General features: G+C 38.2%; 53 protein-coding genes (2 of these 53 only partly in view). 17 read left to right on the top strand and 36 right to left on the bottom strand.

Features of this window, described 5'->3' with window-relative positions; translation table 11 throughout:
* The 4 genes from VHO47_05765 to VHO47_05750 all read right to left on the bottom strand — a co-directional run.
* Positions 1 to 20, bottom strand: partial view of a hypothetical protein gene (locus VHO47_05765; protein ID HEX2978602.1) — the beginning only. Its footprint begins 589 nt before the window's first position; 20 of the gene's 609 nt are visible here — the first part of the coding sequence; the start codon lies at positions 18 to 20; its stop codon lies beyond the left edge, outside the window.
* 100 nt (positions 21 to 120) lie between these two features.
* Entirely contained in the window at positions 121 to 1,155 is a 1,035-nt protein-coding gene (locus tag VHO47_05760; protein HEX2978601.1) for a hypothetical protein, read from the bottom strand.
* An 84-nt stretch (positions 1,156 to 1,239) separates the two neighbouring features.
* On the bottom strand, positions 1,240 to 1,968 hold the full coding sequence (locus VHO47_05755; protein HEX2978600.1) for a hypothetical protein: 729 nt from the start codon (positions 1,966 to 1,968) through the stop codon (positions 1,240 to 1,242).
* A gap of 73 nt (positions 1,969 to 2,041) precedes the next feature.
* Positions 2,042 to 2,644 carry a hypothetical protein gene (locus VHO47_05750; protein HEX2978599.1) on the bottom strand — a complete coding sequence of 201 codons (603 nt, stop codon included), beginning with the start codon at positions 2,642 to 2,644 and terminating at the stop codon, positions 2,042 to 2,044.
* Positions 2,645 to 2,841: 197 nt separating this feature from the next.
* Here VHO47_05750 and VHO47_05745 point away from each other — a divergent pair, with 197 nt between their 5' ends.
* The 4 genes from VHO47_05745 to VHO47_05730 all read left to right on the top strand — a co-directional run bounded on the left by VHO47_05745 (position 2,842) and on the right by VHO47_05730 (position 5,640).
* The gene (locus VHO47_05745) at positions 2,842 to 3,543 is read left to right on the top strand and encodes an FkbM family methyltransferase (protein ID HEX2978598.1); all 702 of its coding nucleotides are present in this window, start codon (positions 2,842 to 2,844) and stop codon (positions 3,541 to 3,543) included.
* A gap of 28 nt (positions 3,544 to 3,571) precedes the next feature.
* Positions 3,572 to 4,741 (top strand): nucleotide sugar dehydrogenase, encoded by a 1,170-nt coding sequence (locus VHO47_05740; protein ID HEX2978597.1) that lies wholly within the window; start codon positions 3,572 to 3,574, stop codon positions 4,739 to 4,741.
* 101 nt (positions 4,742 to 4,842) lie between these two features.
* Complete coding sequence (locus VHO47_05735; GenBank protein ID HEX2978596.1) at positions 4,843 to 5,151, top strand: class I SAM-dependent methyltransferase; 309 nt, start codon at positions 4,843 to 4,845, stop codon at positions 5,149 to 5,151.
* A 177-nt stretch (positions 5,152 to 5,328) separates the two neighbouring features.
* The gene (locus VHO47_05730; protein ID HEX2978595.1) at positions 5,329 to 5,640 is read left to right on the top strand and encodes a hypothetical protein; all 312 of its coding nucleotides are present in this window, start codon (positions 5,329 to 5,331) and stop codon (positions 5,638 to 5,640) included.
* A 32-nt stretch (positions 5,641 to 5,672) separates the two neighbouring features.
* Here VHO47_05730 and VHO47_05725 read toward each other — a convergent pair whose 3' ends face one another.
* Genes VHO47_05725 through VHO47_05705 form a run of 5 tightly spaced genes read right to left on the bottom strand, consistent with a single transcriptional unit; the run spans position 5,673 to position 10,721 of the window.
* Positions 5,673 to 6,380 carry a hypothetical protein gene (locus tag VHO47_05725; protein ID HEX2978594.1) on the bottom strand — a complete coding sequence of 236 codons (708 nt, stop codon included), beginning with the start codon at positions 6,378 to 6,380 and terminating at the stop codon, positions 5,673 to 5,675.
* Between the two features lie 16 nt (positions 6,381 to 6,396).
* Positions 6,397 to 7,305 carry an NAD-dependent epimerase/dehydratase family protein gene (locus VHO47_05720; GenBank protein ID HEX2978593.1) on the bottom strand — a complete coding sequence of 303 codons (909 nt, stop codon included), beginning with the start codon at positions 7,303 to 7,305 and terminating at the stop codon, positions 6,397 to 6,399.
* Between the two features lie 8 nt (positions 7,306 to 7,313).
* A complete protein-coding gene (locus tag VHO47_05715) occupies positions 7,314 to 8,414 on the bottom strand; it encodes a class I SAM-dependent methyltransferase (protein ID HEX2978592.1) in 1,101 nt (366 codons plus the stop codon).
* A complete protein-coding gene (locus VHO47_05710) occupies positions 8,365 to 9,522 on the bottom strand; it encodes a polysaccharide biosynthesis protein (protein ID HEX2978591.1) in 1,158 nt (385 codons plus the stop codon). Before VHO47_05710 ends, VHO47_05715 begins: the two co-directional genes overlap by 50 nt.
* Positions 9,523 to 9,560: 38 nt before the next feature.
* The gene (locus VHO47_05705; protein ID HEX2978590.1) at positions 9,561 to 10,721 is read right to left on the bottom strand and encodes a hypothetical protein; all 1,161 of its coding nucleotides are present in this window, start codon (positions 10,719 to 10,721) and stop codon (positions 9,561 to 9,563) included.
* 294 nt (positions 10,722 to 11,015) lie between these two features.
* Between VHO47_05705 and VHO47_05700 the strand changes: the two genes are divergently transcribed.
* The 3 genes from VHO47_05700 to VHO47_05690 all read left to right on the top strand — a co-directional run bounded on the left by VHO47_05700 (position 11,016) and on the right by VHO47_05690 (position 15,867).
* Positions 11,016 to 13,610 carry a glycosyltransferase gene (locus tag VHO47_05700; protein HEX2978589.1) on the top strand — a complete coding sequence of 865 codons (2,595 nt, stop codon included), beginning with the start codon at positions 11,016 to 11,018 and terminating at the stop codon, positions 13,608 to 13,610.
* Between the two features lie 263 nt (positions 13,611 to 13,873).
* Complete coding sequence (locus VHO47_05695; GenBank protein HEX2978588.1) at positions 13,874 to 14,647, top strand: hypothetical protein; 774 nt, start codon at positions 13,874 to 13,876, stop codon at positions 14,645 to 14,647.
* 329 nt (positions 14,648 to 14,976) lie between these two features.
* Positions 14,977 to 15,867, top strand: a complete 891-nt coding sequence (locus VHO47_05690; GenBank protein HEX2978587.1) for a hypothetical protein — start codon at positions 14,977 to 14,979, stop codon at positions 15,865 to 15,867.
* Between the two features lie 570 nt (positions 15,868 to 16,437).
* On the opposite strand, the gene VHO47_05685 is transcribed toward VHO47_05690, so the two are convergent.
* The 11 genes from VHO47_05685 to VHO47_05635 form a co-directional block, all read right to left on the bottom strand.
* Positions 16,438 to 17,415, bottom strand: a complete 978-nt coding sequence (locus VHO47_05685; GenBank protein ID HEX2978586.1) for a glycosyltransferase family 2 protein — start codon at positions 17,413 to 17,415, stop codon at positions 16,438 to 16,440.
* A gap of 81 nt (positions 17,416 to 17,496) precedes the next feature.
* The gene (locus tag VHO47_05680; protein ID HEX2978585.1) at positions 17,497 to 18,423 is read right to left on the bottom strand and encodes a glycosyltransferase; all 927 of its coding nucleotides are present in this window, start codon (positions 18,421 to 18,423) and stop codon (positions 17,497 to 17,499) included.
* A 10-nt stretch (positions 18,424 to 18,433) separates the two neighbouring features.
* Positions 18,434 to 19,129, bottom strand: coding sequence for a class I SAM-dependent methyltransferase (locus VHO47_05675; protein HEX2978584.1), 696 nt, complete (start codon positions 19,127 to 19,129; stop codon positions 18,434 to 18,436).
* A 126-nt stretch (positions 19,130 to 19,255) separates the two neighbouring features.
* Positions 19,256 to 20,497 carry a hypothetical protein gene (locus VHO47_05670; protein ID HEX2978583.1) on the bottom strand — a complete coding sequence of 414 codons (1,242 nt, stop codon included), beginning with the start codon at positions 20,495 to 20,497 and terminating at the stop codon, positions 19,256 to 19,258.
* On the bottom strand, positions 20,487 to 21,725 hold the full coding sequence (locus tag VHO47_05665; GenBank protein ID HEX2978582.1) for a hypothetical protein: 1,239 nt from the start codon (positions 21,723 to 21,725) through the stop codon (positions 20,487 to 20,489). The genes VHO47_05670 and VHO47_05665 overlap by 11 nt, the downstream gene beginning before the upstream one ends.
* Positions 21,726 to 21,733: 8 nt before the next feature.
* The gene (locus tag VHO47_05660) at positions 21,734 to 22,441 is read right to left on the bottom strand and encodes a class I SAM-dependent methyltransferase (protein HEX2978581.1); all 708 of its coding nucleotides are present in this window, start codon (positions 22,439 to 22,441) and stop codon (positions 21,734 to 21,736) included.
* Positions 22,416 to 23,423: a glycosyltransferase family 2 protein gene (locus tag VHO47_05655; GenBank protein ID HEX2978580.1), complete on the bottom strand. Its 1,008-nt coding sequence runs from the start codon at positions 23,421 to 23,423 to the stop codon at positions 22,416 to 22,418. The genes VHO47_05660 and VHO47_05655 overlap by 26 nt, the downstream gene beginning before the upstream one ends.
* Positions 23,424 to 23,483: 60 nt before the next feature.
* Entirely contained in the window at positions 23,484 to 23,741 is a 258-nt protein-coding gene (locus VHO47_05650) for a hypothetical protein (GenBank protein ID HEX2978579.1), read from the bottom strand.
* 117 nt (positions 23,742 to 23,858) lie between these two features.
* On the bottom strand, positions 23,859 to 24,572 hold the full coding sequence (locus VHO47_05645) for a class I SAM-dependent methyltransferase (GenBank protein ID HEX2978578.1): 714 nt from the start codon (positions 24,570 to 24,572) through the stop codon (positions 23,859 to 23,861).
* Positions 24,550 to 26,007 carry a glycosyltransferase gene (locus tag VHO47_05640; protein HEX2978577.1) on the bottom strand — a complete coding sequence of 486 codons (1,458 nt, stop codon included), beginning with the start codon at positions 26,005 to 26,007 and terminating at the stop codon, positions 24,550 to 24,552. Before VHO47_05640 ends, VHO47_05645 begins: the two co-directional genes overlap by 23 nt.
* A 96-nt stretch (positions 26,008 to 26,103) precedes the next feature.
* The gene (locus VHO47_05635; protein ID HEX2978576.1) at positions 26,104 to 26,910 is read right to left on the bottom strand and encodes a class I SAM-dependent methyltransferase; all 807 of its coding nucleotides are present in this window, start codon (positions 26,908 to 26,910) and stop codon (positions 26,104 to 26,106) included.
* 166 nt (positions 26,911 to 27,076) lie between these two features.
* On the opposite strand from VHO47_05635, the gene VHO47_05630 reads away from it, so the two are divergent.
* Positions 27,077 to 27,802 (top strand): FkbM family methyltransferase, encoded by a 726-nt coding sequence (locus VHO47_05630; GenBank protein HEX2978575.1) that lies wholly within the window; start codon positions 27,077 to 27,079, stop codon positions 27,800 to 27,802.
* 14 nt (positions 27,803 to 27,816) lie between these two features.
* Here VHO47_05630 and VHO47_05625 read toward each other — a convergent pair whose 3' ends face one another.
* The 6 genes from VHO47_05625 to VHO47_05600 form a co-directional block, all read right to left on the bottom strand.
* Positions 27,817 to 28,458 (bottom strand): hypothetical protein, encoded by a 642-nt coding sequence (locus VHO47_05625; protein ID HEX2978574.1) that lies wholly within the window; start codon positions 28,456 to 28,458, stop codon positions 27,817 to 27,819.
* 394 nt (positions 28,459 to 28,852) lie between these two features.
* Entirely contained in the window at positions 28,853 to 30,298 is a 1,446-nt protein-coding gene (locus tag VHO47_05620; protein ID HEX2978573.1) for a glycosyltransferase family 39 protein, read from the bottom strand.
* Entirely contained in the window at positions 30,279 to 31,853 is a 1,575-nt protein-coding gene (locus tag VHO47_05615) for an NAD(P)/FAD-dependent oxidoreductase (protein ID HEX2978572.1), read from the bottom strand. Before VHO47_05615 ends, VHO47_05620 begins: the two co-directional genes overlap by 20 nt.
* A complete protein-coding gene (locus VHO47_05610; GenBank protein HEX2978571.1) occupies positions 31,850 to 33,118 on the bottom strand; it encodes a glycosyltransferase family 4 protein in 1,269 nt (422 codons plus the stop codon). Before VHO47_05610 ends, VHO47_05615 begins: the two co-directional genes overlap by 4 nt.
* A complete protein-coding gene (gene asnB, locus VHO47_05605; GenBank protein HEX2978570.1) occupies positions 33,115 to 35,067 on the bottom strand; it encodes an asparagine synthase (glutamine-hydrolyzing) in 1,953 nt (650 codons plus the stop codon). Before asnB ends, VHO47_05610 begins: the two co-directional genes overlap by 4 nt.
* A 94-nt stretch (positions 35,068 to 35,161) precedes the next feature.
* On the bottom strand, positions 35,162 to 36,559 hold the full coding sequence (locus VHO47_05600; GenBank protein ID HEX2978569.1) for a glycosyltransferase: 1,398 nt from the start codon (positions 36,557 to 36,559) through the stop codon (positions 35,162 to 35,164).
* 80 nt (positions 36,560 to 36,639) lie between these two features.
* Here VHO47_05600 and VHO47_05595 point away from each other — a divergent pair, with 80 nt between their 5' ends.
* Positions 36,640 to 37,548, top strand: coding sequence for a hypothetical protein (locus tag VHO47_05595; protein HEX2978568.1), 909 nt, complete (start codon positions 36,640 to 36,642; stop codon positions 37,546 to 37,548).
* Here VHO47_05595 and VHO47_05590 read toward each other — a convergent pair whose 3' ends face one another.
* The 9 genes from VHO47_05590 to VHO47_05550 all read right to left on the bottom strand — a co-directional run bounded on the left by VHO47_05590 (position 37,549) and on the right by VHO47_05550 (position 48,985).
* Positions 37,549 to 39,255, bottom strand: coding sequence for a cytochrome c biogenesis protein DipZ (locus VHO47_05590; protein ID HEX2978567.1), 1,707 nt, complete (start codon positions 39,253 to 39,255; stop codon positions 37,549 to 37,551).
* A gap of 13 nt (positions 39,256 to 39,268) precedes the next feature.
* Positions 39,269 to 39,487, bottom strand: coding sequence for a hypothetical protein (locus VHO47_05585; protein HEX2978566.1), 219 nt, complete (start codon positions 39,485 to 39,487; stop codon positions 39,269 to 39,271).
* Positions 39,488 to 39,628: 141 nt separating this feature from the next.
* Positions 39,629 to 40,507: an RING finger domain-containing protein gene (locus tag VHO47_05580; protein HEX2978565.1), complete on the bottom strand. Its 879-nt coding sequence runs from the start codon at positions 40,505 to 40,507 to the stop codon at positions 39,629 to 39,631.
* A gap of 54 nt (positions 40,508 to 40,561) precedes the next feature.
* Positions 40,562 to 41,350, bottom strand: coding sequence for a GNAT family N-acetyltransferase (locus tag VHO47_05575; GenBank protein HEX2978564.1), 789 nt, complete (start codon positions 41,348 to 41,350; stop codon positions 40,562 to 40,564).
* 4 nt (positions 41,351 to 41,354) lie between these two features.
* Positions 41,355 to 43,919: an AAA family ATPase gene (locus tag VHO47_05570; GenBank protein ID HEX2978563.1), complete on the bottom strand. Its 2,565-nt coding sequence runs from the start codon at positions 43,917 to 43,919 to the stop codon at positions 41,355 to 41,357.
* A gap of 3 nt (positions 43,920 to 43,922) precedes the next feature.
* Positions 43,923 to 45,194: a GIY-YIG nuclease family protein gene (locus VHO47_05565; GenBank protein ID HEX2978562.1), complete on the bottom strand. Its 1,272-nt coding sequence runs from the start codon at positions 45,192 to 45,194 to the stop codon at positions 43,923 to 43,925.
* A gap of 116 nt (positions 45,195 to 45,310) precedes the next feature.
* Positions 45,311 to 46,294, bottom strand: a complete 984-nt coding sequence (gene gnd, locus VHO47_05560; GenBank protein HEX2978561.1) for a decarboxylating 6-phosphogluconate dehydrogenase — start codon at positions 46,292 to 46,294, stop codon at positions 45,311 to 45,313.
* Positions 46,291 to 47,685: a glucose-6-phosphate dehydrogenase gene (gene zwf / locus VHO47_05555; GenBank protein HEX2978560.1), complete on the bottom strand. Its 1,395-nt coding sequence runs from the start codon at positions 47,683 to 47,685 to the stop codon at positions 46,291 to 46,293. The genes gnd and zwf overlap by 4 nt, the downstream gene beginning before the upstream one ends.
* Positions 47,678 to 48,985, bottom strand: coding sequence for a hypothetical protein (locus tag VHO47_05550; GenBank protein ID HEX2978559.1), 1,308 nt, complete (start codon positions 48,983 to 48,985; stop codon positions 47,678 to 47,680). Before VHO47_05550 ends, zwf begins: the two co-directional genes overlap by 8 nt.
* Before the next feature lie 92 nt (positions 48,986 to 49,077).
* On the opposite strand from VHO47_05550, the gene VHO47_05545 reads away from it, so the two are divergent.
* From VHO47_05545 to VHO47_05510, 8 genes are all read left to right on the top strand, one after another.
* Positions 49,078 to 49,605, top strand: coding sequence for a hypothetical protein (locus VHO47_05545; GenBank protein ID HEX2978558.1), 528 nt, complete (start codon positions 49,078 to 49,080; stop codon positions 49,603 to 49,605).
* Between the two features lie 122 nt (positions 49,606 to 49,727).
* Positions 49,728 to 51,170 carry a hypothetical protein gene (locus tag VHO47_05540; protein HEX2978557.1) on the top strand — a complete coding sequence of 481 codons (1,443 nt, stop codon included), beginning with the start codon at positions 49,728 to 49,730 and terminating at the stop codon, positions 51,168 to 51,170.
* A 20-nt stretch (positions 51,171 to 51,190) separates the two neighbouring features.
* The gene (locus VHO47_05535) at positions 51,191 to 52,339 is read left to right on the top strand and encodes a glycoside hydrolase family 3 protein (GenBank protein HEX2978556.1); all 1,149 of its coding nucleotides are present in this window, start codon (positions 51,191 to 51,193) and stop codon (positions 52,337 to 52,339) included.
* Between the two features lie 52 nt (positions 52,340 to 52,391).
* Complete coding sequence (locus tag VHO47_05530) at positions 52,392 to 53,111, top strand: site-2 protease family protein (protein ID HEX2978555.1); 720 nt, start codon at positions 52,392 to 52,394, stop codon at positions 53,109 to 53,111.
* A gap of 102 nt (positions 53,112 to 53,213) precedes the next feature.
* Complete coding sequence (locus VHO47_05525; GenBank protein ID HEX2978554.1) at positions 53,214 to 54,020, top strand: aminoglycoside adenylyltransferase domain-containing protein; 807 nt, start codon at positions 53,214 to 53,216, stop codon at positions 54,018 to 54,020.
* Between the two features lie 205 nt (positions 54,021 to 54,225).
* Positions 54,226 to 55,164 (top strand): ABC transporter ATP-binding protein, encoded by a 939-nt coding sequence (locus tag VHO47_05520; GenBank protein ID HEX2978553.1) that lies wholly within the window; start codon positions 54,226 to 54,228, stop codon positions 55,162 to 55,164.
* Between the two features lie 12 nt (positions 55,165 to 55,176).
* Entirely contained in the window at positions 55,177 to 55,971 is a 795-nt protein-coding gene (locus VHO47_05515; GenBank protein ID HEX2978552.1) for an ABC transporter permease, read from the top strand.
* A gap of 54 nt (positions 55,972 to 56,025) precedes the next feature.
* Positions 56,026 to 56,634 carry a hypothetical protein gene (locus tag VHO47_05510; protein ID HEX2978551.1) on the top strand — a complete coding sequence of 203 codons (609 nt, stop codon included), beginning with the start codon at positions 56,026 to 56,028 and terminating at the stop codon, positions 56,632 to 56,634.
* A gap of 17 nt (positions 56,635 to 56,651) precedes the next feature.
* Here the strand turns inward: VHO47_05510 and VHO47_05505 are convergent, their stop codons facing one another.
* Positions 56,652 to 57,671 carry the 3' portion of an HD domain-containing protein gene (locus VHO47_05505; GenBank protein ID HEX2978550.1) on the bottom strand. It continues 63 nt past the right edge of the window, so the window shows 1,020 of its 1,083 coding nt (coding positions 64-1,083); its start codon lies beyond the right edge, outside the window; its stop codon occupies positions 56,652 to 56,654.

The raw sequence follows: 57,671 nt of genomic DNA, 5'->3' as shown, positions 1-57,671 counted from the left end.
ACCGGTATTCTTCTATTCATAATTCCCCCACTTATTATGTTCTTTAGTCATTATTACAAAATAGCCGTATCAAATTAAAGCTATTTTCGTCCACACCGCGTGAATCAAAACAGCAATCTGCTAACTGGCTTGCCCTTGTTCGTTTTTTTTCTTATTTTTTTTAGATCGTCGTGAATCAAATGAATCTGATCGGTCGTTTATTGAAAAACTTGAAGAGCCAAAACCCTCATCACCACTTTTAAGTTTCCCTTGCGGCATTTCCACGCCAGTTGCCAAACCCCAAAATGCACGATAGTCAGAATCGTTCTCCAGTCGCTCAATATTGGCGTTCGATATTTCTTTCATTTTCCTGCCAGTCTTTACAACAAGGTTTATTGCCATCACAATATCGTCCATTTTATTTTCCTTGGCGAACTCTATGGCTTTATCAACTTTAAGCGTATCCCGATCTGTTTCCAGCCTATCCAATATGCTTCTAACTAAATTACGCAGCGGCTTTTGATCTGCAGCTAGGTTACGAATTTCAGTCGAAAGTTGATCAACCTTTTTTTGCTCGCCGCCCTTATCTGATAATTTTTGCATTTCCTCTGCTTTTAACGATTTCTTTTTATAGTAGGGCTTAAGCTCATCAATCAACCCTATAAGCATCTTCTCCAGATCGGCCTCCTTGCAGCGAATAGCGCATGCTGCCACCTTTGGATTTACTTTGCGAAGAGCTTCTTCAAATATTGCCTCCGGTGTAATTTTATTTTGAACCATTTGTTGCTCAGCTAGATTTGTTTTTCCCTGTTCAAATAGCTCAAAAATGAGTGGGTAGTGAAAATTATTTTTCATGCCGTTAGCGCCATGCGAAAAAAACTGGACTAGTCGAGGCCTTGTGGGGGAATGAATCGGATCGCTTTCACTTTTGGGAAGGGGAACCGTCTCTTCTGTTGATTTTTCAGAAAAACGGGGCGTCTTTGGCGTGTTTTGAACGCTTGAATTAGCGCTGTGTGCAGATTCATTTTTCTGTTTTTTTTCTTTTTTTGGCGTTAGAGATAGAAATCTTAAAAATTTTTCTATCGAGCTCGTTTTTTCGCCTTGCTCCATTCCATATGCGGATTGCCAAATGAGCATAAGAGAAACAATCATGAACCCAACGAACATCTTTCCCATCTCATCTTCCCCCAAGAATAAAAAACCACCGATGGGAATAGTATAGAAATTCAAACATCCAAATTGGAATACAGATCGAGAAAATTATTTTCTCTTTTCATCTCTTTTCAATGTAGAAAGAGAAAGGCTGCGAAATCTGTTAAAGAGCCCAGAACTAGGTTGCGATCCTATTTTTTTCCCTTCAAGGATTTCAGAAACATCAACCGTACAGGTTTCACTCTTTTTAGGAGTTTTTTTCATCAGTGTCTCAACTTCACTCAGCTTATTAAGGGCTACAAATTCTGCTGGGGTTGCATCTTGGCATCGGATAGAAAAATCAATTTTTTCACTTTCGATCAAACGAGAAACTATGTTTATTGCCGTCTCAATCTCTTTTTCTGTTCCTTCTTTTTTATAATGAGCCACTTTTTTAAGCGCTTTAAATAGTGGAGTGATCCCATTACTATCCGGCTTATTAGGGTTGACGCTGTACGCTTTCAAAAGTTTTTCTATAGATACTACTTCTTGTTTTTCTACAGCAGCATGAAAAACATCGTCCCAGGTAATCTTACTTTTTGCAGTCGTTTCCATCATAAGCTTGGCAAGATCATCCTCATCACGGCTCAGAGACTCCACTGCCCATGTTTCAAACTGCTCAGTATTTATTGTCTTTTTTTTCTCTATCTGAGATTGAATGCGCCTCAGTTTTTTTTGTTTTCGCTTCTCAACAAATTCACCAAAAGCCTCTTGAAGCTTTTTAACTGGATTATTAGAATCCATAGTGAATGACGAAGTCGAAAAAAACAATCCCAAAATAACAAGATGTTTTCGCATAGTTCTTTACTCAAGGTAACGCGCGGTAAAATGCATCATTTTTTTCATAAACAGCAAAGCGAATTACTGCTTATTATTCACCTGACTCTGAACTTGAATCCGAGCTGGAGATCTCTTTTTTGCCAAAAAAGCTCGTTCGCTTACCCGGTTTCTTTTTTTGTTTATTATCTAAATAATTTTTCGCAGCATTTAAGTTTCCATCATTGCTAAGCTTAACAATCTCTAAAGCATCATTCATACTTGGAGTCTTAGGATGTACATTTTCTAAAATCGAGTTCCTCTTGCAATTGAGAAGTAGTATGGCGGCGACTTTTTTCTTTTCAGAGGCCTTTTTTTTCTTTCCGCTTTCTTTTGCTTTTTCATACTCTTCAACTCCCAAATTAATAACTTGCGGGACGAAACTGTGATGTTTGGTTGCAATCTCGCGCACTTTATCTGCATCTCCCTCATGCACAGCCCCTAAGAGCTGAAGCTTTGTAGTAAGGTGCTCACCAAAAACTGGATTAAAGTGGCCATGTATCCCACTTTTATCGCTCAAACGATGAGTCTTTTTTTTCTCCAGTTTCTTAATAACTTCGCCGAAAGTTTTTTTTTGAGCTTCTTTATCGTCCATGCCGTACGCTGGAATAATATGAACAACCAAACCAAGAAAAACAAGTGGAGAGATTCTTACCATTTTTTTTACCTCACAATCTAAAGAAAGAAAATATTTACCGATGAGAATAATCGCTAAATAAAAAGAACAATTATTATCTTATAGCATAATTGAAATAATCAAGCCGGTAAACTATTTATTTCAATTTACATCAATCCTTTTCTGCATTATGTTGCACATAAGAAAATAAAAAGGACAGTGCAACCAAAGGAATAGTGATGAATAGCGTCTTTAAAAGCTTTTTTATAGTGACAATTTGCGCCGCTTGCGCCACATTACGCTCCCAAGATAGCGCAGATGGATTTATCCACCAACTTTTTGGCGACAAAAGAACTGGGGTCTTTTTTGATATCGGAGCTGGTGACGGAATCACTGATAACAAAACCTATTATTTTGAAAAACAATTAGGGTGGGTGGGCGCGTGCACAGAGAGTTTGCCCTCAATATATGAAAAACTTCGCACCTGCAGATTAGCGATTTGCATAAATGCAGGAATCACTCCGCAGGGCGGAACGCTGCCTTTCTTAAAAGTTACCACTGAAAATGCTGATGAACAAAACGCAAAGGCTTTAAGCGGGCCACTGGCATTATTTGAACCAGCAGAACTAAAACGGACCATTGAAAAAGCTTACAACCTAAAAGGCAAGATTGAGCTTACCGATATGCAGTGCTTTACCTTTGCGCAAATAATGGAAGCGCTGGAACTTAATCATATTGATTTATTAAGCGTCGCGAAAAGCAAACAAACTGCAGAGATCCTAAAAACAATAGACTTTAGTGTTTTTGACATAGATGTTATTGTGATCGAAAATACGCTTAATAACTACGATATTCAAAAAATGCTGATTTCCAATGGATTCGTATTACTCAAAAAAACTGATTTTGAAGAAATCTATCGCAATACAAAATATCTACAATAAAAGATGTAACATTTCCACAGGAGAAAGTATGAAGCCAGTACTCAGCGTCTCTTTAGCGTTAATGTTATTAACTTCTATTTGCGTCAATGCCATAGACAATATCACCGTGATTGGCATTGGCTGCTTAGGAATATGCAATGCTCTTTGTTTGGAAAAAGTCGGATTCAATGTTTTGGGAATCGATATTTCACCAGAATATGTACACAAAATAAATACAAAAACATTAGAATCATGCGAGCCGGGCGTGATCGATTATTTGCAAAAAAGTAAGAATTTTAGAGCCTCAACATCATTAGATGAAGGGCTCAAATTTTCAGACGTGTATTTTGTTGTTGTCGCAACGCCGACGACACCAAACGATGAAGCCTATGATCACTCAATACTCAATAGCCTCCTTGAAGAAATTAATAAACGCAAAGTCGCAAACAAACATATCGTAATTTGCTGCACTGTTTTCCCAGGCTACATCCACTCAATTGCGCCTATCCTCCTTAAAGATTGTACGAACGTCTCAGTGAGTTATAATCCTGAATTTATCGCACAAGGAAATATTATTCAGGGTTTTGAAAATCCTGATATCGTTCTTATTGGCGAAGGTTCTCGTGAAGCTGGCGATATCTTGGAATCAATCCACAGAAAAGTTTGCAAAAATAATCCAAAAATATGCCGAATGTCCGCCGAAAGCGCAGAAATAACCAAATTATCAATAAATTGTTTCATAACAACTAAAATAGCTTTTGCTAACATGATTGGCGACATTGCAGATAAAACCCCTGGTGCCAATAAATACGATGTTTTAAATGCAATCGGAAACGATTCAAGAATTGGGACAAAGTGCTTGAAACCAGGGTACGGATTTGGCGGGCCATGCTTTCCTCGCGATAATAGAGCCCTTGGTAGCTACAGCAAAAAAATTGGTATTGATCCCTTTATTCCCCAAGCTACTGACGAATCAAATAAACTTCATGCTCGAACAATGGCCGAATCTATGATCAACTCTGGAGACGATGCATATGTTTTTGAAGATGTAAATTACAAAGATAATTGCCCCGTAATTATTCTCACGGAATCACAAAAGTTAGCGGTCGCAGCTGAAGTTGCCCATCGCGGGAGGCGAGTAACTATTCGTGATCAAGAAAAAGTTATAGCACAAGTTAAAAAAAATTATGGCAATTTATTTGATTATGAAAGCATTTAAAATGATACGTCAAAATAAATCTATGTGGTTAATCGCACTCTCAACCATTTCATTCTCCTTAGTTGCCAAAGACTTTACTATGGTATCAATTGAAGATGTTCGTGCGTTGTGGAATACGCGCCCGTGCAACGTTCGCCTATTCCACAACGCCAGGAACCCGTGAATATTTTGATGAGGTTGAAGCAAGAAAATATTTTGTGGAGCCCCATATTCCAGGTTTTGCTGAGTTTGGATTGTGGAGCGGAAAACGAGTTTTAGAAATCGGATGTGAAATTGGAACCGAAGCAATCAATTTCGCAAATGGGGCACAGTTGACCATCATCGAATTATCAAATGAAAGTTTAGAGCTCGCAAAAAAAAGATTCGAGGTGTATGGGTTAACGGCCAATTTCATTTTAGGAAGTGCCTAAGATCTCGATATTCTTTTGAAAGATGAAGAAAAGTTTCATCTTATTTGGTCGTTTGGCGTTATCCATCATTCGCCGCATCCTGAAAAAATTTTAGCGCCATGTAATCCCATGCTGAAAGATGATGGCGAATTACGAATGATGGTCTATTAAAAAATTAGCTATAAACTCTTTTATTTAATGAGAGAAACAGGGCTTTGGGATTTCAGTAATCTTGATGAACTGATCTCGGCATACTGTGAAGCGCAAACCGGTTGCCCAATAACCTATTCCTATACCCTTGAAGGAGCGAGAAAGCTCTTAAGCGATTTTACTATCTTAGAGATGAGAAAAGCGCACATTTTTCTCTGGAATATACCTCAATATGTAAAGTATCAATACGAAAAAGAGGAATGTTTCAAGAACGTCTCTGACGATCTTTTTGCTGCTCGAATCGGAACTTGGCTGGCATCTTCTTGTTCGCGCAAAAAAAAGAAACGCGCATCTAATTAAGTAAGCGACCTGAAAAAAACGCTACACGTATATTATAAAATCCAAATCCAATCTGACGAGATATCGGGTCTATGTGAGCCACCGTAGATATTAGCTTTTACATCCAGCTTATCTACGTATAAAACTCGCAACTTTCCTTCATTGCTTTTCAATGCAATATACCGCCCAACAAGAAGTTCAATACTAAAATATGATGTACCTACCCAGTTAAAATCAAACGAGTCAAGCATCTCCTTCAAATCCCTGCACCGCATAGCAAAACAAGCTGTTGCAATGTCACCCGGGGTGTGCAAATTAGGTTTTACAAAAACATCATATTTCTCGATATTATTCTGTACAAGCTTAAAAAATGAATCCGTTATCAAATAATAACGGCCGGTCATTTTTATTATCATATCATCTGGATCAAAATTAAAATGATTAAGCGCATCAAGCATAGTAATGCCCTCATTTGCGCCTGGATAAATCCATGAGGAATTATTTTTTTGGGAATAAAATATATTTTTTGAATAGTTATCTAAAAAAGTCGGTCCATTTTTCATTAATGCCTCAACTACATATACATCTTTATAACCTAGCGCTGAGAGTCGAACGAGAGACTCAATGTATTGTTCTTTTCGGATCTCATAATGAGTAGCAGCCAAAGCAGCGGTTAATAAAATTTTAACTTGGCAAGTCTCTATATGTTGAAAAAATAATATTGATATTATAAAAAAAACTACATGACTTGTTATTCTCACCTTTATTCCTGTTCATTCATTGTTTAATTGATTGAAACAGCCGCTCTAATGATTGTCTGGCCGTGGGAATTTCTGGATAAACTTTCAATAATTTATTTGGACTCAGTTCAGCATTCGCTCGACGAGCTTTCAATATCTGATTCTGCTCTTCTATTGAAAAGTTTTCGTAGGCATGATTTGGATCGATAAACCGCTTATATAATTCAAGTACCTCGTTGTGAGACAAAGTTCCAGGATTTACGAAATTATAATTTCCTTTGATTTGCCGGAATGTCATATCAATAACCAATGGCACGAGGTCCTCTAATATCGATATAGAATTAGGAATATTTATAAGTTTTTTATATTTAGTAATTTTACCTACGAATCCCTTGTCCAGTTCTAGTGAAATGGGCATTTTTACTCGTAAGTTTAAAACATTTGGATATTCCAAAATTAGCTTTTCCAGAAAAATCTTGCTTCGTGAATAAAAAGATCCAGTAAAATTTGGTTCTTCTTCTTCTGTAAATCCTTTACCACTTTTCATCGGGTGTTCTTTATCATATTCATAGATACAACCTGTACTAATGTTTGTCATATGTAAATCGTGCAGATATGCAACATCTGCTAAATTAAGAGTTCCAATTACATTCGTCCGTATAGTTTCTGGTCTATGATCTTCGCACCAATCGACATTTGGTTTCCCAGTGAGACCTGCCGCGTTAATAATATAATCAGGCGACGTTTTTGATATTTCATTAATTATCTCGTGCCTATTTTCAAGACGGCTAGTTGCAATAATTGGGTTGTGGCCTGCACTTTTTAAGGCTCGAACAATCTTTCCACCTATCCAACCAGTGCCTCCGAAAACCAAAACTCTTTTAGCCCCAGGAATAGCTTCATTAAAAAAAAATAAAAAGAGGACACAGAGTATTTTTTTATTCATTGAATCTCCTACTTATTTTCTTTTTTTAAAATAGTAAACCCATTGCAGAAAGGATAATGGATTACATGCCATGCATTCCCATCAACGGAGGTTGCATGAAAATTTAGATAACAGCTTTCATCAAACTGCATCCCTAGATATTCTTGGAGAGCTTCAGTAACTCCCCGCGTATTTCCAGGTCCGGTCGAGCACACAACATTACTAATCGTGATCCATGAGTGGCCCTCTATAGGGGTAACGTTTGAATCGTGAAAAGCCAATAATCCATTTACACTTAAAAGCGGGACGAACGCTTTTATTTCAGCCAAAGTGTGTTCATAAAGGTGGGATGTATCAATAAAAACCAGGTCTATTTTTTGATTTCCAAATTTATTTTTATAGTATTCAGGAAATAGCAAATCGTCCATACAAACAAAGGCACTATTAGCTAAGCCTTGGTATGCATTGCCTGCATATGGCGAAATGTCTATGCCTATGAGTTGCGAACCGCAAAAACTTTGGGCCTTTCGCAAGGGAATAGTCGATTCTCCACCCCTCACTCCTGCTTCTACTATAATTTTCGGATTTTGAACTAATCCATAATAAAAAAGCGTGGGGAGATGGCTTGATATATCGGTGTTATTGCTATTGCTATACATCAGCAAATCGCGGTAAGTTTTTAATGCCTCAATTGGCAGCTTACATACCAGACATATTGGGTCGATGAATTCATAATCTGAGGGAAAATAAAAATAATTAAATAATTTCGATTTATACTGATCTATATTTTCTCGGCTATAATCCCACACGACAATCGCGCGCCTCAATTTACTTAGATAACTCTCGGTCAAAATATTGCTACTAAGATTGAATGATTGATAGGCAATAAAATACTTTGGGAGATTCTTTTCATCCCAATCCAAAACATCAAAAAGTATATAGAGCGCGCTTTCTTCTTTTACAGCATCAACAATTTTGTATTCTATATTCAATTTATCAAAAGCTTCAGTCACTATTCTTTCGAAAGAGCTGTCATTCTTATAAACATAGACTAAATTTTTCGCCGTTAGAGAGAAAACCTCAAAAGTTATGACAAAAATAATCATGCCCAGGACTGTTATTTTTTTCATACTCGTTTCCTTTTAATTCCAGTATCGAAAGCTTGTTAATAATGCTCGCTAATTCATCTTTGGATATCGGTTCCAAGTCTGAGCTATACTCGCGCCAACTAATATTCTGTATATCTTTTGCTTCCTTCATATAACTGGGTATATTTTCGGCTGAGCAAAATAGATTTACTACCGTTGGGCGTATTATAAACAAATCGTCATTAAATTGTATAGCTCTTTGCATTTCCGATTCACTAATCAAACGCTCATGAATTTTTTCACCTGGCCTTAAGCCAATAACCCTAACACTATTATCACTATTAAAATGCATCTTGAGCACGTCAACTAAATCTGTAATTTTCATAGCTGGAAGTCTCTTAACAAAAATTTCCCCACCATTCCCATACCGTATTGCATCAAAGATTAAACTAACGGCTTCTTTTTTATTTATTATAAAACGAGTCATTTGATCACTGGTTAAGGGAATTTCTTCTCCTAGTTTTATCTTTTCAGAAAATATAGGAATCACCGACCCAGTACTTTCTAAAATATTTCCAAAACGTACCACCATAAATTTTGTGCTAATTTTGCTTGAATCATAATTTGTAAAAAGCTTTTCACTCACAAACTTGCATGCCCCATAAGCGTTAATTGGCAAGCAGGCTTTATCTGTCGAAATAAACAAGGCTTTTTCAACGTTGGATTCTACACATGCCCTAAAAACGTTGATTGACGCCAAAATATTAGTTTTAATCGCTTCTTCAACATTTGACTCCAAAGAATCCATTCTTTTAAGTGCAGCCACATGAAAAACTATATTGACGCCAACCATTGCACTTAACAAGGCGTAATAATCTCTAATATCCCCAAGAATGCTTTGAATTTTAGAATTCTTATGAAAGCATTTTTCCAAATTAAAATGCTTTACTTCATCCCTGCTAAAAATAATTATTTTTGCAGGATTATATTGCAAAATTTCAGTGGCTATCGCTCTGCCTAGATATCCAGTACCTCCTAAAATTAGGATGGTTTTATTTTCAAATAATTCAAAGTTATTTTGATAATTAGAAAAAGCACTTACCGAATTCATTAAAATATAAAACATTATCAAGTAAGAAATGATCCTCATTTTTTCTCCTTTTATGAAAACATATTTAATTTAGAACATCAAACATTAAAGCATTTTTTTTGTTGAAAGCTGAAGCGAGGAAGTGCTGAAAGCATATTATTGATACTAACAATCCCCCACAAAGTTGCGCACGAAATAAAACCAAGTGCATATTCATGTAAAGGAATCGCTAGAAGAGAAAATATCGAGTTCCAACACAATGCCAAAAAAAATCCACCATCGATAGACCATGGCTTTCTACAAACAAATGCTGCTAATAAACCAATATTTGCAAATTTAAGTAAATAAAAAATCAAAATTCCGAGTTTTGCAAAAAGAGTTAAGATTAAAAAAACCCAATCGTTTTTAGCTATTAATAGCACCTCATTTTTCAAAATCTCTTCGTATTCCTTCGAACAATATACAACATTGGGATTAACCGCTAGCGCTGTTTGCAGCCCAACAGCATCGTCATAGCGGATATTTTTGGAATTTTTGAAATTTAGAAATCCAAAACCCAAATACAGTGGATGCCAAAAAACATGGTTCGATTCTATAGAGCAAGACTCACCTAATTCAGCTCTCGCATACTCTTTAGCTTTTTTATATTGAGCATTAAAATATAAATGAGGAACAAAAAGCCCAGCTGCAAGCGCCAATACAAAATAGGCTTTGCTCATTTTTGAGTGCGTTCTGGAGCCCATCATAAAAGTAAAAATGCACAACAACGCCCCAACTCCAGAGAATGAACGAATGTAATGAAAAAAGCTTACACTGATGCCAGAAAAGACTCCAAAGAAAATGCTCCATTTCAAACTTTTTAATTCGCAAATTATTAAAGACCATGGAATTAAAATGAGCGCAGCCGCACTAAAACTCAAATACACATCTCCAATGGCATATGCAAAGCGAGTCAAGAGAATTACGCAGCTTATTGAAACTATTCGCTGCGAAATCTTTTTATAAGCGATGCAAAAAAAGATTATTGAGATTATCATTGGCAAAATCAGAAGCGACGAAAAGAAAATCGTTATTGCGCGCTCAAGAGATAAATGAAAAAAATAAGCAAGCTTAGGAATGATAATATAAACCCCAATATCATCCCCGGTATTTGTCAACAAGAGCCTTGAGCCATCCCACTCTATTAGAGGAATACCTGTCTTTAGGTATCCGGCCATTGTTGCTGCAAGGTGAGTAAGCCTCGTGCCCATGAGATTCATAATTCTTCCTTTTTTCATAGATTTAAAAAAAGACTATACTATTTACAAAATAAATAGACACAAAAAGCATTTTAGTAACTTCGTAAGTTCAACATTAATAGTTTCTTCTCTTTGATCACAAAAAAAGTTGGGAGAGTAATAGCCATGCTCATGGACTATCTAAAACGAGGGTCATATAATTCATTTTTCTTTGGGTTAAGCTCCGCAATAGTGCGAGCCCTAAACTTTTTATTTTTACCATATCTCTTATCTCAAATCTCATTGGAAGAATTCGGCATTTGGGAATTTTATCAGATGCTTTTTTCTTACGGAACACTCTTACTTTCTTCATATGCTGCAACCGGCATGATTCGCTTTTTTTTGCTCTACAAAGATAATTCCCTTAAACAAATGCAAGCGATTGGCAATAGTTTCTTAGCCAGTTTTTTAGGCGCATGTGCCACAATATTTACTGCATTAATACTTTACTACGGCAACGTGGCACCTGCGCGTGCCGAATATATAGTGATCATAAGCACTAGCATCGCATTTTTTACCCTTTTTTCGATGGTGCTGGCATATATCCGTATGCACGAAAAAGTAGTGTGGTACTTGGTTCTATTTTGCGGACAGAATATTATTGCAACCATGCTAACACTTCTCGGCGTTGCCGCGGGCTATCGATTAAGGGCGCTTTGGTATGCAAACGTATTTTCTTTTATTATTTTTTTGCCTCTCTTCATCCGAATCTGGATCCGCCATCGCGCCTATTCGTACGAAATTTTTAAGCAACAAATTACCTACAGTTTGCCATTGCTCATCTATAGTTTTTTATATACAAGCTTCTTAAGTATTGATCGCTGGTTTATACAGCAAAATCAGGGTTATGAGGCCCTTGGAACGTATGCGCTGCTCTGGAGGTTCGGTGCACTTTTTCAGTTTGTTGCGATTGCGATAATGGATACGTGGCCACTTCTCATTTTTAATGCGCAAAAGGAAAGGGACGGCCAACTTCTCATCGCTCAACTCATGCGCTCGTTTTGTATTGCTATTGCGACGGTTGGGCTGTATGCAATGATCGGGTCATATGCAGGCATTATGTATTTTTTCCCTGTGAAATACAATTTTTTAACCGCCTATCTGCCCAGTTTTTTCATACCACTTGTTTGCCTTGAAATAGCACGCGTTTTGCAGGCAGGGTTTGCATTAGCAACGCGCACAAATTATATTCCTCTCATAGGCGCAATAATTGTCCCCCTTCAGGCCTTGTTTCTTTATTTCACCTCCTGGCACGGACTATGGGGAATTTTTCTAGCAAATAGCACTTCATTTATCATCTACGGCGCAATTAGCCATAAAATAAGCAATGCTTTATACCCCCTTTCATTTTCGTTATTTTCCGTCACCAAAATATTAAGTGTATTTGGCATCTGCATTGCCGTAGCGCACCTCTGCATATCATATAGACTTAACTTTTTATTTATCTTTTTTGGCGTTGGTCTCCTATGGCCTATCCTTATTTTTACTACGAACATTATCACTCAGCTAGAGCAAAAAAAACTTGGCAAATTTATGCGCCGATTAGTTATAAAAAATTTAAAATATATTTGCCCACCAATGAAAAATTACAATAACAAGCCATTGGAAAGCCTCCTTTATCTGCGAACCGATATCTGCGCAGAAGAGCTTACTGCTGGTGGCTCAGTCACACACACGCTCGGCGTCATTGATGGATTTAAAAATCGCGGAACCAAAGTAATCATAGCTTCATGTGCTATGCCGACCATTCTCCAAGAAAAATATTCTAACGACTTTATTCGCCTAAAAGTTTCACGAATATTTATTTTTTTGAGATGGAAATTAAATTATTTACGCTGGCGGCTCGAATCATTTTTTTCAACATTTTTCTTTGCGAGATCATTAAGACTTTACTTTAAAAAAAATTCTTTTGATCTTATTTATCAGCGCTACAGTTTGCTAAACGCAACTGGGGTGCTACTTAGCGTGCGGTATAAAATACCATTAATTTTAGAATACAACAGTTCGGAAGTATGGCAGTTTGATCAACTTGCACCCAAAAATTGGTTCAAGTTTAACTGGCTAGCGAGGTTAATTGAAGAAATAAACTTGGAATATGCACAAACTATTGTTGTTGTTTCTCAAGCGCTTAAAGATGATCTCGTAATAAAAGGATTTGATTCAGCGAAAATACTGGTAAATCCTAACGGCGTTGATGCAAATCTTTACGACCCCGAAAAATTAATAGACAAACGGAACCAAATTCGCAGCGAGCTCTCTATTGAAGATAGATTCGTTTTTGGGTTTGTGGGCACCTTTTCTTTTTGGCATGGAATAGAAACAATCGCTGATATGATTCCAGATGTAATAAAAAAAATACCTCGCGCTCATTTTTTATTGATTGGTGACGGAATTCTTAAGCCTTACATCGAAAATGAAATTAAACGAACAAGTAGTTCGAGCAATGTTACACTGACAGGACTAGTAAATGCGCAGATTGCGAGAGAATATCTAGCAGCCTGTGATGCATTCTTATGCCCCACGCAACAAATGCCCGATGGAACTCGTTTTTTTGGCTCACCCACTAAAATGTTTGAATATCTGAGCATGGGCAAACCAATCATCGCTTCAAATCTTGAGCAAATAACAGAGCTCATGAATCCTTCATTAATCAATCCCCAGCCAGGCACCAAACTAGAATTAGAAAACAAACTTGGCATCTTAGTTGATCCAAAAAATCTAAGTGGCTTTATTGATGCAGCTATTATACTCGCAACAGCATCTTTCACTGAGATTCAAATGATCAACAAAAACAGCCGCGATAAAGCAATCTTGAACTATAGTTGGCAAAAAAATGTCGACTCAATAATTCTCTTTCTTTGCAATCGCTAAGACAGCACAATCTTATCATTTTCATCAAGGACACACCAATAAGAAGAACTTTTTGCGAATCCTCCTTAGTTCGTACAAATTGCTTGCCTAAAAAGAGATAGTTTAGAATAATTTTACTTTAGCAATGCTTAAGATTCCATATTTAAAAATTGTCCTAATTTTTAGCAGTACCGAAACAAAAAAAGGATAGTGAAATGCACAAGAAATCGTTTCTTAGGTACCTATTCCTCATTCTGGCTTTTATGCAAGAACAAATCGAATGTATGACCAATACGCAACAAGATCGCCTGAAAGAAGTAATAACAAATTGCGAAAAAACTGATGGCTTTGGAGCTCAATTTCAGATTATCCTAACCACAGCGATTTATGCCGAATTAAATAATAAAGAATTCTTTTATACACCATTCAAAATAATGGAGCATAATTATAATAATGATCCCAATTTTATCCAAAAAAAAGAACAACTTATAAACTTTATCGGAAATTTCGAAACGATCGATGAAGCAATTAAAAAAAACTATAAGATTCAGACCGCAAATTACTTGGCTTTCTTCGATGCGAACACTATTGCATGCGCGAATAGCAACGCCCTAAAAAAAATCAAAAAAATATTTAGAGAAAATAAAGATGCAAATAATTATTTTGACACCGCAAAACTGAATATCGCACTCCATTTGAGAAGGCCTAACCCACATGATATTTGGTCATATGGAACTGACGTGCCGGACGATATTTATATAAGAGTTATTGATAAATTAAGAGTAATTTACGCCTCCAAAACACCATTGTTCCACCTTTACTCACAAGGCGATATTCAGAACTTTGGGAAGTTTAACTCGCCGGACATTATTCTTCACTTAAACGAATCTATCGAAGATACCTTCACCTCGATGGTTCTCGCAGACGTTTTAGTCACTGGAAAAAGTTCATTTAGCTATACTGCAGGATATTTGTCAGATGGCACCATTTATCATATTTCTTATGCACATGCTCCATTGCCTCATTGGATACCAGTTGACGATCTATTAAAGGAGTAGCGAAGCCCACCCGGCAATGGACTGTTTATCAAAAATCTTCAAAAATATTTTTTAATCGAGATCTTTTCAGGCCTGCTGCACCGTCATTCTTGAACCCAATCGATCCATCAGCGAAACAACTTTCATTAACGCTATGCACGCAATACCGCTAAAACCTTATGTGTTGATAAAGAACTCTTTATGAGTTTAATAAAAAAGAACCAACTTTTATCAAGATCTTGAATAGCGGTTTTGATATGCTTAATATCTGCATGTAAAAATATTTGTGTATTCCATACCTTCGCGCTTAATAAAATCTGCCCGGCAATTTTTAAGAAAGGAGAATTCAAATGTCAAATCTTATGCAGTGGTTTTGTTTATTAGCTGTCATAAGCTCTGTAAGTCAATCGGCACACTGTTGGAATCCTTTTGGAAAAAAGAAAAAAGAAAAGAGCAAGGTCAATCAAATAGCAACCACTCGCAAGAAAATTGCTATTACCAATATGGAAAGGGGGGATGGCTTTGGGGCTCATGTTCAGCAGATTATAGGAGCTGCGATTTATGCAGAGCTTAATCATCTTGATTTTTTTTATAGGCCATTCACCACAATGGAGCACAACTATGGGGGCAGCCCAACTGACCCAGATTTTCTTGCAAAAAGAGAGAAGTTGATAAACATGATTGGCAATTTTCCTACCATTGATTTAGCTCTCGCAAACGGATATGAGCTAAAAACTGACCACTACGCTGCTTTTCTTGATACGAATATTCGTCAGTTCCCGAAATGCTCAAACCTAAAAAAAATTAAAGAAGCGTTCAGAGCTAATAAAACAATCCCCCACTATTTCGATGTTAATCGCTTAAATATAGCAGTTCACATACGGCGACCAAATCCCGATGATAATAGGGTATATGGCACAGATATACCAAATAATGTTTACATTGATATCATAAAAAAATTAAGAAAAATTTATGCTGCGCAAAATCCGCTGTTCCATATATTCTCTCAAGGAGAAAGCTGCCGATTCGAAGAATTTTCTTCGCCAGACACAATTTTGCACATAAACGAGGCTGCTGAGCAAACGTACACTGCTCTTGTACTTGCGGACGTATTAGTGACGGGCAGAAGCTCATTTAGTTATACTGCCGGCTATTTATCTGATGGTATAGTTTATTATGTTTCCTATATGCACGCGCCGTTCGAACATTGGATATCGGTTGATGTTTTACTAAGTGAATAAAACTCCTCCTATATCAATATCATGCATTACGACATTCTAAAAAAAAATTTTTCCGAGCTTTCGCGAATTGCTTTCAATTTTTTATGCAGACTTGACACCCAAATAAATAAAAAGAGATTTACTTCAAAACCGATATGCCGTTGTTGCTGCTAATTAGCTAATTCAAGTTTTCATATTACGAAAATCCACAATCAATAAAACCGGTGACGTTCAAGAGGGGTCTGCAGTGTAAAAAAAAGCGGTTTTGATATGCTTAATATCTGCATGTAAAAATATTTGTGTATTCCATACCTTCGCGCTTAATAAAATCTGCCCGGCAATTTTTAAGAAAGGATCTAGATTAATTATTCATCAAACTTGTCTATGAATGGAGGATGATAACACATGAAGATATTTTATGTCCTATATATGGATAACCCCTTCTTTAAAGTTTTATTCCAAACTCAGAATGGAGCTGAGAAGCGGTCATCATCAACGAAGGATTAAGTTATAATTCCTCGCACGATTCTAATAATTGTAATTGATCCCAATGCGCGTGAGCCGTATAACCTTTTTCGACCCACAAAGAGCTTATAAACATTGCATTCTTTGCTCTACACTATTTTTTTCATAAACAAAGTTTCTAGTATCAGCAACAACGTAAAGGGGCCGTGCCCTTAGTTCTTCGTATATGCGTCCAATGTATTCTCCAATAAGCCAGAGAAGCAAAAAAAGAATACCTATAAATAAATAAACAACAATAATTAGCCATTTATACAGAGGATAATGAACTCGAAACAAAAGCGCATCGATGGTTACGTAGGCAAACATCAAAAAACCGGTAAAAATAACGAATAACCCGATATAGCTAGCAATTTTAAGCGGAAAGAGCGAGAACCCCGTAACGCCGTCGAATGCTAGTTTGATCATTTTGCTGAGCGAATAGCCACTAGCGCCCTTCTGTCTTTTAGCATAAGGAGCATCAATAAATGCTGATCGATAGCCAGTCCAGGCAACCATGCCACGCAAATAAGGCGATTTCTCCTTTGACTGCCGAATAACCCTTAAGACTTTTTTATCTATTAAACGAAAATCTTGAATATGCCGCGGAATTTCTATTGAGACAATCGAATCAAGAAGACTATAGTACAAACTCGATGTTATTCTCTTGAAAAAATTCTGTACAGGATCTGTATTTCTAACATAAACAATATAGGCACCAGATTCCCATTGACCTATCAGTTCTGGAATCAGCTCTGGAGGATGCTGAAGATCTGCGTCCATGGTAATAATAGCATCGCCGGATGCGTAATCATATCCGGCACTAATGGCAATTTGATGCCCAAAGTTTCTACTAAAAGAAATCCCTTTAATTCGGTTATCAAGAGCAGAAAGCGAACTAATTATGCTCCATGAGCTATCACGACTGCCATCATTTATCATAATAATTTCAAATTCGTATCTCATAGCTAAAGCATCGAGCACGGTTGACAGTTGTCTATACAAAATTGGCAGGTTCTCTGATTCATTAAATATTGGTAATATAATCGATATAATTTTTTTAGGCATATCTATTTGGCTCGTTTTGTTTTCTCCGCAAAAATCTGTAAAATAACCATGGCCCGTCTAGAGAATATCAGTCCCAAAACATTACTCTTTTGCCCAGCTCGCCTCCCACCAATGAATAGCATAGGTCTCATTTTTTATATAATTGTGCGAATAGCCTTTTCCCGCTTGCTGAATATAGGGACTGTTTATTGGATAAAAATAGGTAGGTGGAAATATCACAGAAATCAGCTGATCTTCTGGTGCGTATTCAAAAAATGATCGAGTTAAAAGCCATGGTCCCGTTCGCGTAACAATCCCCGGCTCATTTTTGAATCTTTGCATATTATGCAACATTGTTTCCATAAAAGGGTGCCCAGGTATCGATCCCATAAGAGCACTCCCCAACAACACGCCTGATCCGTCATCGTTAACGCTGAATGCGTCAACTGGGATCATTCCTGCAAAAAAATCACAATATTTATGCAACTCATCAAATGGCTTGAGGCATTCAAAATCTGTATCAACATATAAACCACCAAATTGAAAAAGCAGTTCACATCGGAGGATATCAGATTTTTCACCAAAATTTGTTGCTCTGTCATATAAATCTTGGTTGAAAAGGTTAATGTTTTTCACTAGCTCATCATTCCATAGGATAATTTGCCAGTCAGGATGATGCGCTTTCCATGAATTAACCCATTTACTATATTTTTCGGGGAGGTTGCTGCCGAGCCAAATAATATGAATAATAGGAGGAATCCGATAAGTATTTGTTTCAATGAGTGCACGGTTTAGAAATTTTTCATTAAAAATCTCTCTCAATTTGATGAAAGCTTGTGCATGCGTTTGCCCACCAAGCCATTTAAAGCTGAAGCTCCCAGGCGCATCAAATCTCTTGGTGCATCTCTCATAAGGTCTTTGATAGTATGAGTCGCCCTTACCGCAAGCTATATCGAAATCTGCTAATTGAGGAATCGAAAATGATAGATTTGCCCAACCAACAAAAACTAAAACGAAAAAAGATAGCATGAACTCTTCCTTATATTTGAACGTCTGCAAGCCTCCAGAGCGCTAATGCTTTATCACCCGCTTTTCTACCACCCTCAGTACATCCTTCATTAATAACCTCAAGCGGATCAGGAAAATTAAAAGGCGCTTCAGTTAAATTAATTGGTCTCCAATTTCCTGTAGCAATATCTACGTTTTCTCTTGTGTTCATAAAATTAGTTACCAATAAATAAGTCGCCCCACTTTTTTTTATGTTTCTCAAAGCTTTGGCGACATGTTCATTTGACAAATGAACTAAACAATCACGACATAGAATCAGATCAACCTTAGGAAGAGCGTCATTGACTATATCCAATGATTGAAAAGTTCTTAAATCATTGCAATAAAGTTGTTTATTCTTCTCAATAATCTCTTCCACAATATCAATTCCTATGTATTGCACATCTAGAAGCACTTCTCTCATCCAATAAAAGTCACCGCAAGGCGCATCGGCCATCGACTTTATATTGTACCTTTCCAAGAGCTTTGGTATCTCAACGCGAATTATTCTGGTCTGACAAAGGTCCGACCCCAAACCCGAATATGAAGCCCCACAATACCATCCCCCAGTAGTGTATATGTTCGTAAATACTGTTTGGATTTGCTTAGATGTTGACCGACGTGTCTGATCGCTCTGTGTAACTGATGCTAACAACAGGAAAATCATAACGATCAAAGCTTTTTTCATACTATCCCCTTTTTTAATGTATTGAAAATCTATTAAATCATTCGAAAAACTATCACTATTTTTATAATGCTACAATGCATTCTGAGGTCTTTTATTTTAGTAAACCATTAAAGAAACACCGGTGCACTAGCGATAATGTAAAAATAGGAATTTTATTCCACTATTGATTAAAGAAAAAAGAATAAAAATTGAAAAAACGACAACTTTTTTTCTCTTGCTAAAGGGATCTTCAATAAACCTATCCGTAAAATAAATAAGTGCGTTTATGTATGCAAAAACGACAAGCCCCAGGGTATATGCGTTTGCGGGGACTGTAAGCAGGGGAAAAATAGAATAAGCTGCCAAGCCGGACAAAAAAGGAATCAATTTCTCTCGGGTTATTTTTCTAAAAATAAAAAAAATGCTCACATGTAAGTACCGCAGTAAATAATAAAAAAGGACCCCAATTTTGGACCATAGATTAAGGATTATGAAAAGGGGATTGCGCAACATAAAATTTAAAGCCAGCTTCTTTACTATTGGATCATAGCGCTCATCACCAAAATCGATACCCGGAATAATTTGGCGAGCCTCGTCTAACGCCCATCCGTCCGCGTACTCAATGGCATTAGGAGATAGAAATCCTAAAAATCCAAATCCTAGATAAAAATTATGCCAATGAGGATGAACATGCGCTGTTGGTAAAAATGATGGAATGTGCGTTGTTAAATATTGAGTACTCTCTTTTTCAATCTTTTTTGTATATAAAGGAAAAAACGAGATGCCCGCAATGAATAAAACTGACAATAGAAGTTTTTTATACAAAGGCAATTTAAGGCTTTTGGTAAGCCACAATGAAATTAAAAACCAGAGAGCCACTCCCAAGCCAGAATATGAGCGAATTATATGCGCAAAACCGCAAAGGCTACCGCCAATAAATGCAACTGGAAAAAACCAAGGAGATGCCATATGTTCTTTAAAAAAGTAGACAGCAATCGGCACACAAGCAATGACAGTAAAACTATATAAAAAATAGACCTCTCGCACATAAAAAAGACTAAAAATGCTGCAGCTTATAAGTGAGACTAAAGCAGCGCCACAGTATATAGGAAATTTGCGGTAAATCAAAAAAATGCCAATCATTCCAAGGAAAGTGCTTAACCCCCAAAGACCGTAAAAAAAGATATCAATCGCCTGATCAAGCGCAATATTAAAAAAATGCGCAATGTGCGGGACAATTATAAACAAACCAATATCATCAACAGAATTGGCTCGCGTAAAAATAGGCGTTAACGTTGTGCCGTCATATTCAATGAGCGAGTTTCCGGTCTTTTTTAGACCAGCCAAAAGATATTTGAGCACTTCATATCGACCCGGGCTAAACTCCATCAGCCTTCCTCATTGATAGAACTGATCGACGCAACCCACTCGTCAACAGTACTGAATCTAGAAAGAAATTAATGCTTATAACACCATAAAGAACTGAAAAGGCAATAAACCCCAGACAATAAGTTAAGAATGGCATCGTAATAATTGGCATGATGGCACTGCAGAAAATCCCATTAATGAAACTCATCTCTACAGCAAATGGTTTGGGAAAAAACAAAGATACCGCTGCACCAAAATTTGCAGCTAATAGGAAAAGCATTAGGAGTATCCCAAACTTCCCAAATATGGTAAATATAACAAAAAAATTCTGCTCTCTAATGATGCGAAGCACCTCTATTTTTAAGATCTCTTCATCAGAAGCTCCACTGAGCTTAGGATTTCCCATACGCTTCTTTTCTAAAAAATCTCCGGCCGATTTGTCTTCAAACCGAATATTGTCAATGTTTCCAAATTTGAGAAACCCAAACCCAATATAGATCATGTGCCATAATGGATGCTTGTATTCCTTGAGGGTGTGACCGCTAAAATTTGCTTTTGCAAATTCATGGTACGAGCGCTCTTGATAACGTGTAAAACTGTGCGCAATCAACATCCCAAAAGCTAGAAAAGTGAGTGCCGATAGTTTTTTGTATTTTGATATCGTTTTACATGCGATAAAAAGAGTTAAAATAAATAGCAATGATGATAATCCCGAATAGGCGCGAAAGAATTGCGAAAACCCTATCAACAAACCTGCATATAACCCATAGCTAAAATACGTACCTATTCTAGTTTCGTTTGTACATAAATAAAGCGCCCATGGCACCAGTGCTACTGTTATAGAAGAATATATCATGTAGGTATCACCAATGCGTAGAGAGAGAAAAAGAATAGCCGACAAGCCAATGATTGCTACCGCCTTTTGCCATTTTGAACGAAACATATAAAAACACGCAATCAACCCACTCATCGATGAAAGCACAGGAACTCCATACATAAATAGTTTAATTGCAACATCAAGCGAGCAATTAAGCATCAAAGCAATTTTGGGTATCAGCCAATAAATACCAGGGTCATCAGCTGCTGAAAATGGAATTAATGCAAATCCATCAAATCCTACTAATGGAACCGAAGTCTTGCGCAGTCCTTCAAGCGCATACTTTAAATGAACATATCTCCCATCAAACGGCTTATAAAACCATACTAAAGAACAAGTTGTTGAAAAAAATGATTGCAGCAGAGCTATCATGCGCAAACTCACTGTTTAATTTTTTTTTGCATTATAACAGCATAGAGTGCCCCGCAGGGAATTTTTGCTAAAAACTTTTCTGTAAATCGCAGCCACCGCAAAACACTGGGGAAAAAACAATAAAATTTAATTTTTGACCTGCCACGCGAATTAGTTAATCGATATGCATACCACGGCGTCAGCATTTTTGCATTTTGATCGATAGGGTTATTGTTAAATGTGCGAACGGTAAGTGGATTGAGCGGATTAAGTTCAAATAAAACAAATGAGCCGCCCGGTTTTAATACCCGCGCAATTTCATCCATATATCCTTGGTGCATATCAAATGGAATGTGATGGAAAGCTCCTGCTGCGCATATAATATCAAACATGCCATCGACAAAATCAAGCTGCGTTGATGAATCTGAGCTAATGAAAAAGTGCAGTTTTGGATATTTTTTTTGAGCAATCTCAATGCTCTTTGGGGATGGATCTGCACCGTAAATTTCTGCATTTTTAAAATAGTTAGCCATGTAACCAGTCATCATTCCATCGCCGCACCCAAAGTCAAGAATAACAATTTTCTTATCAATAATTCCTGGGAACCACTCAGCAAGTTTACGCACTTTAAGCTCAGCAAAATACGAGCTTGATTCTCCTGAAAGCGAAAGTGATTTGTCTAAGTTTTCGCGATAGTTTTGCGCGAACTGATCAAACTCTTGATTGATGTGGCTCATTCTCATCCCTTTTTTGCGATGCCGCTATTTCTTTTTGTTTAACAACAGTGTCAATAATATAAAGAGGTCGTCCTTTTTGTTGTTCAAAAATCCTACCAATATATTCGCCAAGAATCCACATCAAAAGAAACTGGACTCCCATGAAAATATACATGATGGTTGTGAGCCATTTAAAAAGGGGATAGTAAATACCGTAAAAAATAGTATCGCAGCAGATAAAGAGAAACATTAAGCAACCGGTAGCTATTACAAACATGCCAATAAATGCCGCTAGGCGAAGTGGAAAAAGAGAAAAGCCGGTCATTCCATCAAACGCTAATTTGATCATTTTGGCCCAGGTGTAGCCTGTTTGACCTGCATGACGATTTGGTCTATGGAAATCAACGTATGCAGATTCGAACCCAGACCATGCAACCATACCGCGCAAATAGCGCGATTTTTCGCGACAATTTTTTATCGTTTCCAGAACCTTTTTGTCAATAAGTCTAAAATCTCCAACATTACGCGGCATGTGCACGTCTGAAATCCGGTCGAGAAGTCTGTAATACCAAACCGCCGTAATTTTTTTTAGAAATGAATCCTGTCGATCTGCGCGGCGCGCATAAACCACTTGCACTCCCCGCTCCCATTTTTCGAGCATTTCAATAAGAAGCTTCGGAGGATCCTGGAGATCTGCGTCCATGGTAATTACTGCATCTCCGCCTGCATGGTCATAGCCGGCCGTAAGCGCCATTTGATGCCCAAAATTGCGACTAAAATTAATACTGATTACTCTATCATCAGAATTGGCTAATTTTTCAATTAAATACCTCGATTTATCACTACTGCCATCATTTACAAAGATTATTTCAAAATCATAATTTTTAAGTTGCTCAAAAATGACATTCAGCTCTTTATATACGAGCAAAATATTTTCTTCCTCATTATAAATCGGCAAAATAATCGAAATTAATTTATTTTTTGCTTCCAACTTTTGTTCCAATTGCGTACTTTCATTTGCGCTTCCCTTACTTTTCACAGGGATTTTAGCACACAAATATGTTTAGGAAAAGTCATCATCTTTAAGCTCAAAATATTTTCTAATACTTGAGCTTGGGTTAGCAACACACGATTTGAGGGCAGTAGCTTCACCGAAGCTTAAAGAAAAAGCTTTAGCTCTAGCAAAAGAATGATATTGGCTTTTTTTTGAATTCAAATTACTGATGGAATTAAGACCAACATCAGAACAGCTTAGCCCTAAGGAAGCGACATATGGCAGAATCGAAAAAGTAATAAAAAAAATAGAACGACTATATTCCATCGTCTCTCCAACAATAAAAATAATTTGGCGTAATTAATGCATCATGAAAAACCTATCAACTTTTTGCTAGGGCATCTTATTAATAAAATAATCAAACTGCAATCGCTCTAATTTTTTTTAGCAGGGGAGATCCTCTATCTTCCACATCATCAAACACTTATCTCCTTCATATCCCTCATTTACAGATAATAAAGGCATCGGAAAATTAAATGGCTCTTTAGTTAAATTTATCGTTCTCCAGCTACCAGCGCTTATGTCACTATTTGTTTGAGTCTCTGAGTAGCACGTTGTTAATAAATATTTACAGCCACTGCGCTTAATATTACGCAACGTTTGCCAAATTTGTGCAATCGATAAATGTACCAAACAATCACGGCATAAAATCAAATCTGCTTTAGGCAACCAATCGGTAATAATGTTGAGCTGCACAAAAGTTCTTTTTTCTCCCTGGTGCATTCTTTTATTTTCGTTTATCAAACTTCCGACAATATCTGCACCTATATAATCAATACCTAAATCAACAAATTTCATCCAATTAAAGTCGCCGCAGGGAATATCTAATAAACTTTCTACACCATACTGTTTAATAATTCTTGGAATTTCTTGTCGTATCAATTGCGTGTTGTATAGACTAGAACCACACCCAGAGTTAGTTTCTCCCGTCCACCACAATCCTTTTTCGTATATATTCGTGAATACGTGCTCAACAGAAGGCTTTTCACTCGCACGTACACGTACCTCTTTAGCAAAACAACAAACTATTACCATAAGCGGCAATAAGTTCTTCTTCACAATAACTCCTTCTTTATTAGTTAAGTTTCCAAATTCCATAATTTCGATCTCCAAGAGCAACTATTCTTTCAGGTTTGGGCAAGTTAAACGGAGTTGCGCATAAATTTAATTGTCTTTTTTTATCCGTACTATTCTCAACATTCTCTGCGCCCTGATCATGAGCAATAAGGAGAAACTGTGCACCACTATCAATAGCCCTTTTTAGCATGAGATGACACTCTTCAAACGATAGATAATCTAATATATCGCCAAGCATCAATAGCTCTGCCTCGGGAAGGGAATCTTGAGTCCAATCTTTCCATAAATAGCTTCTATTTTCATCAGGATATGCGATGCGGTAATTTAAAACTAAAAACTTAACAGGGCTCAATGCTTTATAGGTAACATTAGCAAATTGTTCATCACCAACAATAAAGCTGCAAGCCCCTAATTCTGTCACTCGACTTACCTCTAAAGATTCAATCAACCTCGATAGGACACCTTGCTTATCTTGAACAAGACTGTTGTTATTTTTTTCTTCAAAATAGCGCCCGGTAAGCATTCTCTCCACTCGGGTATTTACGTTAATTCTTCTTTCATTTTCAAATGATTTGCCCCAACTACATGCAAACCAATGATTTGCATAGGTGCTAATCTCTTTATGACTTATTGAGTCATCTTGACCTGGTGTAAAATAGCGCGGAGGATAAGCAACGACTCCCTTAGAAGCCTGCGGAACAGTTTCAAAAAAAATACGCGTAAAATACATCGGCCCTGTTCTCTCGCTCAGTGTTGGCAAGGTAGATGATTCTCCCATCCCTGCAACCAATTTCTTTATGAGTGGGTGGGCCGGCGCTGCCGCCACCAATCCATTACATAGACCAATTCCACAATAGCCTAATGACAACGCACTTGCATAAAAGCTATTTGCATAGTGGAATGCGTCAAATGATTTATAACATTCATAATCGGTGTCGATATATAAACCTCCATATAAGTTGAGCAACTCAAGTCTCAGGATATCCGACTTTTCTCCAAAATTAGATGCTTTATCAAATAACTTTTTATTGACTAAAGGAAGTAAAGGTAAATCATCATCACCCCATATAATATAAGTCCAGTCTGGGTGATGCTCCTGCCAGGTTTTAGTCCAGGAAACATAAGCCTCTGGGAGGGGACCTCCCAACCATATCTGATGAATAATCTTTGGGATTTGTAATTCTTTATTTTCATTCCGGGAACAATGAATAGAATATGTCTCGAATTGAGCTCGAGCAAACGAGTATGCAAAGGTGGTGTCTCTAAACCAAGGTTCCGCTGCTTTATTTTCCCTGCAAGCCTGATACCATGGGCTAGCATACTTTCCCATCAAGTCGTCAAATGCTTCACCTAAATCTGACCAGTCAGATTTGAGAGAACTAGAAAAAATAACTGCCAAAGCGGCCACAAAACTTAAATTTATTTTTTTCGTTTTTTTCCTCATCACTCGTCTCACGAGAGCTCCTAATTAGTTTAAAGCTTCCATCAACTATTGATTGGGCGGCCTTAATAGATAAGCTTAACCAGAAAGTACATCATTAAATTTAAGCCCTCAATTATTATTTTTTTGGAGCTCGATTGTCATGAACCAACCACATCTATTCCACCCGAGAACCGATGCTAGTATATAGGCTGCAAACCTAAATGGCCATGATTTATATAGCAACAAATCATGATAACTCACGGTCGCTTTAATTTGCTGGATTTTCACGGGATATGTGCCAAGCATCTGCTTTACCTCCCTGAATGTATATGCCTTTGTTCCAACACTCTCCTGATCATAGAAAAGGACATCCCTCAACGACCTAAAGGGTTTTCCTATAAACGCACTAGTTAGTAAATAACGATAAAATGCGAAAAGTGAATATCTGTGATAAATCATTAGCTTGATGACGCCACCTGGCCTACACACACGAATTATTTCGCCCAAACACCTGACGGTGTCTGGTGAATGATGGATAACTCCCCAGGAGTAAACTAAATCAAATGAGTTATCTGGATAAGGAATATTTTCTGCATCAGCTACTTGCAAATCATAAGGTAATAATCCTTCGTGCATCAGCCGATGGCTTACATTTTCTATCGCTTCGGATGTCAGATCAATTCCATAAGCCTTGGCACCAGCTCGTACCCATTGAAGAAAATCGGTGCCTGCACCAACCCCAACTTCTAACACTCTTTTTCCTCGAAAGCGCGTAAATTGCGCAAACGCAAAGATCTCCGGCTCAATTTGATACCGATACTCTTCTATTTGTTGAAAATAATCTCTTGAAAATTTTTGACCACGTGCAATACCAGTACCGCAACTCGCCTTATTCCAATACTTTTTCACTGATTCTTTTAACTGATATTGATTCATTCTAACTCCATCATGCAGTGACTTGCTTTGTCTTTGCTGATTGTTGGCATTGAGCCTACTTAACTGTTGATTGACTAAACATGAGCAAGACAATTTGTTTACAAATAGACAACTAGTATATTATTTTCTTAATGATTTTTTTTTCTACAAATAACAAGGAGATCAGTTGGAGATATACTACAAAATCTTTACTCTTTCAATTAGTTTTCTGTTATCCATCTCATTAAAAGCAAACGTATCTAGCTTTTATTATGCTCACGAAATCTTGCCCTATGTTGCAAAGCTGATGCCAGAAAAACCCATAATAGTCGAAGCTGGCGCTTATGACGGGGCCGACTCGGTGCATTTGGCCAAGACCATAACGAATTGTACCGTACATTCATTCGAACCTGTACCTGAGCTATACAATAAAGTCTTAACTAAAACGCAGGGTGTAAAAAATATATTTACCTATCAGATGGCACTATCGGATAAAGATGGAGAATCTCTATTCTATGTCTCAGAATTAGCTGAAAATCCGGGCGTAGCGTCGGCTTCAAGCTCACTTTTGCCGCCAAAGGAGCATACGGTGCTTACTCCACAGCTTTCCTTCCCAACTCAAATTTCTGTTAAAACCACAACCCTAGACACATGGGCAGCGCAAAACGGTATTACACATGTTGATTTCCTTTGGCTTGATATGCAGGGTTACGAAATGAATATGCTAAAGGGCTCTCCAAAGATTTTAAAAACTGTGAAAGCCATTTTAACTGAAGTTGAATTTATAGAAGCGTATCTTGGTCAATATCTTTTTGCTGATATCAAGAAATTTCTTGAAGCGGAAGGATTTATATTAAAGGCTTTAAGTACTGCTGGTGAGTGGTTTGGGGATGCCCTATTTGTTCGAGAATAACGAAACCATGACCATCACAGCCTGACCTCTCCATGCAAATGATGTGGATAGGTGGTACTTCCAAACGGGTCTACCCCTATGTCCAATTTATCAATAAACAAAACCCTGAGCTCACCACTAGCCGCCTTATCGGCTAAATATCCTCCAACAGCGCGCTCAATAGTTATTCCTTTTTGATCTAAGGCGTGATAATCAAAGCTTTGGAGCATTTTTAAAAATTGGGCATATCTCATTGCAAAGCATTGGGTTAATGCATATTTGTTACATACCTTAGCGATAGCGTGATACTTATTTCGATTTTTTTTCACAAGCTTAAGAAAATATTTTGAAACCAAACACCATCGCCCAGTTAATTTTATTATCATATCGTCCGTATCAAATCGAAAATGGCGCAATCCTTCAAGCATTGTTATCCCTTCGTTAAGCCCCTTGTCTCGCAATGAAAAATTGTTGGCACCTGAATAGAATACATTTTTGGAATACTCATCGAGAAAGGTCGGCCCATTTTTCTTAAGCGCTTCTATGATATAGAACTTTTTATATCTATATTTTTTTAAGGTTTTGAACGCTTTAATATACTGCTGCTTTCTAAATTCAAAATTATTATCGGCAAGCGCAGCTGTCAAAACTATGATCTCCTTGCCCTGAATATGCATATTTACTGCAAAAAAAATAAGAGTTAAGGTTTTGAACATTTGGTTAATTTAAATTTCTAATTGGTTACAATGTGATCAAAATCATTTTTTTTAAAGAAGAATAATAGCATAGAAAAATAATATTTTTAAAGACGATAATAATTAAATTTTTTTCTATTTCCGCAATGCTAACATTTTGCATACCGATAAATTCCCAAGTCGCAATTTCTAATAATGAATTTGAAATTATCAAATACTTAGGGCACTCAGCAAGAAATAACGAGTATTGATTTCTTATGGTTTGATCTGATGATATAAAAATATTTCTCGAGATAGAAGATTTTACGCCGAAAAAAATTAGCACATTCAACAAATCATAACAGTGACACATTAAGCGCAATTCGAACATCTAGGATTAGCGTTTTAGGAACGTGGTTTTTAGAAACAGATCATACAATGGAACTGACCGTTCGTAATTGGACACGATAAACTCACTGGAAAGATCTATATAATAACTTGAGATTATCACAGGTTTATGTTTTTCAATCGCCATATGCACATCATATTTATTTCCGGTCAGTCTCTCATAAATTGGAATTAAATCAGATTTCTCATGATTCATCCGCGCTTCAAACCAAAAGAAATCGATATCGTGCCGAAACAGGTTAAAAAAACTTTTTCCATCGTAAACCGATGAACCTTCGGGAGCATTATTTAGCACAAAATTAATTTTTTCATGCGACTCGCGATTAATTCCTTTCACAGCCATTTTTACAACTTGATAGCTGTTTCCAATTATTGATCCCCACGTAAGTGCAAACATAATCATGAGCATTTTATAGGGATTTCCTAAGCATATCTTATAAATCGCACAGCCTGCGATCATCGCCATGAGCGGAATTGCGGGTGCATAATATTGCGCATACGAAAATTTTGCAATAACGATTGCAGCAAATAAAAGCCAAACTGAGCACCATGCAATTATTTTTTGATAATAGGTTTCAAGATAATAAAAAATGCCAATTGGATAACATGCGCATAGCAATTGACTCGTTGCCAAGAGTTGCAACGTATAAAATGGCAAAAACCTACCGGTATGCATCGCATTGAGCAGCCAATTAAATTTATAATACAGCTCCCAAGCCCCAACAACCGATAAGTAGGCAAAATAACCAATGATTGGCGCCAAAAAAGCGACCGCATAAACAACGCATTCTAAAAAAGAAATTTCTCGCTTATAAACCTGCAGCAGAAAAATTACAGCTATTGCCGCGATCAAAAAAATCGCTTTTTGCAAAAACAAAAAAGAGAGCGATAAAAATAATGCGCTTATCACGAGCTGCGCCCAACGCTTTAATTTTTTCTGTTGTTCGAAAAAATTAAATAAAAACAATAACGAAATCATGCCGCACAAAACTTGCGGGCCGTCTGGCCTGATTTGCAAAAGTTTGGTAAAAATCATTGCTGTTAATAATAAATAAGCGCTGAGCATCGCAATTTCTGCATTAAATAAACGCTTGGAAAGAAAATAGGTAACGAGCCCAATTAAAAAATATTGGAAAAAAACAATCATACGAATAATTAACAGTGTACGAAATACCTCGCCAAATAGTTTGATCACCGGAACTAATAAATAATACAAGAGCGGATGGTGATGCTGAAAAAAATCTCGATAAATTACGCCATCATGAATTATTTTCCATGCGGTATGCACCGCTTCAATCTCATCTTGGTCAAAAGGAGCGTAGACTTGCACAATACCCATCAAAATCATCATCAAAATAATGGTGCCAGTCCCAATGCGCACGAATACGCATGAAGAAATTTCTGGTAAAGACTTTTTAAGCGCGTTTAGATTCATGATATTCTTGCTCAGTATTCACGGCCCAAATATTCTCTTTTTCGTGCGAGCCCGCAATTATATTTTCGACCGCTTGCATCGCTGTCAGCATAGAATGGTCTTGGTTGTTATATTTATGCATACCATTCCTACCAACTAAAAAAAGATTTTTAAATTGATCGATATAATTTTTTATATGGTCAAATCTATTGTACGTACCAAAATAGGCAGGATAGGTTTTCTCAACGCGTAAAACGGTCGCATCTAAAACGTCCGCTCGATCGATGAACCCCATTTTATACATTTCTTCAATAGCAAGCGCAATCAAGTCCGATTCAGATTTGCTCCAAAGTTCATCACCTTCATTGCAAAAATATTCAAGCCCTACCCACACATTACTTGGATCGGCGACCATGTACGGGCTCCAATTATTAAAAATTTGCAAACGCCCGACAAATACGTCAGGCTCTTGAATGTAGATCCAATTATCTTTAATTAAGCCACCATCTGCTTCTTTAATTTTTAATTTTTTCAAAAGTAAACCTACGGTAATAAAATCGCGGTACATTAAACCATCGCTCAGCATTTTAATCTCTGCAGGAGCTTGCCATTGAAACGATTGCACGAGCTCTTTAACCGGCATAGTAGAAAATACGTGCGAAGTATCAAACAACTCTTCTTGCCCCGTATGCGAATCAAATGCGCACACTTTTGAAACTAACGAATCTTCTTTATATAATTTGCTTACCTGCCAACCCATCCTGATCTCTCCACCGCCCGCCCGGACTCGATCGGCAACCTCTTGCCACATTTGGCCAGGTCCGAACTTGGGATAGAGAAATTGTTCAATCAAGCTCGTTTCAGTGTTCTTTTGGGCGATATCATTTTTTTTGGGCACTATTATTTGTTTTGCAAAATGCTGGATTGTTTTAGCAACCGATAATCCTTTAATGCGCTGAGCGCCCCATTCAGGACTAATTTGCGAGCATGAAAGGCCCCATACTTTTTCTGTGTACGATTTAAAAAATGTGCGATAAAGTTCAGTTCCAAAACGATTGATAAAAAAATCTTCTAGGTTTTTTTCTTTTCTTATGGGAAACGCGCAGCTTTTCATGTAACTTGCGCCAATTTTCACAGTTGAAGTAAGACCGAGATTCCGAACCGTTTCTGGATTAAATTGCAACGGATAGGAGAAAAATTTTCTTTTAAAATAAATGCGCGAAACTCTGGAGCGCAAAAGCATTACCCGATCTTCAATCGCTGGATTTGGGCCACTTAAGTTACCAAAAATTGAGCGCGATTTATTCTGGTATGAAATGTTGGTTTGCCCTGCTTGAAGTGCCTGAAGCGGCAGAATTTCTGCCCACCAATTCATCACACGATCCGATTTTGAAAAAAAACGATGCCCACCGATATCAATACGATTCCCGCGATAATTCACCGTGCGAGAAATTCCCCCTAAGTGTTCACTTTTTTCTAAAACAATTGGCTTGATATTTGTGCGCTTAATAAGCTCATATGCCGCCGTTAATCCTGCTGGCCCTGCTCCAATTATAATCGCCTTTTTTTGGCTCATTCTCTTCCTTTTGCAAATTCATCAATACGTGCAACATGCGCATTCCATGAATAATATCTAAGAATTTCTGTACGCGCATTATTCCCTATCACTTTCAAATCATTTTTCGAAGCGTCAGCAAGAGCACGGATAGCTCGAATAAATTCTTCTGGCCTATTGCTTTCAGCCAAAAATCCGCAGGCCGTTGCCCATTTGCTTTTATCATTCAGAAAGTCTGCCCGGACGGCTGGCACAATTATCTGGGCAAGCTGTTCAAGATCGGATGCTATAACAGGCTTTGCTAAACTCATATATTCAAATAATTTTGTTGGCGAGCCAAAAAACCTACTACCATCTTTATTTGGTTGATTCGGGGAGATAAACGCATCGCATGCTGCTAAATATTTACGCGCACATTCGTGCGCTACCATTCCAGGCATAATAATTTTTGATTGGTAAGCATTAAAATCCTCGAGATTTTTCCGCAGCATCCCAAGTAACGGCCCATCACCGACCAATATAAAAAAAATATTATCTTTTTTTTGCGTGAGGGCAGAAACTATTTCAGCAATGAGCTCAACACCGTGCCATTGCGAAAAAGTGCCAATAAAACCAACTACAAACGCATTTTCTGGGATTTTATAGAAGTTACGAATTTCTTTACCCAACGGTTCGAGTACCAAAGGATCAAATAGATACGGGTCGACACCGTTCGGGTTTACTAATATTTTTTCTGGTTGGATTCCGCGCTTAATTAATTCTTCTTTGAGTGGATCGGAAACAACAATGATGCGCTGAGCCGATCGTAAATTAAAGATCTCAATTTTATTGATAAGCCAAAGAAGTTTAAATTTTTTTTTCACAGCCCATTCTTTTTCAACCCAAACCTCTGAGCCATTATATTCTAAAACAAGCGGCAGCTTTTTTATTGTGCTGATGAGAACGCCAACGCAATTTAGAATACTGTACCGCTGATAAATATATGAAATCTTTTCTTTTTTAATAGATCGAAGAACTTGTACGGAAAAAAAAACATTGGACAATAAGCAGTTAATCTTCCAGCGCAAAAACGAAAATACACGCGGATTTTGCAGCTTATAAAATCGAGTAATAGAAAGCTGCTCAATTTGTTTTTGCATCATCGATGCGGCAACAATGACGCGATAGCCCCGCTTAATTAATCCGGAAATTACGCCCGTCGTATGCGAAACAGAACCTCCCGCTACTATTTCCTGGTCCGAAATATCTGTTCGCAGATAAAGAATCGTTCCTTGCGCGCTTTTCATAGCGTTGATCCTGCAATCAAATTCTGCAGCGTCCATAATTGAACGGCACATTCTCGCTGCCCCGCCGCATTTTGTTTATACATTCGCTCCATCGCATCGAAATTAATGTATGCACCCCATTCTGCACGTTTTTTCACAAGCATTTCTTGAAAATATGGTTTAAAATAGCTGCCCTCTTTAAACCAACGCATTGTCGGCGCTGCAAAGCCAACCTTCTTTCGATAAACAACATCCTGCGGAAGCGATCGCTCAGCAACTTTCTTAAGAATATATTTTGTGATGCCATTTTTATATTTGAGTGCTTGGGGAATTCTGAATGCATATTCTACGAGTTCATGATCCAAGAATGGAACTCTTCCTTCGACCGATGTTGCCATCGCCATTTTATCAAGCCGCATAAGTAATAATTCGGGCAATCGCTGCTTCATTTCCAAATAAATCATACGATTTAAGAAATCTAAATGCGGCGCACGCTCGTCAACTTGCTTTAAATGATAATCGACGATTGCATAGCTATCTGCTTCCTGATCAAATCCCGGATAAATTGCTTGCAATATGGAATCGTAGGGAGCATGTGCGGCAGCATCAAAAACTTCTTTCTTTAGCAGTTCCGGAAATGCGATCGCTCCACTCCAAAATAAATTTCTTCCCTGGGCCCATTGTTGCACAAGCGAAAGGCGGTGTGGTTTGTGCGCAATAGCCCGTTTTGCTAATCCATAGACCCCTGTTTTAATAACTCCTGGAACATATTTTGTCGCGGGACTCCAATATTTATTATAGGTATCCACATATTGCGCGTACGTTGTGTATCCGCAAAAAAGTTCATCAGAACCCTCACCAACGAGCACTACCGTTACCCCCGAATCGCGTAATAGTTTTGCGACAAAATAAAGCGGAATACAAACACAATCAGCAAGCGGTTCATCTTGATGGTAGACCATCGACTGGAAAAATTCGAACGCCTCTTTTTCGCTGATCGTGATTTCATGATGATCGGTTTTAAATTGAGTCGCAACTTTGCGCGCCCATTCAACTTCGCTGTATTCCGGGCCATCAGAAAACGAAACGTTAAACGTTTTAACCATATCTGAAGTGCGGCTCATGTGCGCGACGATCAAACTCGAATCAATCCCACCAGATAAAAAAGAGCCAAGCGGCACATCCGACATTAAGCGCTTGTTTACCGCATGGCTAAAAATCGATTCAATATCATCGATCGCTTGCGCTTCATTCGTTATAAGAGATTGCCCCGCAACCACATCGAGCGGATTATACCATTCTTTAAATGAAACATTATTGTTTGCGTCAGCTTTGAGATAAAAACCGGCAGGCAACTTATAAATGCCTTCATAAAGCGTAAGGGGTGCCGGCGTTACCATATAAGTTAAATAATGCGAAACGCCGCGCACGCTGATATTTTTTTCAATCCAAGGCAATGGCCAAAGGGCTTTGATTTCCGAAGAAAAACTCAATACGCCATTTTGCAAAGAAAAATAAAGAGGCTTAACACCAATTCTATCGCGCACCAAATAAAGCTCATTTGTACGCATATCGACAATAACAATCGCAAAATCGCCCTCAAGGCGATCCAAACATGCAATTCCCCATTTTTTATACGCATACAGAATTGTTTCGGTATCAGAATTGGAGCTGAAACGATAGCCTTCCGCTTCTAATTCTTTCCGCAACACAGGATGATTATAGAGTTCGCCGTTGCAAATCACGGCAATAGATTTTTCTTCATCAAAAAGTGGCTGAAATCCGGCTTGAGAAAGATCAACGATGCTCAAACGGCGATGCACGAGCGTGGTTTTTTTATCGGGAGCATGCCAAATTCGAAATCCATCCGGCCCACGATGGCTCATTGATTGTTGCACACGGTTTAGAACGATCTCATCAAGCGCATGAGGCGCAGCAGAAAGAAATCTGTACCCCGCTATTCCGCACATACTTGCTCTCCAATATTTATCCCAAAAATTCATACGATTTTTAGGGCCCACAATATCTATTTCTTATCGATATGATCTTTATACCACTAAATTTTTAAAACTTAAACTTGCGCAAAGCAAACAGCCACATTTGTGCAAGCAAAATACCGTGATAGAATCTGCGGATTTGCGTTTGCCCATACGTGCGTGCTTTATAATGCACCGGTATATCGACAATTTTTAAATGCAATTTTGCAGCACCGAATAACAAATCGAAATCACCAAATGGATCAAAATCGCCAAAATAAGAACGGTTTTGAGCAATAAGTTCGTAATCTCTTTTGAATAAAACTTTGGTGCCGCAAAGCGTATCTTTTACCTTTTGCCCGAGCAGCCACGAAAACCCTAAACTAAACGCGTGATTTGCAATTATATTTAAAAAACGGGTTGCTCCCGATTCCATTCCATACACAAAACGTGATCCGTTTATCATTTCACCTTTTCCTGATACAAGTGCATGAATAAAAAGATGGAGTTCATGCATCGGCACCGTGTTATCGCCATCATGAATCATTAGAATGTCCCCACTTGCCATTTCAAATCCGAGGCGCACCGCATCACCTTTACCATTTCCTTGCTGCACTGCAAATCGAATATTTTTTTCCGGATAAAACTCTGCAACACGCTTAATTTCATCAAGCGTGCCATCCTTTGAATGCCCTTCAATAAAAATAATTTCTGTTTTTTCTCCCAATTGCGGCAATGTTTTCACAATTAACTCAACATTTCCTCGCTCATTTCTGCAGGGAACAATAACCGAGACCATCGGCTTTTTTTCGATTTGAGAGGCGACGGGACGCGCGACAACCCATTCCATTAAACATAACCTATTTATGAATGGGATATGTGAAAAAAGCGTATTTAAAATCCATGAAAAAACAGGAATATAAAAAGGAAAAAGGAGCTTTCGGCCGCTCGTAATAATCTCAAAGCCGCTTAAATAAAGTAAATTTTCAAGATCGTTAAGCGAAAGCCAATTTTTTAAAGGAGTTTGGCGCCGCATTCCCATTTTTTGGCCAATGCGCAAAAATGGTTCCCATAAAAAAGAGTACATATCCAAAACGATGCGCGTACGATCGTGGCAATGTTCTTTCAACTGATTCAAAATTATTTGAATATCATCTATCTCCATAACAGTAGAAGAGAGAATGATGTAATCAAAAAGTTCTCCCTGTTCAATCTGATCGAGCGAACTATAAAATCGATATGATGGGAACTCCTGCTTAGCAAGCTCAAGGCAATCTAGTTCAGATTCGATACCAACGCCATATGAAGGCTTTACTGCTTTGAGCAGCGTTCCCGTCTTGCATCCAATTTGCAACACGCGAGAATTTGCTGGTACTGCCCAACTATAAAATTGTGCGATTGATGCATGATAATACCAATTTTTTTTTAGCCAAAAAGAGAATGGTTTTTGCTGCGTACCGGCAGCCTGGCTCATTATATTATTCATTGATTAATCGCCTTTTTTTTGATTTTTTTGCTAGCATACAAATGGATGGGTAATAAGACAAATTATCAAAAAAGGAATGTATGATTCTCTATCTTTTTATTTTGGTTGGAGCGATGAGTTCAAGCACTCTATTTACGATGGATAATGAAAAAGCTAATAGTTCAGGGTTTTTTGTCAAATCTCAATCTCCCAGCTCTCCTCGCTTTATTATCTCGAGCGATTTACTCGCTACAAATGCGCTTGAATCGAAAAACGCGCTTCAATTATTTTATCATTATACGCCAATAATTTCAGAGTTTTCGCAAAAGCGCTCATGGCTTGAAAAATATATCACAATTCCCGCCCATACTATGGCAATCGTAAAAACAGGATATGAATACGCCCGTGGGACCGATCCAAAAAAGAAGGGCCTGAGCAACTCAATCGACGGGGTTAGTTTCTACTTAAGCTTAAATAGCATGACACCGCTGAGTGATGATGAAAAAGCAAAGGCTTTAGAATTATCAACACAGCCTGAACCAAATCTAGATGTGATTAATCACATAAAAGAAAAAGCATTTCTAGGTTTAATTTTAGCCACCAATCAAGATGTATCTGAACAGGCATGTTATCAAGATCAGCTGCGCAAAAAAGGGATAATGATACGGGATCTATTTACCCAAGGAATCGTAACCACGCCGCATTATAGATTACTTGAAGGAAAAGAACTTTCGGACGATCCATTTGAAAAAGTTGGCGACAAGTGGCTTGCGGCAAAGGGCAGAATAGGCTCACAAGAATTTGAAGATACTCTTTTAGAACTTTCAAAAGATAGAAAACCAATTTTTCTAACAGGGCGCAAAGAATATTTTAAAGCATTGCAAAAATCAAAAAAAATTACCGCTGCCTATTGCCCTTCACCAGAAAAGTTGCGAGAATTTTTGGATGAAACAACAACCGACTATGGCTCTGAATATCCTTTTGGAGAAGATTGGCTGGAAAAAAAATAGCTATTTCTCACCAGATCCGAAAGTAAATGCATACGCTGATACATCTTTTGGAAAAATCAACGTTAGTTGATGACGGCCATAATCGCCTTTGAGATCCAAAATATCGTACATGCGTGCTTGATTCACGCGCAATTTTCCATTGGTATCCATATCAACAGTGCGGTACTTTTCTGGTACTGGTTGCCCATCAAGCAAGATTTCAACAAATGCTTCGCTTGTTGAATCCATCACTAAATATACGCGATTTGCTATGAAGTTCAGATCTAATTGAGCGCCATCGCGTTCGGATCGTATAAATTCACCATCGGCAAACCATTGCCCTTTAAGCCCAATATGATTCGCGCCTAGTTTTTCTGTAAATGAATAATCGACGGTTTGATTTTTAATAATTTTTATTTCTGGGCTATAAGCACGCGCTCGATCGTATCCCAGATAAGTCTCTGGCGTTTGTGCGCCCCCAGAAGTTTTTTCAGGTTTCTCTTCTTCAGGAGAAAGCCCGAGTAAACGACGAATAGCATTTTCAGTTTCTACATAGTTGCCTTCGCCAAAATGAGTTTGAACAACGATCCCATTTTGATCAATCAAATAATGCGCTGGCCAAAAACGATTATTATAGTTCTGCCAAGTCTTGTAATGATTATCTAAAGCTACCGGATAGGTAATTCCAAAACGAGTTACTGCGTCTTTAACATTTGCACTCTTTTTTTCAAATTCAAATTCTGGTGTATGCACACCAATTATTACAAATCCTTTATCTTTATAATCGCTATACCATTTCTTAAGATAAGGAAACGTTCGAACACAATTTATGCAGCTATAGGTCCAAAAATCGACCAAGACAACCTTGCCGCGCAAATCTGCTAAAGTCCGCGGCGCAGAGTTAATCCATTGGCTAATACCAATAAAATCGGGCGCTTGTGATTTTTTTTGAGAAGGGAGAAATTCTGGATTACTCAGTGGGTTTATTTTTTCTAATTCTTTTTTGATCGTTTCGCTATTCTCAATCGAAACAGTAGGGAAATAATTAAGCTCAACCCACCGAAAAACAACATCATCCAAATGAAAAGCTATAGCAAATGCGCCAATAATCATAAGCACACCAAAAATTTTGCGCAAGGGTTGCGCATAGACAGAGAGCGCAACCGTCGAATTAATAATTTTACTACTCCCATACATAATAAAAAACATTGGAATTGCAGCCCCGATACTATACGCAAGCGTCACCACCACTGCCAATAAACTCAATGAACCGGTTGCCACTAGCGTCGTTATTGCAGCCAAAATTGGCCCTCCGCAGGGCGTCCAAATTAATCCGAGTGCGATTCCTATAATGAATCCACTTAAAAACCCAGATCCGGTTGTGATTGAAAATGATTGCAGGTTTTGACCAATAAGCGCAACGCCGGCAGTAGCTCGTTCAAACCATTGATCGATACTCGGAAAAATGAGCGTTAGACCAAAAAATGTGACAATCGCTATAGCTATGTACCGTAAGAAGTCTGGCGAAATACCAGTGAGCTGAACAAGTGCCGTGAGCGTTAACGTAAAAAATGAAAAGCTTACTATCAAACCGCATACAATCCCAAGCGGGCGCTTTTTTCCTTCACCAACGCCAGCTGAAAGTAAAAGCGGCAATACTGGTAAGATGCATGGCGAAAGAACAGTTACAATGCCAGCTAAAAATGAAAAAAGAATAAGAATAATCATGCGACAATACTATTCAATCAGCCTTATGGTGCTTGTTGTTGCCGCCGCGCCCAAATTGTTCTTTATTTCCCCATTTTCCTCGAGTTCTAATCATGCGTGCAATATTGGATGCGCCTCGAGACATTTTGCGATGCATATTGCCCAAGCGATCTTTTAAATGATTTTTAAAACTTGAGTTATGCTCTGCCCGTTTTTCGTCACTATTGAATATCTTATTGAAGAACTTCTTCATACCCTATCTCCTTTTCCCTATTGCTACCTTAACAGTATCAACAATAAGAAAGCAATATTCATCCGATCAGAGTAAATGGTGTGTCCACAAAAAAAGCCGCCTTAAAAAGCAGCCTTTTTCTTTAAATCTGATAGCAAACAACTATTTTTGAGCTGCTCGTTGTTCAGCCGCTAAATAGTTTTTTGAAAACTCTTCACGGTTGATATGCGCGCGGCACTTCGGACACGTGGTTGTTCCTTGGCCATGAATCCAATTTTTAAGACATGATGGGCAAATTGAATGTCCACAAAATAAATTTACGCGATGGCCCTTGCTTTCAAACGATTCCAAACACACAGGGCATTCTGCGTCTCTATAGTTATTTCTTTTTGCTTTTTCTGCTTCACTAAAAAAAATCTTGTTTCTACGCAATCCATCGGCACTTTTTTCATTAAAATCTGGATACGTTTCGCGAATTTCATCCCGCACTTGCGGGCCTGCGCCCATGCCAGCCCCCTGCTGGGTCGCTTGATTTATCAATTGTTCTTGTTCTTTTTTTACCGCTTTTTCGATATCCCATTGAATATAATAATTATCAAGGTGATCGATAATTAAACGCTTTCTTAGAATGTCTTCCTCAATTTTCTTTCCTTGCAATTTAACGACAATTGGGCGTACCGTCGCTTCATCAACAACATCGCCATTGCGCGTCATATTTTGCACAACTTGCGCAGTAATTTTTTCGATAATAAATGTTTTAAGTTCGCCCTGAACCGTATCTTTCAATAAATTTTCGGCGCACTGCCTCGAACTTAAGCAATTTGCAAACAGAAATCTCATAAATTGATTGGCAAATTGCCGTTGCGCTGCATGTTCTTTTTTATTTGGAATAGAAGTGTAAAAATATGGATCGGTTTCTTTGTCCACTTTTTCTCTAATAGTAGGATAATTTTCCAACATTTCCGGCAACACTTTTGACTGGCAATAAGAAAGAGATGCTGAAAGAATAAACGGCAGTATCAAAAAATAGTTTTTACGCATTATAAAACTCCTTGTGAAATTTCTTTATCAAAGAATTCTACCATTTTTTTGTTTTTAACGCATAATTTCAAGATGCCAAAGCTGCCGAGCTTTAAATCCCATTTTAAGATAAAGAGATTCTGCATTGGGTGTAGCGTTTAAAACCGCAATGGTTGCTCCGCAATCTTTTGCATGCCGCAAACATTTTTGCGTTAGCGCTCGCCCGATACCTTTTTTTCTAAAGTTTTCTTTAACGAATACCATCCAAATTCCGGCAGTATCGTGATCGTCGATAAAAAGTTGTGCCCGGCCCACCGGCTCATCTTTATGATACGCGACAAAAAAAGTAGAAACGGCGCTCATCGGTTTGAGCGATATTAAAGCTTCTTCCATTGATAATGAAAATCCGGGCGCAAATAATTGAGCGAAATCATTGAGTTCTTCTTCATTGCTAACGGCGCGAATAGAAAATTCTTCGGAATCTTTTTGGAACGTAAACGATGGAATATCAAGAATCATTTCTAAACGAGTTACTGGATCTTTAAACCACGGGCAAATGTCCACATTTAGCTGATCTGGAAGATGCTGAATATAAAATCGATTGCCATTAAAAAAATCTTGCGCGCTTTTAAATTCGTCATGCGTTCTAATATTCCAGGCCGCATTGAAATACCCACACTTTATGGGACCTAAAAAAAAATCGGCATTACCAACTCGAGCCGTTGGCCAACCGATTTTTTTCCAAAGACAGAAAAAATTATATTTAGTGGTTATATAGTGTTCGCTATTTACTGTTTCGCTTTTAGTCAAGCAACAAAAAAATGACATTCCAATCAATAATAAAGTATAGTGCCAGCTCTTCATCTGACTACTTCTTTTGAATAGTAATTTGTCCTTTTTTGACACCCACTTCAATATTCTTTGCATCAGGGTGTTCGAGCATAAAATGCGAAAGTGGAACCGTAACGTACTGCGAAATAGCACGCTTAAGCGGGCGCGCGCCAAATTCTTTAACATAGCCACGCTGTGCAACCTCTTTTATTACTGCATCGTCGATAGTTATAGCAGTATTTTTTTCTGCTAAACGTTTCTCTATCTCTTTCATCTGGAGCGCAGCAATTTTTTCTACATCAGCTTCATTAAGCATTTTAAAGAAAACAATTGCATCGATGCGATTAAGAAATTCAGGGCGGAACGATTTATGCAATAACTGTTCGATTTGATGTTTTACTTTATCATTCAATTCTTTAGCTTCCAGAATTAAATCTGCACCAATATTTGAGGTCATAATAATAATACAATTTTTAAACGAGACCGTGCGTCCTTGACTATCGGTTAAGTGGCCTTCATCCAGAATTTGTAAAAATACATTAAAAACATCTGGGTGCGCTTTTTCAATTTCATCAAAGAGCACAACGCTATAGGGATGTTGGCGAACTTGTTCCGTTAATTGCCCACCTTCTTCATAACCAACATAACCAGGAGGCGCCCCGATCAAACGAGCAACCGCATGTTTTTCCATGTATTCGGACATGTCGATTCTAATAAGTCGGTTAGTATTGTTAAAGAGAAAATCTGCGAGCGTTTTTGCTACTTCGGTTTTACCAACACCGGTTGGCCCTAAAAATAAAAATGAGCCGATCGGTTTGCGTGGATCCGCAAGCCCAGCGCGATGCACCTGAATCGCATGCGCAACAGTCGTTATCGCTTCGTCTTGCCCGATGACACGCTTTTTAAGCACCTGCTCCATCTTAAGTAGTTTTTGCGTTTCGGTCGTTTCTAATTTTTCAACAGGTATTCCAGTCCATCGAGAAAGAACTGCGGCGATATCCCGCTCGTCGACCTCTTCTTTGATCAAATGCGTTTTAGCTTTTTTCGATTTCTCTTGTTCTTTTGCAAGCTCTTGCTCGAGTTTTGCAATTTTTCCGTATTTTATTTCGGATGCTTTTGCATAATCGCCTTCACGCTCAGCTTGCTGGAACGCATAATTTGCTTGTTCAATTTTTTCTTTTATTTTTCCGATAGCTTCTAATGGCTTTCGCTCAGCTTCCCACTGCCCTTTAAGGACCTGATATTTTTCTTTTGTATCGGCTAATTCTTTTTCCAAGAGCTCAAGTCTTTTAATAGCATGATCCTCTTTTTCCTTTTGTAAAGCCACTTTTTCAATCTCAAGCTGGCGAATTTTTCTATCAAGCTGATCGATTTCTGGTGGATAAGAATCAATCGACATCCTGACCATGGATGCAGCTTCATCAACTAAATCGATTGCTTTATCTGGTAAGAAGCGATCCGGAATATTTTTTGCTGAAAGTATAACCGCGTCGAGAAGCGCCTGGTCTTTAATATGAATCCCATGATGCATTTCATAGCGCTCTTTTAAACCGCGTAAAATTGAAACGGCATCTTCAATTGAAGGTTCTTCAATGAGAACTTTTTGAAATCTACGCTCGAGTGCAGCATCTTTTTCAATATATTTTTTATATTCTTTAATGGTAGTGGCACCAATACAATGCAACAGGCCGCGCGCTAAAGCAGGTTTAAGTAAATTTGATGCATCCATACCGCCGCCGGTTGCTCCAGCGCCAACAAGCATGTGCAGTTCATCTATAAAAAGAATGATTTGGTCACTTTCCTCTTCAATTTGCTTGAGGATCCCTTTAAGACGCTCTTCAAATTCTCCTTGATACTTTGCACCAGCGATAAGTAATCCAAGGTCCAACGCATAAATTTGTTTTCCGCGCAATCCTTCAGGAACATCATTATTTACAATTCGTTGAGCAATACCTTCAACAATCGCGGTCTTACCCACTCCCGGTTCACCAATAAGGACCGGATTATTTTTTGTGCGCCGGGATAAAATTTGAATAACGCGACGAATTTCCTCATGACGACCAATTACTGGATCAAGCTTTCCTTCGCGCGCCATTTTAGTAATGTTCTGGCAATACTTTTCAAGAAGCTGATACTGTTTTTCCGCATTTTTTTCTTGAACCGTTTTTCCTTTTCGCAATGCCTTAATGTGCGCGAGAATTCGGTCTTTAGTAAAACCAGTTTGTTTAAAAAACTGTTGAACTTGAACGGGCAATTGCTCGGTAGTCGACCAACAAATAAGAAAATGCTCAATGCTTACGTACGCATCTGCAAGCAAATGTGCCTCTTTTTGTAACTCTTTATAGAACGTGTCAAATACGTAATCGGTCGCTAATTTTCCGCCTTCAACACGGGTAATTTTCGTTAATTCTCGTGTTACAAGCAAACTCAATTGATCGATTGGTACATTGAGTGCTGAAAAAATAGATGCGCAAAATCCATCGGCAACTCCCGCAGCGAGTGTATGTAGAGGAAGTAATGTAGGATTATGCTCAGATTGCGCAAGCGTGATACTTTTTTGCAACAACTCACTTGCTGCATTAGTGAACAGTTCTTGATTCATATCTTAACCTTCCAATCGCTTTGAGCGCTTTTGACGATGATACGTGATCGCAAAATGATGGGCGTAATCACGTAACGCGATAAGTAATCTTCCAACCTCAGTTTGCTTATCTAACAAGATACCATCAGAAAATTCTTTACTAAAGAGTCTTTCTTCCCGCTTTGCCAAACTCACGATTTTTGCAGCATGCTCAGGAAAAAGAGAAGCAACAGCACTCAATTGCCCTTTTCCCCCATCGATTAATATGAGATCAGGCATTTCCTCAGGATTTCGATAGCGGCGACCGACAATTTCTTGCAACGCCGCATAATCATTTTGCTGCTCAATTGTTTTAAGTGCGAAGCGGCGAAAACTATTTTTATCAGGCACGCCATTCACGAATCTGATGCAGGAACCCACGATCGATTTACTTTGAAAATGGGAGATATCAAAACAGTCGATGGAAGCTGGCGCCGTATCGAGCTTCAACATTTCTTGAAGTTGTTTTCCAAGCGCTAAATTTCCAATTTTTAATGGACGCTCGGGCGCCGTTGCATGCGCAACTTCTTGTGCATATTTTCTTTCAGAGAATTTAACTTTGAGATTTGCAAAAATCGTATCCAGATTCTGCAAATAGTAGTTAAGTTGACGCGCTTTTTCAAATTGTAGCGAAAGCACACATTTTGCAATTTGTCCGCGCAATTCTGCAAGGGATTCTTTATAGTTGCCCCGCAATAAACTTGTCGCAAGATTTATTCTAAAAAGATAGCCCTCTTTATCAAAATCATCTTTGCAAGCACCGGCACAAATACCGATATGGTATCTCAAACAACCGTCAGGAATTTTGCGATTGCAAATGTCCAAGCGAAATGTTCTTATTAAATAGTCGTACCCAGCACGAACCGCTCCTTTGTTTTGTATAAACGGGCCAAAATAGACCCCTTTTCTTTTCTTTGCGCGTGTCAGTTCTAATCGAGGTAATTCATCGGCCGTTACCGTAAGATAAAGAAACGGCTGCCCATTTTTGAGCAATACGTTAAATTTAGGTTGATGTTCTTTGATCAGTTGCGCTTCAAGTAAAAGTGCTTCAGCTTCCGTATGGGTCACGATATGTTCAATCGTTGAATGCTCATCGATCAACGATTTTATCTTCCAGTCTTCATGCTGTTTTTGAAAATAGGATGCAACCCGTTTTCTTAGTAATTTGGCCTTACCAACATATATAATGGCGTTTTGACTATCTTTAAAAAGATAAACGCCCGGCAATAACGGTAATGAAAGATATGACTTTTCCATGAGCTTTTTGGCACCTTTTTTTTACTTCAATCCATAGGAAATCATACCAAATTAAACTCAATTTGTAAAATTGTATAAAATTTGGATACCAAAAATCATGTTAAACGCGAAATGGGTCATCCCAGCTTATGGCCCCCAAATTCGTGGCGCAAAAGCGCAACTAGTTTAGTTGCATAATCGCCGCCGGATTCCCGTGAATCTGCTCTAATTTTAAGCGCATCTTCAATGAGCTTTACCGGAACATGATGGCGATGTGCCTCTTCAACCGTCCATTTTCCGGTTCCGCTTTCAAAAATTTTGCCTGATATTTCTGCAAACTTTTGATCACGCTCTAGAATGCGGTGCGCGAGATCTAAAATCCACGAACGAATAATCGATCCATGATTCCAAATATCGGTGATTTGCGCCAAATCTAATTCTTTATAATGAGAATTTGCATGAAGCAAGTGTAGGCCTTCTGCATACCCTTGGAGCAATGCATATTCAATCCCATTGTGCACCATTTTTACATAATGCCCTGATCCCGAAGGACCAACATGGCCATACCCTTTGGGCGCCGCAATAGCTTTAAATAATGGTTCGGCTTGTTTAAAACCTTCTTTATTTCCGCCTACCATTAAAGAAAATCCGTTTTCTCTGCCGTGCAATCCGCCAGATGTGCCGCAATCAAGATAATGAACCCCTTGGAAATTAAGCTTTTCAGCTCGCTTTATCGAATCGGTAAATTTACTATTACCGCCATCAATAACAATTGCTTTATGCCGTAAGTGCGGATAAATTTCGTCGATCACTTCATCAACCGCATCACCAGCGGGAACCATCAGCCAAAAAATTTGCGTATGAGAGCCAACATCACCCGCAGTTCGAACACCCTCGCCTCCCATTTTTTCAAATTCTTTTACCGCAGCAGCATTTTCATCAAAACCGACAACATGAAATTTTGCATTGAGCAACCGCTCAGCGATTGCCAATCCCATGCGTCCTAATCCAATTAACCCCACATGCGGCTTGCCAGCCGCAGATTGTGGGGACCCCGAATTATTACCCATAGATCGATCTGCGGCCTGAAGGCCTTGATGATCTGAATTGAAATCTTTCATACGCGCCACCTCATTTTATTTTTTTTGGCAAAATCTTTTAATTCATCTGGCCCAGATGAAAGCTGTTTATATTTATAAAGCGGCAATTTCATATTTTTTATCGAATCGATCACCGCCCATGCATATTCGATCTCATCAAACCGAACTGAAACCGATTGTTCACCGGCCATAATTTGCTCTAATAATATTTCATAACTTTCTGGCGTGGATGTTCGGAAAACATAATCATGGTTAAACGTTAATTGAACGGGAGCCACGCCATAAAGTGTTCCTGGCAGTTTCGTATTGAGCTGCAGTGAAAAAGTTGCATTAGGCTCAATTTGAATCGTTAAATAATCGGATTCATACACGCAACTTTCTTTGAGCGTGCAATCAACATTTTTAAACTTTATATGAATCGACGTATCTTTTCGATCAAGCCTTTTTCCCGCTTTAATATAAAACGGAACGCCCTTCCATCGAGGCGTTTCTACTGACATTTTCAAGCAAGAAAAAGTGGGCGTTTGCGAATTTGGTGCAATATCCGGTTCATTATGATAATCGTCGTACTGCCCCAAAAAACCTTGATCTACCCGAACATTTTTCAATACTTCAGTTTTTTGATCTTGAATACCCTCTGCGCTTAATTTTGCCGGCAACTCCATTGCAATCAAAGAAAGAAGCTGCATCGCATGATTTTGCACTACATCACGAAGCACACCATAACTATCGTAATAACGGCCCCTGCCCTCGAGGCCAAGGGTTTCACTTAAAATAATTTCGACGTAATCAATATAATTACTATTCCAAAGTGGCTCAAAAATAATATTGGTAAACCGCACCAAAACGATGTTGCTTACTAACTCTTTTGTTAGATAATGGTCAACTCGGTAAATCTGACTTTCATCAAACCAAGTGGCTATGCAATGATTTATATCACGCGCCGATTGTTGATCAACGCCAAAAGGTTTTTCGTACACAATGCGCTGTGATGGCGTATCGCCTGAATGCCCGCGCTGAACTATCTTACTCTTTGCCAAACATTCAGTTATAGGGCAGTAGTAAAGCGATGGCGCTGCGACGTATACGATCCGATTGCCAGAAAGTGCAAACTGCTTTTCAATTGTTCCAATTTTAGATGCTAGAAGATTAAACGATTCCAGATCGTCAAAACCTATGCGCTGATAAAAAATACGCGGCTTGATTATCGGAAAGAGAGCTTTATCTACATCAGAAATTGCATTATTGAAACGCCCTTGAAACTCTTCATCTGAAATATCACTATTTGCAGCGCCAATAATCGCATAGTTTTTTACTTTTTCATCTTTTATGAGCTTTGCAAGCGCCGGCATCAGTTTTCGCTTCGCCAGATCACCAGTTGCTCCCAGAATAATAAACGTACAATCATTCATGCGCTAAGATCTTTCTCGTTTCTTGTTTATAGAGTTCAACATGTGGTTGGTCAAATGGATTAATGTTTAATAAATGCCCTATAAACATTGTTTCTATCATAGCAAACTGTAACAACTGGCCAAGATAAAAAGAAGATATTTCTGGTAACTCAAGAGAAGTAAATGGCAATCCTTCATTTTTATAAGAATCTTTGACACCGCTAATAACCGCATTCATAATTGCTGAAAAAGAAATCCCTTGAATATTTTTCACGCAAGAATCAAATTCGTTCATCTGAGGCACGTGAACATCAGCTCGCATTTTTTTTACCGTTATAAATGTCGTATTTTTATCGCGCGGTCCACCATAATAAAGCTGCCCAACCGAATGTAAATCGATCGTGCCAATTGAAACAAGTGGAGTAATGCCAACGCGTACTTCTTTTTTTTGCATATCGAATTGCTTCCCTAAGCTTTCGCCAATATATTGACGATAACAATGCCCAATGCCCTCAAGAAGAACGGAAAACAAAAAAATATCACGCATCGGTTTTCCATTTATATAATGCCAGTAATTTATTGCTGCACTGCGCGCTATATCATTTGTTTTTTCATCGATGATTTCATCTCGAATGATCGAAACTGCCCCATCGCACAGTGCATCAATAGCAATACCCATTAAACCCAGCGGAAAAAGCCCAACGGCGGAAAGTGTCGAAAATCGCCCCCCAACTTTTTTAGGTACATTTAACAGGCCAAAATTATGATGCATCGCAATGTCGTGCAATGGCGTTTGATGATCGGTGATTATGGTCACCAATTGCGAATAATTATCTGGCCGATATTTTTTCAATACCCCTAATAATAACTCAAAATTAGCTATTGTTTCTGTGGTAGTTCCCGATTTAGTTGCAACAACCAACGCTACAGTTTTATTGGCAATAAGCATGCTTTCAACTTTTTTTACCAAGCAAGCGGAGAATTCAGGATCAACGGTATCTGCGTAACACACCTCAATTTTTTGCGCTGTGCCACAATAACTTAGCATTGCCTGCCAAATTGCTTTTGTGCCCAAGTTTGAACCACCAATACCAATCACTACTATAAGTGCGGGACTATAATTGCTCACACGAACAATTTCTTTTTTAATCATTTCCCGCATATCCTGATCAAATGGTGCATAAAGCGATGCATACTCTGTTTTATAATGGTCTTGGATCCCATTTTTCATTCGCTTTTTTTCACTTGAAAGCTTTTCCGTAACTATTTTAATTTCTTGATCAGGAACCAACGAGTTATCTGAAAAAAAAATGCGCTTCATATACTTTTTTCCTTTTTTAAAAACTAAAAGACATTTATTCTATACTGCAACTTCATCAGAGACGCAAACTTAGTTATCAATGAGGCTTACAAGTGAAAAAAACAATTCAAAATTTTTTTTCAATACTGTTATTTTTTTTCCACTCAACTAATAAAACGATGGAAAGCAATTATGAAAAAACGATTGAAAAAAATGCACCGCAAATACTTTCTCAAATAAACAAAATCGAAACCCTAAGAAATCTTGGAACATCAACAATACACACAGCAAAAGTACATAAAAAAAGTAATAGTGAAAATTTTCTTAAGGGCTTTAAACGAAAAGACATTACGAGCCAACACATTAATAGATTTATTGTTCGAGAAGATGGATCAAAGCTACTGCATCTTCTTGCTGAAAATGGTCTAATGTCACATATAGAGAAACTAGAAAAAAAATACACGCTCGATTTAAAAGTAAAAAATAATAAGCACCAAACACCGTTTATGGTTGCAAGCGAAGCGAAACACACAAGAGTAGCAAAGCTTCTTTTTATTATGAATGCCCACCAACAAATAAAAACTCCCCATCCCTATGATGATTTTCTCTCTCAAGCAGAATTTTCAGAAGAAGATTTGTAGCAAACAGTGCCATATTTAGGATTTCGCAACTAGTGGCATTCTTGTATTTCTAAAAGAGCTATCTTAAACTTAATTTGATGAAGCGATATAAAAAAAAGGTCCGCATAATGAAGAGCTTTAGGATGGCTGTACTCTTTTCGCTTATCGTCCATCAATTTTCTTATTCAATCGACGATTGCTTTGAATTCCTATCTCGTTGCCAGCCTGTTGAAGAACACGAAAAAACTGCTCAGTTTTTTATGATGACCCGCCCTTTTTACCGAAACATTGCAGCGCAATGGGCGAACGGATGGCGCGATTTTGTCTACGCAAAATGTGGCAAACGGTCTACCAGCATACAAACGATTGGAATGTACCAACAATCACAACCAATGGAGAAAATTGCTGCTTACTTTTTATTCAATCGCTTGAGTTCTATCGTTGTAAAAGGGGATGCCGCTTTTCAACCAACACTGCGCGATGTGCGAGCAGAGTGGATAGGGCTTCCACCAAACTTTTCAGGAACGTACGCTATAAACCCAAAACAGCAACAGGGGGGCGTTTGGCTTGAGTACAATCAAGATTTGAAAAGATTTGTTAAACATAAATTCTTTAAACCATTTTGGTTTGGATGCGCCATTCCAATTCAGTTTATAGAAAATGATCTACAAGTAACGCAAACGAATGTGCAAAACCCGGGGCCAAATAATCAAGATCTTATTTCGGCTTTTGATCAAGGGCTTTGGCGCTATGCACGGCTTAATCCAAAATCTCAAAAAAAAGCGGGCGTTTCCGATATCACTGCAAAACTTGGATGCACTTTTTTATCCAGAGATGGAATTCATGTTGGGCTTTATTCACTGTTTTTGATACCACTTTCTGGTGGCCAAAATGCTCAATTTGTTTTTGATCCGTATCTTGGATACAATGGCCATTTTGGTTTTGGCATCGGCGCAAATTTTCAACTCCCGCTTAATAACGATACTGACTGCAAATTGCTTGCCTTATTTTTCGACATAGAAAATATTTATCTTGCTCGTCGTGGCCAACATCGTACGTTTGATCTTTTATTTAAACCATGGAGCCGTTATTTACTCTTTAATAAAACTGATGGAACTAGCAATATCCCCGGTCCTAACGTACTCACGTTTAAAACCACGGTACATCCCTATAATTTCGTCGATCTTACCGCTGGCTTTAGATGCAACAAAGGAATTTTTGACGCCGAAATCGGCTACAATCTTTGGGCACATGGAAATGAAAAAGTTGAGCTAGATGAACCATTCCCCGCAGGCATTTATGGTATCGCTGGATCGGCCCCCTTTACAACATCAAGCGAAAGTACCATTAATAATCAAGCAAGCGACGATCCATCATTCATTCCGATTGCCATAAACGATCTCAATTTTAGCACACCCCAAGCACGCGCCGCCGTTGTTAATAAAGTTCACGCTGCCGTTGGCCTGATTATCAAGCGTTGCTCATTTAGTTTTCTTGCAGGCATTGGCGGTTTTTACGAATTTCCAACCCGTAATACTGCCCTTTCAAATTGGGGAGCTTGGATGAAAGCTGGCGCTTCCTTTTAAATAATATGAAAAAGAAGTTTATGATTTTTTTATTTTTATTACTTATTTCATCCCCACTTTCAGCCTCATGGGCGGAGCAAACTTTGCAAACATTAAGTTTACGCGAAAAAATTGGGCAACTTTTTATTGTTGCTGTAGTCGCGAATGAAAGAGCACTCACCTCAACTCATTGTTATTTTGAGCCATACCGCGTCGATCGATCACATATCGATATGCTTATTTCTGATTACGCAATTGGGGGAATCATTTTTTTAGGCAATAGCACCCTTGGGCAACAAATAGTTGCGATCAACATCTATCAATCGCGAGCGCGAATACCACTTTTAATTGCCCAAGATTGCGAATGGGGATTGAATCAACGAATTCCGCAAGTGGTTCCATTTCCCAAACAAAAGATTCTTGGCGCATTGGAAAATAGTGAAAATATCTATCAAATCGGATACGAAATCGGCCGGCAATGTAAATTAGTCGGTATTCATTTAAACTTAGCACCGATTGCTGATCTTAATAGTAATCCTTTAAATCCGATTATTAATGAACGCTCTTTTGGAAAAGATAAAGAAAAGGTCGCATGTTGTTGCGTGCTTATTAATCAGGGAATGCGTGATGCAGGCGTTTTAACATGCGCAAAACATTTTCCTGGCCATGGAGACACCTCGGTCGATTCACATCTCGAGCTGCCTATAATTAATCATGATCTCATTCGTCTTAACGAATACGAACTTTATCCATTCCAAAAACTTATTGCAGAAAATATACCGTGCATTATGATCGCACATCTTGAGATACCCGCCCTTGAAAAAGACCGTATTCCTGCCACATTTTCTAAAAAAGTAATTCTGTTTTTAAAAAACGATTTGGGATTTGAAGGATTAATTATTACCGACGGACTTGGCATGAAAGCGCTCACGAACCACTACAAGCCGGGAGAAATAGAATTGCGAGCCTTACTTGCTGGTAATGATATTCTATTGTGCCCTGTTGACGTTCCTCAAGCAGTAGAACTTATCGAACGAGCTATCAAAGAAAACTTAATCACGCAGCAAGAACTCGATGAACACGTTTTGAAAATCTTAAAAGCAAAAGAAGCGGCTGGTGTTGAAAATAGAACTGTTATTGATTTAAATACCGCAATGCAATCCATAACCCTGCAGAAAATGCGTGCTTAATTGAGATCTCCCCACGTTTTGTTGTACGTTAGTATTAGAGGGGAATAGGATCATGAATATTTCAATGCAGCGCGTAAGCGCGACTATTATTACGTTACTTGCATTAAGCTTTATCGTTTTTTTTCACGAGCTCGGCCATTATCTTGCATGCCACGCATTTGGCGTACCAACGCCAACATTTTCAGTCGGATTTGGGCCAGCTTTAATACAATACAAACCAAAAGATACTACTTTCCAAATAGCCCTTATTCCATTAGGCGGGTACGTAAGCATTGCAACCCGCGAATTAAACCAAAAGCCCTATTGGCAAAAAATGATTATTACGCTTGCGGGTATCTTTAATAATATTTTGCTCACTGCCGTTTTACTTTTTTTTATTTTTTTTACTCAAGAGGCCAGCTCCCTCACTTTTGCTATGAATGCGACGCTAAAAAAAATGAAAGAACTTTTCAAAGAATTTGGCGGTATCTTTTCCCCTGCGTATAAAAGAGCGAAACTCTTAGGCCCATCAGAAATTATTACAACGACCCATCAAAAATTTAACGAAAGCGCTGCCTTCTTTTTCCTATGGCTTGCCGTTATAAGCATTCAGATTGGTCTCTTTAATCTTCTGCCGCTTCCTTTGCTTGATGGCGGCCAAGCAGTACAAATTACTGCAGAAGCCCTCATGAAGCGTGATTTAACTGCGCAAGAAATAACATTCATGCATTATGCAATGGTTTTTTTCTTCATATCGCTTATTTTATTATCACAAAAAAGAAAAAAAGCTTAAAAAGCAAGGGCCACACTTATTAGGAACTATTCAGGAATGGAAGGGGTTAATATTTATTTGATTATTTTATTATGGTCGCAAAAATAACAGAGCCAATTTAATATGAGTGAATCAACTATACCGTATATCACACGATACAAAGACATAAATAAACTGTTGCACATATTCATCACTGAAATACAAACTATCTTCGGGAAGAATTTGACTGGTATCTACTTAACCGGTTCATTATCGTATGGAGATTTTAATCCAAAAAGCAGCGATATAGATCTGATGGTGATTTTGAAAAATTCAGTTTCACACAACGAAATCGAACAGATTAATAAAGTGCATCAAAAAATAGGAAAAGCGCATAAAAAATGGGGACAGCGCATTGAGTGTTCGTATATTTCTGTTGATATGCTCAAAGATATATACCCACCAAAATTACCGCGTCCTTATTTTGGAGAAGGTATTTTCTATCCTGAGGCACCATATGGAAATGAATGGCTCATTAATAAGTATTTACTTTATAATTACGGGATTGCACTGGTAGGCCCAGAGTTTAAAACACTCACTCAACCAATTGATATTGTTGATGTAAAAAAAGCGTGTATAAACGATTTATTTCAAGAGTGGAAGCCTAGAATAACTGATCAACTTTACCTAGAAAAGAGCCACCATCAATCATATGCGATTTTAACTATGTGTCGCATTTTATATACTATTAATTGTGATGCAATCGCATCAAAAAAAACAGCAGCAGCCTGGGTAAAAATTACGTTTCCGCATTGGAGCAAAATTATACAGGCGGCTGAAAAGTGGCACGACGGATTAAAAATGAATTTGCTAGACGAAACTGCGAGGTTTATTGCGTTTGTTATCGAGAAAACTCAGGGCCACTTTGGTGCGATCATGGAATGCTCCTGATTCGTACAAAACGCTTACAACAATTAGCGATCACATCTTGAAATTCTTTAATGATCACTTGAAATAGGTATACTTAAAAAAATTCTGATTTCATCATTTTATCGATTTCGGGCCGCGAGCCTTAATTCTGATTGCTGATATTAAAATGCATGAGAATGAGATAGATTATTGATGCTTCGCTCGCTCGTCAATTTAAGGAACCCTTTTGCAAGTACTCAAAGTAAGCAACCTTACCAAAATATTTACCTCAGGCCTATGGCCTATCAAAACGCCACGGCACCATGCCGCGGTGAATAATATCTCTTTTCAGCTCAAAAAGGGTGAAATCCTGGGGTTTCTGGGACCGAATGGAGCTGGAAAGACTACCACTATTCAAATGCTTATGGGAACATTAACGCCAAGTAGCGGATCGATCACTTATTTTGGGACCAACTTTGCACAACATCGCATTGCAGCGCTCAAAAAAATCGGCTACGCAAGTGGCTATGATCGACTTCCTGCTCGATTAAAAGTAACTGAAAACCTTGATATCGTAGGGCGTATTTATAGAATTGCAGAGCCACGCCGCGAGCAACAGATTGAAAAGCTTCTGAAATTTTTTGGCATATGGGATATGCGTGATCGCCAAACCGGAACGCTTTCTGCTGGTCAAATAACGCGAGTCATGCTCGCCAAGGCATTTATTTCAGATCCAGAAATTGTGTTGCTTGATGAACCAACAGCTTCCCTTGACCCTGATATTGCTCACGAAGTACGCCAATTTATTCTGGCGCAACGCAAAGAACGAGGCGTTTCAATTTTGGTCACTTCACACAACATGGATGAAGTGACTGAGCTTTGTGATCGCGTACTGGTTTTAAAAAAGGGTACCATTATCGCAGATGATACACCTGAGGTACTTGCAGGATCAACATCCAAGGTGCGCGTCCACTTAACCATTTCTGGTGAGCTTGATCGTGCCCTTACATATCTGCGTAATGTGCAATTAACGCATACTGCGCAAGAGGCACATCTGACGATTGAACTTGATGAACATGCTATCGCACAGTTTCTCGCAAATTTGAGTGAGCGCAAAATTTTCTACTCAAATATTTCAATCGATAAGCCTACGCTCGAAGATTATTTCTTGAGCATTGCTAAGTGAAAAGGGAGCTTCATGATTTCATTTGCACCAATTTGGGCAATAGTACTTCGGCATATGCGCATGTGGAAACGAGATCTTAATTACCTGCTGTCCGGATTTTATTGGCCTCTGCTTGATGTGCTCATTTGGGGGTTTTTAGGATCATGGATTCAGCAATCACAAACGACACAGCTTCCCAATTATGAAGCCGCTGCTTTGCTTGGCATTCTTTTATGGCAAGTGGTTGGGCGAGGATGCAATATAATAGGTTTTGCCCTAAGCGAAGAACTTTGGTCGAACAATATAGTTAATATATTTTCTATGCCACTTGCAATAACTGAATGGATGATTGGCGTAGTATTATTCTATTCGATCATGATGTCTATCACTACCATCTTTTGCATGTTCGTCATATTTATGTTGTACGATGTATCAATATGGTATCTTCTCTCAACATTCATGATTTTTCTGCCGCCCCTCTTTTTTTGCGGCATCTGGCTGGGGTTCACCTGCATGCAAGTCGTCATCACCTTAGGAAAACGGGGTACCGAACTTGGATTTGTGGTTGGATGGTTTTTAATGCCTTTTAGCGGCGCATATTATCCGATAGAAGTATTGCCGCGCTGGGGCCAGATGATAAGTAGTTTTTTACCTATGAGTTATGTCTTTCAGGGAATGCGAGGATATGTAATGCATCAGAAAGATCCAACGTCTTATCTGATTAAAGGATATGCATTAGGCATTCTTTATGCGATCGGTGCAATCATATTATTTGTTTATTGCTTTAATCGTAGTAAAGAAAAAGGGCTTGCTCGGTTAGCAGATTAAATGCTGGCATTTCAGAAGGAAATATAAAGAAAACCGGTTAAGTTTAAGGATAATATGAACTTACATTGCATTAATCGTTTATTACTTTTTATTTTTTTTACAAATTGCTCTGCCATGGAAATCGAAAATAAAAACGAACTCGAAGGTTCTGTTATAATTGAATTTACTGATGGCCAAGCAAGAATTATTAAACAAAAATATCTCGATTTTTCTCCTACAATGAAGGCTTTTCAATTAGTTGATAAAGAAGCTCATAAAAAAATTACAATGCCACAATTTATAAATGCTGAAAGTTGGGATAAGGTAATTGCCCCAACATTTGAATATGCACAAGAGCCGAACGTATGCTTTAGGCATGAAAAAGTTTCTGCGATTATGAAAAAATTTAATTATATTGGTGACGATAACGATAAAGCTATTATTGCATCAGCGAATATGTTTGATTTTTTGGGATTTGATGAGCTGCTTACTTACAAAATTTTTAGTCAGATTTGCTTGAGGTATGAGTTAAAAAAAACAAATCTTTCGCATGCCAAGAGTCTCGAATCGCTCAATCCCGGTTTGGCCGAACGAATATATGCGACAAAACCTGTTCATCAAACAGAGAAGCAAAAGAGCTTAGCGCAAGGTTGTCGCTGGCATGAGATTTCTGAATTCCAATGATAGTACCAGCGCACATATTATGCCATTAGTTTTATATGCGCACCGCTTCTCACTAATTTTTTCACCCGCTCATATTCAGTTTTATAGTTGGAATCAATTTCAGAAAGTCGTCTTATTCGATTTTCAGTCAATACAAATGGATCGGTGCCGCTAAATTTTCCGCAAACAAAAAAATCGCTTTTCCCATCGCTGCACACACAATAACTTTGATTGGGGCACTCTACAAAAGAAAGCCATTTAATGAGTTCTTCATCAGAATTTTGCTTAAGCTTTTCCCAAACAATATCATCACTGGAAAATTGAATCTCATTTTTTGTAATAATTCCCAGTATACAAGCACGCTTTAATGCTTGTGCTGCGCAATAATCAATAAAGGCACTCCACGTTGAGCCCCAACGAGATTCTGATAATTTGAGCGAAATCAAACCAAATTTTTTTGCATAATCTACATCATCAAAAAACCATTCATCATTCTCAAAATGCAAATGCGAGATAATTGCACACAATTCATCTTGGGTTATCATGCGATCGATATATGCACCAGTTAGATTATATTCAATGCGATCAGCGCATAAACCTGGAAGCGGCTGGTCAAAACAACGTTGATTATTTTTTGAGCATTCACTGCATGCCTCAGCAAAACCATAGTTGTGCAAAAGAGCATCTATGCCAGATTCTTTAAGATACTGTTCATGAATTTCATCTTGGTATGATTTTTTTCCCGTTCGATAATCACTGTTATAAAAAATATCGCCAACATGTGAAAACACCGTATGCGAAACATCATGGAGCAATGCAGCAATTTGTTCCGAAAGTGGTGCACCATATTTTCGCGTTAAAAAGAAAACACCGAGCGAGTGTTGCCAGCGGGTATATTCAGGCTCATTTCGGGCGTGGCATAAAACGCCATATTGACGAATATTTTTTAACCGAACAAATGCTTGGCTTTGTATCAGCTCGATAAGAACGGGCTCTTGAATGATAGTTTCACCATAAAGTGTTTCGAGCTTAAGATAGCTTTCTTGCTCTTCAAGACG

This window comes from Candidatus Babeliales bacterium, from assembly GCA_036260945.1.
Classification (GTDB): domain Bacteria; phylum Babelota; class Babeliae; order Babelales; family JACPOV01; genus JACPOV01.
Note: the sequence above shows the minus strand (reverse complement) of the source record. Positions and strands in the feature narration are given on the sequence as shown.

Coding starts and splice junctions, on each gene's coding strand:
- VHO47_05740 (HEX2978597.1), top strand. CDS start 3,572: ATGAAGCCAGTACTCAGCGTCTCTTTAGCGTTAATGTTATTAACTTCT.
- VHO47_05625 (HEX2978574.1), bottom strand. CDS start 28,458: ATGCATATTCAGGGCAAGGAGATCATAGTTTTGACAGCTGCGCTTGCC.
- VHO47_05750 (HEX2978599.1), bottom strand. CDS start 2,644: ATGGTAAGAATCTCTCCACTTGTTTTTCTTGGTTTGGTTGTTCATATT.
- VHO47_05690 (HEX2978587.1), top strand. CDS start 14,977: ATGTCAAATCTTATGCAGTGGTTTTGTTTATTAGCTGTCATAAGCTCT.
- VHO47_05540 (HEX2978557.1), top strand. CDS start 49,728: ATGGCTGTACTCTTTTCGCTTATCGTCCATCAATTTTCTTATTCAATC.
- VHO47_05700 (HEX2978589.1), top strand. CDS start 11,016: ATGCTTTTTTCTTACGGAACACTCTTACTTTCTTCATATGCTGCAACC.
- VHO47_05515 (HEX2978552.1), top strand. CDS start 55,177: ATGATTTCATTTGCACCAATTTGGGCAATAGTACTTCGGCATATGCGC.
- VHO47_05575 (HEX2978564.1), bottom strand. CDS start 41,350: ATGAAGAGCTGGCACTATACTTTATTATTGATTGGAATGTCATTTTTT.
- gnd (HEX2978561.1), bottom strand. CDS start 46,294: ATGAAAGATTTCAATTCAGATCATCAAGGCCTTCAGGCCGCAGATCGA.
- VHO47_05685 (HEX2978586.1), bottom strand. CDS start 17,415: ATGCCTAAAAAAATTATATCGATTATATTACCAATATTTAATGAATCA.
- asnB (HEX2978570.1), bottom strand. CDS start 35,067: ATGTGCGGAATAGCGGGGTACAGATTTCTTTCTGCTGCGCCTCATGCG.
- VHO47_05665 (HEX2978582.1), bottom strand. CDS start 21,725: ATGATAGCTCTGCTGCAATCATTTTTTTCAACAACTTGTTCTTTAGTA.
- VHO47_05570 (HEX2978563.1), bottom strand. CDS start 43,919: ATGAATCAAGAACTGTTCACTAATGCAGCAAGTGAGTTGTTGCAAAAA.
- VHO47_05620 (HEX2978573.1), bottom strand. CDS start 30,298: ATGAATCTAAACGCGCTTAAAAAGTCTTTACCAGAAATTTCTTCATGC.
- VHO47_05760 (HEX2978601.1), bottom strand. CDS start 1,155: ATGGGAAAGATGTTCGTTGGGTTCATGATTGTTTCTCTTATGCTCATT.
- VHO47_05695 (HEX2978588.1), top strand. CDS start 13,874: ATGACCAATACGCAACAAGATCGCCTGAAAGAAGTAATAACAAATTGC.
- VHO47_05670 (HEX2978583.1), bottom strand. CDS start 20,497: ATGGAGTTTAGCCCGGGTCGATATGAAGTGCTCAAATATCTTTTGGCT.
- VHO47_05595 (HEX2978568.1), top strand. CDS start 36,640: ATGATTCTCTATCTTTTTATTTTGGTTGGAGCGATGAGTTCAAGCACT.
- VHO47_05615 (HEX2978572.1), bottom strand. CDS start 31,853: ATGAGCCAAAAAAAGGCGATTATAATTGGAGCAGGGCCAGCAGGATTA.
- VHO47_05650 (HEX2978579.1), bottom strand. CDS start 23,741: ATGGAATATAGTCGTTCTATTTTTTTTATTACTTTTTCGATTCTGCCA.
- VHO47_05610 (HEX2978571.1), bottom strand. CDS start 33,118: ATGAAAAGCGCGCAAGGAACGATTCTTTATCTGCGAACAGATATTTCG.
- zwf (HEX2978560.1), bottom strand. CDS start 47,685: ATGAATGATTGTACGTTTATTATTCTGGGAGCAACTGGTGATCTGGCG.
- VHO47_05635 (HEX2978576.1), bottom strand. CDS start 26,910: ATGAATCAATATCAGTTAAAAGAATCAGTGAAAAAGTATTGGAATAAG.
- VHO47_05585 (HEX2978566.1), bottom strand. CDS start 39,487: ATGAAGAAGTTCTTCAATAAGATATTCAATAGTGACGAAAAACGGGCA.
- VHO47_05730 (HEX2978595.1), top strand. CDS start 5,329: ATGAGAGAAACAGGGCTTTGGGATTTCAGTAATCTTGATGAACTGATC.
- VHO47_05565 (HEX2978562.1), bottom strand. CDS start 45,194: ATGGAAAAGTCATATCTTTCATTACCGTTATTGCCGGGCGTTTATCTT.
- VHO47_05660 (HEX2978581.1), bottom strand. CDS start 22,441: ATGAGCCACATCAATCAAGAGTTTGATCAGTTCGCGCAAAACTATCGC.
- VHO47_05550 (HEX2978559.1), bottom strand. CDS start 48,985: ATGAAGCGCATTTTTTTTTCAGATAACTCGTTGGTTCCTGATCAAGAA.
- VHO47_05745 (HEX2978598.1), top strand. CDS start 2,842: ATGAATAGCGTCTTTAAAAGCTTTTTTATAGTGACAATTTGCGCCGCT.
- VHO47_05710 (HEX2978591.1), bottom strand. CDS start 9,522: ATGAGGATCATTTCTTACTTGATAATGTTTTATATTTTAATGAATTCG.
- VHO47_05600 (HEX2978569.1), bottom strand. CDS start 36,559: ATGAATAATATAATGAGCCAGGCTGCCGGTACGCAGCAAAAACCATTC.
- VHO47_05680 (HEX2978585.1), bottom strand. CDS start 18,423: ATGCTATCTTTTTTCGTTTTAGTTTTTGTTGGTTGGGCAAATCTATCA.
- VHO47_05645 (HEX2978578.1), bottom strand. CDS start 24,572: ATGGAATTTGGAAACTTAACTAATAAAGAAGGAGTTATTGTGAAGAAG.
- VHO47_05530 (HEX2978555.1), top strand. CDS start 52,392: ATGAATATTTCAATGCAGCGCGTAAGCGCGACTATTATTACGTTACTT.
- VHO47_05580 (HEX2978565.1), bottom strand. CDS start 40,507: ATGCGTAAAAACTATTTTTTGATACTGCCGTTTATTCTTTCAGCATCT.
- VHO47_05510 (HEX2978551.1), top strand. CDS start 56,026: ATGAACTTACATTGCATTAATCGTTTATTACTTTTTATTTTTTTTACA.
- VHO47_05755 (HEX2978600.1), bottom strand. CDS start 1,968: ATGCGAAAACATCTTGTTATTTTGGGATTGTTTTTTTCGACTTCGTCA.
- VHO47_05590 (HEX2978567.1), bottom strand. CDS start 39,255: ATGATTATTCTTATTCTTTTTTCATTTTTAGCTGGCATTGTAACTGTT.
- VHO47_05705 (HEX2978590.1), bottom strand. CDS start 10,721: ATGAATCTCATGGGCACGAGGCTTACTCACCTTGCAGCAACAATGGCC.
- VHO47_05535 (HEX2978556.1), top strand. CDS start 51,191: ATGATTTTTTTATTTTTATTACTTATTTCATCCCCACTTTCAGCCTCA.
- VHO47_05715 (HEX2978592.1), bottom strand. CDS start 8,414: ATGAAAAAAATAACAGTCCTGGGCATGATTATTTTTGTCATAACTTTT.
- VHO47_05720 (HEX2978593.1), bottom strand. CDS start 7,305: ATGAATAAAAAAATACTCTGTGTCCTCTTTTTATTTTTTTTTAATGAA.
- VHO47_05675 (HEX2978584.1), bottom strand. CDS start 19,129: ATGAAAAAAGCTTTGATCGTTATGATTTTCCTGTTGTTAGCATCAGTT.
- VHO47_05525 (HEX2978554.1), top strand. CDS start 53,214: ATGAGTGAATCAACTATACCGTATATCACACGATACAAAGACATAAAT.